We start from the raw sequence: 57,671 nt of genomic DNA, 5'->3' as shown, positions 1-57,671 counted from the left end.
TACGGGTCAGTATCTGCAGGTCGGGCGCCTCGGTATGGGCTGCGCGCACCAGCAGCGCCGGCCGCTCGCGCCCGCTCAGGCTCAGGCTGACGTAGGCAAATTCTTCGCACAGCGGGCGCAGGGCGTCGAAATGTCGTTGCACGTCACCCTCGATCAGCGCGAACAGCTGCCACGGCAGTTGCACCGCTTCCAGGCGCACACCGCTGTGTTTGAGTTCCGGCTGTTTCGATAACGGATCGAACGCCGGCTGAGTGAGCACATTGACGCCGCCTTTGAGAAACCGGTCGCCCCAATGCATCGGCAGGAACGCTTGACCGGGGCGCACGCTGTCATCGCTGGTGACCGCGACCACCACATTGCCCCGACGGCTTTTCAGGTTGACCAGGTCGCCTTCCTTGAAGCGGTGACGACGCAACTCGTCCGGGTGCAGGCTCAACAGCGCCTCGCTGACATGCCCGAACAGCTGCGCCGCCGTGCCGGTGCGGCTCATGCCGTGCCACTGGTCGCGCAGGCGACCGGTGATCAGGGTCAGGGGAAAGCGTGCGTCACGCTGCTCCTTGGCGGCGCGATAAGGCTCGGCGACAAATTGCGCACGGCCGTTATCAGTGGGGAAAATGCCGTCGACGTAGAGTCGTGGTGTTCCGGCTTGTGCGCCCACGGGAAACGGCCACTGTTGCGGGCCGAGTCGGTCAAGCAGGGCATGGCTGAGGCCTGACACATCCAGGTCACGCGCTTGAGTCAGCAGCTTGAACTCGTCAAAGATCTGCGCGGGTTGCTCAAAGGCAAACAGGCTGTCCAGCCCCGGCCGCAGACGGCGCTCCAGGCGCTGCGCGAAATCCACGGTAATCGCCCAGTCCGGTCGCGCTTCGCCCGGTGGGGTGATGGCGCGACGCACGTGGGAAATACGCCGTTCGGAATTGGTCACCGTGCCTTCTTTTTCACCCCAACTGGCGGCGGGCAGCAGCAGGTCGGCGTAGGCGGCGGTCTCGGTGGTTCGAAAGGCCTCCTGCAATACCACGAACGGACACGTCGCCAGCGCTGCACGCACTGCATTCTGGTCCGGCAACGATTGGGCCGGGTTGGTGCAGGCGATCCACAGCGCCTTGATCGTGCCCGCCTGCACCTGTTCAAACAGTTCGATAGCCGTGAGGCCGGTGGTTGCGGGCAGTTGGTCGACACCCCAGTAAGCGGCTACTTCTGCGCGGTGTTCGGGGTTGGCGGCGTCGCGGTGCCCAGGCAGCAGATTCGACAAACTGCCGGTTTCGCGCCCGCCCATGGCATTGGGTTGGCCGGTCAGGGAAAACGGCCCGCAGCCTGGCCGGCCAATCGTACCGGTGGCCAGGTGCAGGTTGATCAGCGCGCTGTTTTTTGCACTGCCCGCGCTCGATTGGTTAAGGCCCATGCACCACAGCGACAAGAAGCTACTGGAGGTGCCCACCCACTGCGCGCACAGGCGCAACTGCTCGATGCTGATGCCGCACAGTTGCGTGACCATTTGCGGCGTGTAGTCATGCACCAGGCGTTTGAGCGCTGCCAGGCCGTCGGTATGGGCGTGAATGAAATCGCGGTCGATCCAGTCTTCCCACAGCAGCAGATGCAAAATCCCATGGAACAGTGCGACATCCGTGCCCGGCAGGATCGCCAGGTGCAGGTCAGCCAAGTCGCAGGTGTCGGTACGGCGTGGATCGATCACCACCACGTTCATCTGCGGCCGTCGCGCCTTGGCCTCCTCCAGGCGTCGGTACAGTACCGGGTGCGCGTAGGCCATGTTGCTGCCGACGATCATCACACAGTCGCTGGTCTCCAGATCTTCATAGCTGCACGGTGGCGCATCGGCGCCCAGGCTACGTTTGTAGCCCACCACTGCCGAGGACATGCACAGCCGTGAGTTGCTGTCGATATTGTTGGTGCCGACCAGCGCCCGCGCCAGTTTGTTGAAACTGTAGTAGTCCTCGGTCAGCAATTGCCCGGAGATGTAGAACGCCACGCTGTCGGGGCCGTGTTCGGCAATGGTGTGGGCGAATACGGTGGCCGCATGTTCCAGGGCGCTGTCCCAGTCGGTGCGGGCGCGGGCCAGGTCTTTGCCCAGACGCAACTGCGGGTACAAGGCACGGGCGTCGAGGTCACCGGTCAGGTGCAGGCTGGCGCCCTTGCTGCACAGCTTGCCGAAGTTGGCCGGGTGGTCCGGGTCGCCTTGCACGCCGAGGATCCGGGTGTCGTCATGCTCGATCAGCACGCCGCAGCCCACCCCGCAATAACAGCAGGTGGACGCCGTGACCTGGCGGTTCATCACCCTGCATCCCGCAGGGCCAGCATCACTCGGCCGTTTTCCACGCGGGCGAGGTGATGATGGGCGCAACCGATATCCGGCGCCTGGGCTTCACCGGACGCCAAGTCGATCTGCCAGTTATGCAGCGGGCAGGCCACGCGTTTGCCATAGATCAAGCCCTGGGACAGCGGCCCGCCTTTGTGCGGGCAACGGTCATCGAGTGCGAAGACTTCATCGTCGCTGGTGCGAAAAATCGCAATGTCGCCCTTGGGCCCGTTGATGATGCGCGAGCCCAGGGCGTTGATTTCTTCCAGGGCGCAGATATCCAGCCAGTTCATGCCGGCACCTCCAATTGCTTGACCGGGATCACATCGAATTCTTTTTTCAGCAGCGGCTGTTCCAGGCGTTCTTTCCAGGGGTCTTGCTCGAACGACAGGGAAAACTGCAGACGCTCGTTGAGGGCCTGGCGCCGGGCCGGGTCTTCCAGCACGGCTTTCTTGATATGGTCCATGCCGACCCGCTGCAGGTAGTGCACGGTGCGCTCCAGGTAGAAGGCTTCTTCGCGGTACAGCTGCAGGAATGCGCCGTTGTATTCGCGCACCTCTTCAGCGGTCTTGAGCTTGACGAAGAACTCCGCGACTTCGGTCTTGATCCCGCCGTTGCCGCCGATATACATCTCCCAGCCTGAGTCCACACCGATAATTCCGACGTCCTTGATGCCCGCTTCCGAGCAGTTGCGTGGGCAACCGGACACCGCCAGCTTGACCTTGTGCGGCGACCACATGTTGAACAGGTCGTGCTCCAGCTCAATGCCCAGTTGCGTGGAGTTTTGCGTACCGAAGCGGCAGAACTCGCTGCCTACGCAGGTCTTCACGGTACGGATGGATTTGCCGTAGGCGTGCCCGGACGGCATATCAAGGTCCTTCCACACGCCAGGCAAATCCTGCTTCTTGATGCCGAGCAAGTCGATGCGCTGGCCACCGGTCACCTTGACCATCGGCACGTTGTACTTGTCGGCCACGTCGGCGATACGGCGCAGTTCCGACGGGTTGGTCACGCCGCCCCACATCCGTGGGACGACCGAATAGGTGCCGTCTTTCTGAATGTTGGCGTGGGCGCGCTCGTTGATCAGGCGCGATTGCGGGTCGTCCCTGGCTTCGCCCGGCCAGGTGGAGATCAGGTAATAGTTCAGCGCCGGACGGCAGGTGGCGCAACCGTTGGGCGTGCGCCAGTTCAGGTAGCTCATGGTGCCGGCGATGGTCAGCAGGTGCTGGTCGCGAATGGCCTGGCGGATCTGCCCGTGATTGAGGTCGCTGCAGCCGCAGATGGCTTTTTCGCTCTTGGGCTTGACGTCGGCGGCCCCGCCCACGGTATTGATCAGAATCTGTTCCACCAGCCCCACGCAGGACCCACAGGAGCTGGCCGCCTTGGTGTGCTTCTTCACGTCATCGACGCTGAACAGCCCCTGTTCCTGGATCGCTTTTACGATAGTGCCCTTGCACACGCCATTGCAGCCGCAGACTTCGGCGCTGTCGGCCATGCTCATGGCTTTGTCCTGGCCTTGATGGCCCACATCGCCCAGCGCATTTTCGCCAAACATCAAGTGATCGCGAATCTCGCCGATCGCGTGGTTCTCACGGATCTGGCGGAAATACCAACCGCCATCGGCGGTATCGCCGTACAGGCAGGCGCCGACCAGGATGTCGTCCTTGATCACCAGTTTCTTGTACACGCCGCCGATGGGGTCGGAGAGGGTGATGGTCTCAGTGCCTTCGCCGCCCATGAAGTCGCCCGCGGAGAACAGGTCAATGCCGGTAACTTTGAGCTTGGTGGAGGTCACAGAACCTTTATAGGTGGCGAAACCCAACTGGGCGAGATGGTTGGCGCACACCTTGGCCTGTTCGAACAGCGGTGCGACCAGGCCGTAGGCGATCCCACGGTGGCTGGCGCATTCACCGATCGCATAGATGCGCGGGTCGTAGGTTTGCATCGTGTCGTTGACCAGAATCCCACGGTTGCAGGGGATGCCGGACTTTTCCGCCAGTTCGGTGTTGGGGCGGATACCGGCGGCCATCACCACCAGGTCGGCGGGGATGATGTCACCGTTCTTGAACTGCACCGAGCCGACGCGGCCATTGCCGGCGTCATGCAGGGCCTGGGTCTGTTCGCACAGGCGAAACACCAGGCCACGGCTTTCCAGCTCGGTTTGCAGCAACTGGCCACTGGTCTTGTCCAATTGCCGTTCCAGCAGCCATTCGCCGATGTGCACCACGGTCACCTGCATGCCGCGCAGCATCAAGCCGTTCGCGGCCTCCAGGCCGAGCAGTCCGCCACCGATCACCACCGCGTGCTTGTGGGTCTTGGCGGTGTCGATCATGGCCTGGGTGTCGGCGATATCGCGGTAGCCGATCACGCCCTGCAAGGTGTTACCTGGAATGGGCAGGATAAACGGCGTGGAACCGGTGGCGATCAGCAGGCGGTCGTATTCGGCTTCGGTACCGTCCTCGGCGATGACGCGGCGCTTGACCCGGTCGATCTGCACCACCTTGCGGTTGAGCAGCAGCTTGACGTGGTTGTCGAGATACCAGTCCAGATCGTTGAGCACGATCTCTTCGAAGGTCTGCTCGCCGGCCAGTACCGGTGAGAGCAGGATGCGATTGTAGTTGGTGTGGGGCTCGGCGCCGAATACCGTGATGTCATAGAGGTCGCTGCTGAGCTTGAGCAATTCTTCCAGGGTGCGAACCCCGGCCATGCCGTTGCCGATCATCACCAGTTTGAGTTTTTTCATGTCGCTCTCCGACCAATCACGCGCAAACAAAAAAAGGCGTCCCCGCTATTTACCTAGCGAGGACGCCTTTGTCCTGGTCCCGTTCTCTCGGGAAGCTCGATCCTTCGACGTTGAAGGCGCGGCTGTATGTGGGTTGTTGAAGAGGCTAATGCAGCAGCTGTGCCAAGTGTCGCTTACCCCGGTTTTATTAGGGATTCAACGCGGATGCGTAAGAATTTTGCCCGTTAGTGGTGCAATAGCCAGAACAGCAGCACCAGATTGATCAGCAGCGAAGCCGTCGCCAGGGTCTGCCAGACCTTGAGCGGTTCACGCTCCAGCAAGGGGCGCGGGCGTATGCTCAGTTCGCGGCGGTCGGCCTGTTCCAGCACCAGCAGCCATTCTTCGGCGGTCTCATAGCGCTGCTGCGGTTGCGCGGCCACGGCGCGTTCCAGGCTTGCAGGCAACCAGTCCGGCACATCGGGACGGTAGCGGCTGGCGCTGACCGCCTGAGTGAAGCGCGGGCGTTGGAAGGCTTCGATTTCGCCATAGGGATAGTGGCCGGTCAGCAGGTAATAGAGCGTGACGCCGACGCTATACAAATCCTGTTGTGGCGTAGCACGTTCACCGCTGAATGACTCCGGCGCGATAAAACTCGGGGTGCCGGGCAGCACGCTGGCACGGTCTTGCGACAGCCCCGGGCAGTAGGCCAGGCCGAAATCCAGCACGCGCAGTTCGCCGTCGTCTCCCAGCAACAGATTTTCCGGCTTGATATCGCGGTGCAGGATCTGCCGTCGGTGCAGCAGGCCGACCGCGCGCAGTAAACGCTCGGCGATGGACTGCCATTGCGCCAGGGGCAACGGGCCCTGGCGCTTGAACAGTTCGGCAAGGGTTAGCCCCGGGTATTCGCGCATCACGTAGTACAAGTGCTGGCGTCCACTGGCGGCATGCACTTCAGGAAACGCGCGGCCGGCGACCCGCCGCAGAAACCATTCTTCCGAGAGCAGGGCCTGGGCGGCGTCAGTGTCGTCGTCGCGGCTTGACGCCAGGGTTTTCAGCAGCCAGGGACGCTGCTGATCATCCTGTACCCGATACAGCAACGACTGTCGGCTCTGCGCCAGCAGGCTGTGCACCTGCCACCCCTCGAAACGTTGCCCGGCCTTGAGCGGCGGCGGCAGCGGCCACTGCTGCAACTGCACCAGTGCGTCGCCCAGCGTGGCGGCGCCGAGGGCATCGACGCGCACCAGCAAGGCGCTGGCATTGTCCTGGCTGCCCGCCAAATGCGCGGCATTGACCAGGGTGTTGACCGCCAGGTCCAGGTCGGTCTGCTCGCGCAGAATCGCGTTGATGCTGTGCTCACCCAACGTGGCCCAGACCCCGTCGCTGAGCAGCAGGAAGCACTCGCCTGCGCGCAGTTCTCCATCGAGAAAATCCAGTACCAGGTGCTGGTCCAGGCCGAGGGCGCGCTTGAGCACATGCTGCATGCCCGGTTGTTCCCACACATGGTCCTCGCTGATGCGCTGCAGCTCGCCGTCCAGCCAGCGATAGGCGCGGCAATCGCCGACGTGGGCGAGGGTGAAACGCTGGCCGCGAAACACCAGGGCGCTGAGGGTGGTCAGCAGCGGCTGACCGCCGCCATTGGCTTGCAGCCAGCGGTTCTGTGCGACCAATAAGCGCTCCAGCGCCTGGGCCACGCCCCAGGTCTGCGGCGTGGCGTAGTAGTCCAGGGCCAGTGCCTGCAAGGTCGAGCGCGCGGCCAGGCCACCGTCGGCGCATTGGCTGACGCCGTCGGCCAATGCGCACAGGTAGCCTTTGCTCGCGGCCAACTCCGCCCTGGGTGTGACGACCCGCAACGCATCCTGGTTTTCTGCCCTGGGGCCAATCGCACTGGCCTGGGCGATGCTCAGTTGCAGGCTCATCAGACGCGTGCAGCGGTCACGGCAGCCGAACCCCAGGTGGTTCTCCAGCGGCGTTTGACGCCGTGCAGGCCAAACCAGGCCAGCACGCCGAGGCTGGCGAACAACCACAGCGCCAATTGGTAACTGCCGGTACTCTGCTTGATCGCGCCCATGCCGGCGGCCAGCGCAAAACCGCCGATGCCGCCGGCCATGCCGATCAGGCCGGTCATGACGCCGATCTCACTGCGAAAACGCTGGGGCACCAGCTGGAATACCGCGCCATTACCGGCGCCGAGGCCGAGCATGGTGCAGACGAAAAGCGCCAGCGCAGCGTAGGAGCTGGGCAGGTTGAAACCCACCGCCGCAATGCAGATCACCGCCACGCTGTACATGCCGAGCAGGGTCTTGATCCCACCGAAACGGTCCGCCAGGGCGCCGCCCAGCGGGCGCATCAGGCTGCCACCGAAGACACAGGCCGCGGTGTAGTAGCCGGCGGTCACCGGGCTCAGGCCGTACTGGTCGTTGAAGTAGCCGGGCAGGGCGCTGGCCAGGCCGATAAAGCCGCCAAAGGTCACGCTGTAGAAGAACATGAACCACCAACTGTCGCGATCACCCAGGGCTTTGAAATAGTCGGCCATCGCCTTGGCTTTCGGGCGTTGCGGAGCATTGCGCGCGAGCCAGGCGAACACGATCAGGGTGAGGATCAGCGGAATCAACGCGAAGCCGAATACATTGCTCCAGCCAAAGGCAGCCGCCAGTACCGGTGCCAGCAGGGCGGCAAACACGGTGCCGGAATTGCCGGCGCCGGCGATGCCCATGGCTTTGCCCTGGTGCTCGGCCGGATACCATTGCGAGGCCAACGGCAGGGCGACGGCAAAAGAGGCACCGGCCATGCCCAGGAACATGCCCAGCAACAGCGCTTGCTCGTAGCTGTGAATGCCCAGTTTCCAGGCGCAGAACAACGCCACGATGACAATCACCTGGCCAATCAGCCCGGCAGTCTTGGGCGACAGCTTGTCAGCCAGCATGCCCATGAGAAAGCGCAGCACCGCGCCCGCCAGGATCGGCGTAGCGACTACCAGGCCGCGCTGTTGAGTGGTCAGGTGCAAGTCGGCGGCAATCTGTACCGCCAAGGGGCCCAGCAGGTACCAGACCATGAAACTCAGGTCGAAATACAGGAACGCGGCAAACAGGGTCGGGGTGTGCCCGGATTTCCAGAAGCTTGATTTCATCACGCACCTCAACGGTTGGGGGGGCTTGTCAGAAGGCCTGGTGACCCCATGCGCTGGGGCCGGAACGAAAAAAAACGCCGCCACCGGGTTCGCGAGGGCAAACCGGGTGTGCGACGTCTTTGTCGTTGGTGGGGCAACCGCCGTTGGCTACCTGTGACGGTTCTATAGCAAGAGCCGCGCCAGATCAGCCGAGCAGTTCGCTCATGGCAATAATCTGTTCGGCCACCTGAATCAGTTTCTGCTGCCGGCTCATGGCCTGGCGGCGCATGAGGGTGTAGGCGTCTTCCTCGTTGCAGTCCTTCATTTTCATCAGCAGGCCCTTGGCCAGCTCGATGCGCTTGCGTTCCGCCAACTGTTGATCGCGGGCATGAAGCTGGGCGCGCAAGGCCTGGTCGCTTTCGAAGCGTGCCATGGCCACCTCGAGGATCGGTTGCAGACGCTGGGCCTGGATGCCTTCGACAATATAGGCGCTGACCCCGGACTTGATCGCCTGGCGCATGACATTCGGGTCATGTTCATCGGTGAACATCACGATAGGGCGGGGCTGGTCGCGGCTGACCAGCACCACCTGTTCCATCACATCGCGGCCGGGTGACTCGGTATCGATCAGGATCACGTCGGGGCGCACTGTTTCGACGCGTGCGGGCAAGTCGATGGTCAGGCCGGATTCATCGATCACCTCAAAGCCGGCCTCGGTCAGCGCGGCCTTGAGCCGGCCGACTTTGCGCGGGGTGTCGTTGATCAAAAGGATTCGCAGCATGGTCGTGCTCCTAGCGCAGCGCTTGGCGGCTGATGTCATCCGCCATGGCGTGCAGGCGGAAGCTGCGGGCATAGCCGGCGGGGTCGGAGCCGTCCCAGATCCTGCCGTCGATCAACTGGCTGCTGCGCATGTCCTGGCCATTGGTGGCGACGCCGACGGCGCTCGCGGCTTGACGGTACACATCCAGTTGTTGCACCTGACGGGCAACGGCAAGATAGTCCGGGTCTTCGCGCAGCAGGCCCCAGCGACGAAACTGGGTCATGAACCACATACCGTCGCACAGGTAAGGCAGGTTGACCGCGCCATCGGCGAAGAACCGCAGCGCATGCGGGTCCTGCCACTGGTTGCCCAGGCCATCTTCGTAGTGGCCCAGCAGCCGTGGCTCGATACAGTCCAGGGGGGCGTCGAGGTACTCGCGGGCGCTGAGCAGTTGGGCGGTGGAACGACGGTTTTGCGTGCTCGCTTCGATAAAGCGACTGGCCTCGAGAATCGCCATCACCAATACGCGCGCCGTATTGGGATACTGGTCGACGAAAGCTTGGGTACAACCGAGGACTTTTTCCGGATGATTCGGCCAGATCGACTGGCTGGTCGCCAAGGTGAAGCCCTGGTTCTGCTTGACGGCGCTGGCGCACCAGGGTTCGCCGACACACAGGCCGTCGATGCGCCCCGCTTGCAGGTGCGCAACCATTTGCGGTGGGGGCACCACCACGCTGTCCACATCCCGCAGCGGGTGGATGCCTTGGCTCGCCAGCCAGTAATACAGCCACATGGCGTGGGTGCCTGTCGGAAAGGTCTGGGCGAAGGTGAGTTTTGTGCGGCTTTGGTGCACGTGGCGATCCAGCGCCTCAGGAGTGACCACGCCCTGCTGTTGCAGCCCACGGGACAGGTTGATGCTCTGTCCGTTCTGATTCAACCCCATCAGCACCGCCATCGGGCTCGGCGCAACGCCACCGATGCCCAGATGCACGGCGTAAATCAGGCCGTAGAGGCTATGGGCGGCGTCCAGCTCACCGCTGACCAGTTTGTCGCGCAGGTTGGCCCAGGACGATTGGCGCTTGAGGTTCAGTGTGAGGCCGTAGGGTTGCGCAAACCCCTGGGTGGCGGCGACCACCAGCGAGGCGCAATCAGTCAGGGCCATGAAACCCAGGTCCAGGCTGCTCTTTTCCGGGGCGTCACTGCCGTTTACCCAGGCCAGCGCCGGATTCACCGGGCTGCTGTCGACCGAATCGTTCATCAACACCTACCTTTTCTCTCAAAAAAAAACGTCGCGCCCTCGGATGGCTATACCGGCCATTAGAGGGAAACGACGCCTTTGTCCGTAGGCCCGTGCCGCCGCTGGCGCGCGCCCTGATAGAGAGTGCTTAGCAAGGCACATGCCACGGGGGCGGCCGTCAGCTTTCCATCATGATTGAACCTCGCCTGCCTTTCAGTATGGCCGCTCTTTTGCGTCCTACCTTCCCCAGGAAAAACCCACGGTGCATGCTGATGCCTCCATTACGACGAACCGCCACCGCCTCGGTCGCACGCTGCTGTGGGTGGCGCTGTTGCTGGTCAGTTGTGTGGTTCGGGGTGAGCCGTATCAGGCCAGGGATGAAAGCCTGGACAGTTTTTTCACTGCGCTGTCGGTGCCGCTGGGGATGCCTGTGGTGGTCAGTCGGGAAGCGGCGCACAGGCGTGTCAGCGGGACATTTGATTTTGACGCACCGCAACAGGTCCTTGAAGCGCTGGCCCGGCAGGAAGGTCTGATCTGGCACAGCGACGGGCAAGCGGTGCATCTCTACAACGCGAGCGAAGCCAGAACCTCTGCGGTGGCGCTGCGGTACATTTCGGTCAACCGGCTGCGCGGCATCATGCGCCGAACAGGCATGGATGAATCGCGCTATCCCTTGCGCGACAGCGGGGTGCGTACGTTCTACGTGTCCGGGCCGCCAAGCTATGTCAGCCAGGTGCTGCGGCTGGCGCAATTGACGGACCGGCAACGCAGTGAGCTGCGTGTGGGGGCGCACGCCTTTGGTGTGGTGCAGGTGTTCAATACCCACGTCGAGGATCGGCAGCATGGGAGCGGCGCAAACAAAGTCACGGTGCCGGGCATGGCATCCGTCATTCAAGGCCTGCTGGCCAGTGAGCAGAAGGGCCCGCTGGCGGACAAGAACCTGACGTTGATCGCCTATCCGGACACCAACAGCCTCCTGATCAAGGGCAAACCTGCTCAGGTCAGCCTGATCGAAAAACTGGTGGATGAATTGGATGTGCCCAAGCAAGTCAACGAAATCTCGTCATGGCGTATGGACGCGGGTCGTGACGAATCGAAGCCCCCGGCCGGGCCGCCGCCATTGACGGCCGCGCAATATGAACGTGTGCAACGTGCGTTCGTCAGGTCGGGCCGCGAGCTTTCTCCCTGAATAAAGGCGTTAGTCCATGTACCTGGAAATACTGCTGCAGGAGCAACTGATCAGCCGCAAGCGACTGGCTGCGTTTGCGCCGGGGAAAGTCTTGCCTCTGGCGCCCGAGGTCATCCACTGCGTGGAGGTACGGGTCAATGGGCAACTGATGGCGGTGGGTGAGTTGGTGCAGTTGGAGGATCGGTTGGGGGTTGAGCTGCATGAGGTGTATCAGGAGTGGCTACCGTATTCCGGTTGAGTCGTGAATTGTCTTACAGCAAAACGCTGAAAGACGCTGATTGAATCGGGTTTTTCCTAACGTGATACGCGAGGCAGGTTTTTATAGTCATGGCATCGGGCAAGTGGGCCCTTACAGGAAGAATGGATTGAATGTCAGCAGTCGAACGTGCAGGTGCCTTATGGCAGTCGTGATTGAAGAATCGACAACGTCCCTCGTTTTCGCTGATTGGACCTTGCATGACGATGGTCGGCTGACAGGCAGGCAAACCGATATTCAACTGCCGCCCAAAGAGGGCAGCGTGCTGCGCTTGTTGCTGGTTTCCGGCGGTTCGTTGATGACCAAGGACCGCCTGTTGGCGCTCGCCTGGCCCAGGGGCGAGGTGGCCGATGAGTCATTGACCCGTTGCATTTATGCTTTGCGCAAACACTTGAGCGCCGATAAAGGGTTTATCAAGACCGTGTATGGCAAGGGGTATCGTTTTACCTGCCCCGTGCAGGTGAAAGACGCTGAGTCGAAGCGGGCCGTGCACATGTGCGCGGCATGCGGACAGATCAGCAATGTATAAGCCGTGGGGCAGGGGCCTGATCCTCGGCCTGCTGCTGGGCAGCAACCAGGCCCTGGCCTACTGCTGGGATGAGGTGGCGCGTCGCTACGACTTCGAGCCGGAGTTGCTGCAGGCGATCGCGGCGGTGGAGTCGGGCTACCGCGCGGAGGCGATCAATTATGCCAACGCCAATGGCACCCACGATATCGGTTTGATGCAAATCAACAGCAGTCACTTGCCTCGCTTGCTCAAGCTGGGCATTACCGAAGAACGGCTGGTGAACGAGCCGTGTCTGTCGGTGGAGGTTGGCGCCTCGATTCTTGCCGGGTTCGTTCAGCGTTTCGGCTATAACTGGACGGCGGTGGGCTCCTACAACGTGGGGGCGGGCGCCGGGGCGGAGCGTGACGCGTTGCGCATGCGATACGCCGAAAAAGTCTGGGCACGTTATGAGGCGTTGATGGCCCATCGTAATGGATGATGGGGCGCACGCCTCGCATGCAGCCCGTCCGCCCGGCTATAATCGCGTTACCTTTCGCCGCCATCCGAGTCTAGCCTGCCCATGTATACCCTGGCCCGCCAGCTGTTGTTCAAACTCTCCCCGGAAACTTCCCACGATCTGTCCCTGGACCTGATCGGAGCCGGTGGCCGCCTGGGGCTCAATGGCCTGGTATGCAAGGCTGCGGCGAAGGTGCCGGTGTCGGTGATGGGGCTCGAGTTTCCCAATCCGGTCGGGCTGGCTGCCGGTCTGGACAAAAACGGCGCGGCCATCGACGGGTTTGCGCAGCTGGGTTTCGGTTTCGTCGAGATCGGCACCGTGACCCCTCGTGCGCAACCGGGCAACCCCAAGCCACGGATCTTCCGCCTGCCCGAAGCCGAGGCGATCATCAACCGCATGGGCTTCAACAATCTGGGCGTGGACCATTTGCTGTCGCGGGTACAGGCCGCGAAGTACAAGGGCATCCTGGGCATCAACATCGGCAAGAATGTCGACACGCCGGTGGAGCGCGCGGTGGACGATTACCTGATCTGCCTGGATAAAGTCTACGCCCACGCCAGCTACGTCACCGTCAACGTCAGTTCGCCCAACACCCCGGGCTTGCGCAGCCTGCAGTTCGGTGACTCGCTCAAGCAATTGCTCGAAGCATTGCGCCAGCGCCAGGAAGACCTGGCGGTGCGCCATGGCAAGCGGGTGCCGTTGGCGATCAAGATCGCGCCCGATATGAGCGATGAAGAAACCGTACTGGTGGCCCAGGCCCTGGTGGACGCGGGCATGGATGCGGTGATCGCGACCAACACCACCCTCAGCCGTGTGGGCGTCGAAGGCCTGGCCCACGGTGACGAGGCGGGCGGTCTGTCCGGCGCGCCGGTACGGGATAAAAGCACCCATATCGTCAAGGTATTGGCCGCCGAACTGGCAGGGCGCTTGCCGATCATCGCCGTGGGCGGGATCACCGAAGGCAGGCACGCGGCTGAAAAAATCGCGGCGGGCGCAAGCCTGGTGCAACTGTATTCGGGCTTTATCTACAAGGGCCCCGCGCTGATTCGCGAATCGGTGGACGCGATCGCCGCGTTGCGCTGAGCAATCGTCAGGCAATAAAAAGGGCTCCCTGAAGGAGCCCCTGGGCCGAAGCCCGCCGTCCGGATAGGACGTGCGTGGTTAAGTCGCTATCTATTCAAGTTGATGTGTCGGAATATAAATGCCCTGATTAGCCGACGGCGTGAAGTTCGTTGAGTCTGTGGATGCCCGCAGTGCCAGTCATACCGTCCCAGTTGTCGCCGCGTCCTTCTCGCCAGCCATTGATCCAGGCTTGGCGTACCGACGGTAGAGTAAATGGGCAAAGCTCACGGGATTTTCCATGAACGCCATATTGATATCCGCGTAAAAATGCTCTTTCCAACGGATCACGCTTAAGTCTTCTCATAGGGTGTTTCCCTCACTTGTTGACTGTCTAGATATCCTTCGGCCTCGTGTGAGGCCGGGCAGAGTTTTTCTGCCGTTGGTGGGCTCGCTGCCGGCGTGGCGAGCCGATGTGTCGGCGTCGTTACGGCGCCAACCTGTGTTGAGTTCTAACCAATAGGTCACATGGATTCAATGATCGTTTTGTCATAAGCACGTAACGATAACGATGCTATAGCCATAAGCTGGGATGGTTTTTCGCCCCTTTTATGAGGCAAAGCCAGCTATGATGTGCCCTGCGAAGACAATGTGTTTAATCCTTTGGTGAGAATGACCACCTGTTGCAGTCGGTTATTATTCGACGAAGGGTCGGAATATTTCTTTTTGTTGCTTCGAATTCTTCTTCTGCACCGTCAATAAAGGCTCGAAGGCCTGTCAGACGGGGTGGAGCGGCACAGGTGTGCCACGCGAGCGCTCTTCAAGAAAAGTGCTTGTTTGAAAACCGAGCCGGCGATGCGTCGCCCGTTCATTTATTGCTGAAAAGCCTGGAATGCCCCATGTCGGACCGTTTTGAACTCTTCCTCACCTGCCCCAAGGGCCTCGAAGGCCTGCTGATCGAGGAGGCCGTCGGGCTTGGCCTTGAGGAGGCCCGCGAGCACACCTCGGCCGTGCGCGGCATGGCCGACATGGAAACCGCCTACCGCCTGTGCCTCTGGTCGCGTCTGGCCAACCGCGTGCTGCTGGTACTCAAGCGCTTCCCGATGAAGGACGCCGAAGACCTCTACCACGGCGTGCTGGATATCGAATGGGCCGACCACATGGTCAGCGACGGCAGCCTGGCGGTGGAGTTCAGCGGTCACGGCTCGGGCATCGATAACACCCACTTCGGCGCGCTCAAGGTCAAGGATGCGATCGTCGACAAGCTGCGCACCCCGACCGGCGAACGTCCGTCCATCGACAAGATCAACCCGGACCTGCGCATCCACCTGCGCCTGGACCGTGGCGAAGCCATCCTGTCCCTTGACCTGTCCGGCCACAGCCTGCACCAGCGCGGCTACCGCCTGCAGCAGGGCGCCGCGCCGTTGAAGGAAAACCTGGCGGCGGCGATCCTGATCCGCGCCGGCTGGCCGCGCATTGCTGCCGAAGGCGGCGCATTGACCGACCCGATGTGCGGCGTGGGCACCTTCCTGGTTGAAGGCGCGATGATCGCCGCCGACATGGCCCCCAACCTCAACCGCGAGCTGTGGGGCTTCACCACGTGGCTCGGACATGTCCCGGCGCTGTGGAAAAAACTGCACGCCGAGGCCGCTGAACGCGCCGCCATCGGCATGAATAAAACCCCGCTGTGGGTGCGTGGCTACGAAGCCGATCCGCGCCTGATCCAGCCGGCGCGCAATAACATCGAGCGCGCAGGCCTGAGCCACTGGATCAAGGTGTACCAGGGCGAAGTCGGCACGTTCGAGCCGCGCCCGGACCAGAACCAGAAAGGGTTGGTGATCTGCAACCCGCCGTACGGCGAGCGCCTGGGTGATGAGGCCAGCCTGTTGTATCTCTACCAGAACCTCGGCGAGCGTCTGCGCCAGGCCTGCATGGGTTGGGAAGCCGCCGTGTTCACCGGCGCGCCGGACCTGGGCAAGCGCATGGGCATTCGCAGCCACAAACAGTATTCGTTCTGGAACGGCGCCTTGCCGTGCAAATTGTTGCTGATCAAGGTCAACCCCGATCAGTTCGTCACCGGCGAGCGACGGACTCCGGAGCAGCGCCAGGCTGAGCGTGAGCAAGCGGCCTATGACCAGTCCCCGGCCGAGCCGGCCGAGCGTCAGTACAACAAGAACGGCAACCCGATCAAGCCGGCGCCGGCCCCGGTGGTCGAACAGGCGCGCTTGAGCGAAGGCGGGCAGATGTTCGCCAACCGCCTGCAGAAAAACCTCAAGCTGCTGGGCAAGTGGGCCAAGCGTGAAGGCGTGGATTGCTACCGCGTGTACGATGCCGACATGCCGGAATATTCCATGGCCATCGACCTGTATCACGATTGGGTGCACGTGCAGGAATATGCTGCGCCCAAGTCCATTGACCCGGAGAAGGCCTCGGCGCGCATGTTTGACGCGCTCGCTGCGATTCCCCAGGCGCTCAACGTCGACAAGAGCCGCGTGGTAGTCAAGCGTCGCGAGCGCCAGAGCGGCACCAAGCAGTACGAGCGCCAAAGCGCCCAGGGCAAGTTCACCGAGGTCAGCGAAGGTGGCGTGAAGCTGTTGGTCAACCTCACCGATTACCTGGACACCGGCCTGTTCCTTGATCACCGGCCGATGCGCATGCGCATTCAGAAGGAAGCCGCCGGCAAGCGTTTCCTCAACCTGTATTGCTATACCGCTACCGCCAGTGTGCACGCAGCCAAGGGCGGCGCGCGCAGCACCACCAGCGTCGATTTGTCCAAGACCTACCTGGACTGGGCGCGGCGCAATTTTTCCCTCAACGGGTTTTCCGACAAGAACCGCCTGGAGCAAGGTGACGTGATGGCGTGGCTGGAAGCCAGTCGTGACGAGTTCGATATGATTTTCATCGACCCGCCCACCTTCTCCAACTCCAAGCGCATGGAAGGCATCTTCGACGTACAGCGTGACCACGTGCAGTTGCTCGACCTGGCCATGGCGCGCCTGGCGCCAGGGGGCGTGTTGTACTTCTCGAACAACTTCCGCAAGTTCCAGCTGGAAGACAACCTCAGCGAACGCTATGCGGTCGAGGAAATCAGCGACAAGACCATCGACCCGGATTTCGCGCGTAACGCGAAGATCCATCGGGCGTGGAAAATCAGCGCACGCTGAGTCGCCAATGTGGGGGGGCAAGCCCTAATGCCAGTCAGGTAGGAGCGAGCTTGCTCGCGAAAATCGTCAACGATAACGCGTGCTTCCTGAATGAACGCGGTGCCTGTGAGTTTTTCGCGAGCAAGCTCGCTCCTACAGACGGTATTAGGGCAAGCCCCCTCCCACATTAAGCGTGCGCATTTTTTACACTGGTCAAACCCCCGACGGATGGCTATAACTTATCGTCCAGCCAAAGTGTCAACCCGCACGCTGGCGCTGTGAGTGTTGCCTATGCCGATGCAAGCCGTACGCCCGAAAATCCTTGGTTTTATCAGTGAGCAGGCATCGGCTTGGCTGGTGGCATTGGTGGTCGTGGCAACCGGTAGCGCACTGACCCTGGTCATCGCGTGGGCCGCTTCCGACCTTTATCAGCAACAGGTGCGACAGCGCTTCCAGTTGCTGGTCAACGAGCGCTACAGCCGGATCCAGGAACGCTTCGAAGACCAGGAGCTGCGCCTGGATAGCCTGCGCCGTTTTTTCGTCAATTCCGACGAGGTGTCCCGCGCCGAATTTGACGGCTTCGCCCAGCCGCTGTTGTTGCATGCGCGTGCCTATGCCTGGGCGCCGCGGGTGTCCGGGGATCAGCGCAGCCAGTTCGAACAGGCCATCTCGCGCCAGCGTGGCGCACCTTTCACCATCCGCGAACTGAATTCGGCAGGTGAGCTGGCGCCGGCTTCCGAGCGCGATGAATACGTGCCGGTCTTATATAGCCAGACCCAGAGTCTGTTGGGCTCGCCATTGGGTTTTGATCTGCTGGCCCAACCCCTGCGGCGCGCTGTTGTCGAGCGCGCACAAGCCAGCGGCCAGGCGGCGGTGTCCCAGCCCATGCAACTGGTGGGCGTGGAGCCGGCGTATGCCGCCGGGGTGCTGCTGGTGGCGCCGGTGCGCAAAGCGGTCGATCCCCAGCCGTACGGTTATGTAATGGCGGTGATCAGCATGCGCCAGCTGGTGGCCGAGGGTTTGCCCAAGTCCAGCCGGGACAACCTGGTGATGCAGATCGTCGACACCTCCGACACGGAGCAGCGCGTGCTGTATGCGTCCAGCAATGTGCCGGGCGACAGCGATCTTGTCGCTGTCCGACGTCTTACCCTCGGTGACCATGTCTATGCGCTGAGCCTGCGAGCCAGTGAGGCATTCGACAAGGCGAACCATTCTTCGACCCACACCATATTCGCCATGGGCGTGCTGCTGAGTGGGCTGCTCGCGGCCTTGCTCTATGTGCTGGTCAGCCAACGCCAGCGGGCGCTGGCACTGGTGGAACAACGTACCGCGCAGTTGCGCCTGCGTGAACAGGAACTGCGCGGCGCACACGGCCAATTGCGCAGTGTGCTGGACGCGGCAACGCACGTCGCAATCATTGCCACTGACTTGCGCGGTGTCATCAACATGTTCAATGCCGGCGCCGAACGGATGCTGGGATTCAAGAGCGACCACGTGGTGGGCCACCTGACGCTGGAAAGCCTGCACCTGGCCTCGGAGCTTGAGGCCCGCGCCACGCGTTTGAGCGCGGCGCTGGGCAAGCGTGTTACGCCGAGCCAGGCGATGCTGGTGGAAAGCCCGGACAGACAGCACGACGCCCGCGAGTGGACGCTGGTGCGTGAAGATGGCAGCCCCTTGACCGTGAACATGCTGGCCACTGTGTTGCTGGATGACCATGGCCTGTGGGTCGGGCACCTGGCCATTTACCTGGATGTCACTGAGCAGAAGCGCGCCTATGAGGCCTTGGCTGTGCGGGATCGCTTGCTGAAAAAGCTCAGTGCCCATGTACCTGGCGGTATCTTCCAGTTCACGCTGGAGCCCCATGATCATTGGCGCTTCATTTATGCCAGCGAAGGCATGCGCGATATTTATGAAATCGAGCTTGGCGTGTTGCAGCAGGATGCGGGCAAAGTCCTGGAACGCATTCATCCACAGGACCTTGAGCGGGTACGCGCGTCGATACGCTTGTCGGCGCTGCAATTGAGCCATTGGCGCGAAGAGTATCGCGTGCAGTTGCCCGAGCGAGGCCTGCGCTGGATTCGTGGCGAAGCGACCCCGGAAGAATTACCCGGCGGCGGTACGTTGTGGCACGGCTATGTATCGGATATTTCCGATCTCAAGCGTGTGGAAGACGAGTTGCGCACGCTGTCCATCACCGACTCCCTGACGGGCATCCACAATCGCCGCTATTTCCAGGACCGTATGAAAGTCGAACTGCTGCGCCTCAACCGCACCTCGGGAGCGCTGTCGGTGATCATGCTGGATATCGACCACTTCAAGCGGATCAACGACCAGCACGGGCATGGTGTGGGGGACGGGGTATTGCGCGAGTTGTGCAGGCGAATCAGCCAGCGCTTGCGCCGCACCGACGTGTTCTGCCGGCTGGGTGGAGAAGAATTCGTGGTGCTCTGCCCGCATACCGATGGCGCCCAGGCCTACCGCCTGGCGATGGAGTTATGGCAGTCGTTGCGCAGCGTGCCGATGGCGCCGGTGGGCGTCGTCACCGCCAGCTTTGGGGTCGCCAGCTGGCGGATCGATGAAGGCATCGATGGGTTGCTGCTGCGCGCGGACTCGGCTGTCTATGTCGCCAAACAGGCGGGCAGGGACCGGGTGGAGCCCGCCCCACAGGCTGATCCGCTGTTCTAGAGCACCGGTGCGGCCGCGACCGCCTTCGGCTGGCGATACAGGTCGAGCAGCACCTGGTCCAGCACCGACGACGCGCCCCACGGTTTGGAATCGTTGAGAATCGCCACCACCGCCCAGGTGTTGCCATTGTTGTCACGGCTGAACCCGGCAATGGCGCGCACGGTGTTCAAGGTGCCGGTCTTCACATGGGCTTCGCCGCGCATGGCGGTGGTCTTCAGGCGTTTACGCATGGTGCCGTCGGTGCCGGCGATCGGCAGCGAGCTGATGTATTCGGCGGCGTAGGGGCTTTTCCAGGCCGCTTGCAGCATGGCCGCCATCTCACGGGCGCTGACCCGTTCGGCGCGGGACAGGCCGGAACCATTCTCCATCACCAGGTGTGGCGCGGTAATGCCTTTTTTCGCCAGCCACTGACGCACCACGCGTTGCGCGGCCTTGGCATCGTCGCCATCGGCATCGTTGCGAAACTGCGCACCCAGGCTCAGGAACAGTTGCTGGGCCATGGTGTTGTTACTGTATTTGTTGATGTCGCGGATGATTTCCGCCAGGTCCGGCGAGAACGCACGGGCCAGCACCTTGGCATCTTTGGGCACCGGCGCCTGGATATCGCGGCCCTGGATGGTGCCGCCCAACTCTTTCCAGATTGCACGCACCGCGCCGGCGGTATAGGTGGCATGGTCGAGCAGCGACAGGTAGGTCTGCGAACTGCAACCGTCCGCCAACTGGCCGCTGACGGTCACGGTCACACTGCCATCGGCCGCGGTCAGCGGGCTGTAGCGCACATCGCCGGTGCACTGTTTGGCGTTGGACACTTTCACCTGGTTGTCGATGCGAATGCTCGCAATCGGCGGCTCGACCGACACGATCACCCGCCCGGCATCATTGCGCGTCACAAAGCGCAGGGCCTTGAGGTTGACCAGCAGGGCATCGGGCTTGACCAGGAACGGCTTGTTCTCGTCGTTGCCGTCGTCATTGAACTCCGGCAACTGTGGTTGCTGGAAGAAGTTGCGATCCAGTACCAGGTCGCCGGTGACCTGTTGTACGCCGTTGGCGCGCAGGTCGCGCATCAACAGCCAGAGTTTTTCCATGTTCAGCTTGGGATCGCCGCCGCCCTTGAGATACAGGTTGCCGCGCAACACGCCGCCACTGAGTACGCCGTCGGTGTAGAACTCGGTTTTCCACTGATGGTTGGGGCCGAGCATTTCCAGGGCCGCGTAGGTCGTCACCAGTTTCATGGTGGAGGCCGGGTTCACCGAAACGTCGGCATTGAACACGGTCGGCGTGCCGGGGCCGTTCAAGGGCAACATCACCAGGGACAAGGCGGTATTTTGCAGTTTGGCCTTCTGAAGGGCCTGGGCAACGCTGGGGGGCAAGGTGTTATTGATGGGAGCGGCGGTGGCATGCAGGGCCAATGGCAGAAGGACACCGGCGAGGAAAACAGAACGCAACGATTTGATCATAAAAAATAAGACCCTACTGCTGAGAAGGGTGAAAAAGGCGAGGGGTATATAAGAAAAATCCCTCATTGGTCATGAAAGTGTCGGCATTATGCCCCAAGCCGAGCCCACTTGTAGCTGAACGATAGCGGGTAATCCGGGTTTTTTTATCGGCAAAGCGCCGCCCGTCCCAGAGAGTCGGGCAATTGCCGCCTTAAACTGCTAAAGTGCCGGCCGTTATTACTTAAGAGGATTGTTCCAATGGCGACTAACCGTTCCCAGCGTCTGCGCAAAAAACTGTGCGTTGATGAATTTCAAGAGCTGGGTTTCGAACTGAACCTGGACTTCAAAGAAGGCCTGAGTGAAGAAGCTATCGACGCTTTCCTCGAAGCATTCATCAAAGAAGCCATGGAAGCCAACGGTCTGGGTTATGTCGGCGGCGATGACTACGGTCTGGTTTGCCTGCAGAAGCGTGGCTCGGTCAACGAAGAGCAGCGTGCTGCCGTTGAAGCCTGGCTGAAAACCCGTTCCGAGCTGACCAAGGCTGAAGTCAGCCCGTTGCTGGACGTGTGGTATCCGGAAAAGCCGATCAATTCCCAGAATTGAAGCGGTAAGTGACAAGCTTCAAGCCGCAAGCTCACGCAGCTTGAAGCTTGAAGCTTGAAGCTTGAAGCCTAAAGCTAGACCCTCCTCCCATTCAGAATCAGCAGCGTCAACACCCCCGCCACAATCCCCCAGAACGCCGAACCAATGGAAAACAACGTCAGGCCTGACGCAGTGACCATGAAGGTGATCAACGCCGCTTCCCGTTCCTTGGGCTCATTCATGGCGATGCTCAGGCCATTGATGATCGAGCCGAACAGCGCCAACGCCGCTATCGACAGCACCAGTTCCTTGGGCAACGCTGCGAAGAGCGCCGCCAACGTGGCGCCAAACACCCCGGCAATGCCGTAGAACACCCCGCACCAGACGGCTGCGGTGTAGCGCTTGTTGCGGTCTTCGTGAGCGTGCGGCCCGGTGCAGATCGCCGCGCTGATGGCTGCCAGGTTGATGCCGTGGGAGCCAAAGGGCGCCAGCACCAGGGAGGCGAGGCCGGTGGTGGTGATCAGTGGCGAGGCCGGCACGGTGTAGCCGTCGGCGCGCAGCACGGCGACCCCCGGCATGTTCTGCGAGGTCATCGCCACCACGAACAGCGGGATACCGATGCTGATGGTCGCCGCCAGCGAGAAGTGCGGCGTGGTCCATACCGGCGTCGCGACTTCCAGATGAAAGCCGCTGAAATCCAGCAGCCCCATGAAGCCCGACAGCAGGGTGCCGCTCACCAGCGCGGCCAGCACCGCATAACGCGGCGACAGGCGCTTGATGATCAGGTAAGTGAAAAACATCCCCAGCACCAGGCCGGTGCGATGCTGTGCGGCGACGAAGATTTCACTGCCGATCTTGAACAGAATCCCCGCCAGCAATGCCGCCGCCAGTGATGCGGGGATGCGCTTGACGAGTTTTTCAAAGCTGCCGGTCAGCCCACAGAGGGTCACCAGCGCCGCGCAGGTGATGTAGGCACCGATGGCCTCGCCGTAACTGACGCCGCCCAGGCTTGTGATCAACAGCGCCGCGCCGGGTGTCGACCAGGCGATGGTGATCGGCGTGCGATAGCGCAGGGACAGGCCGATGCTGCACACCGCCATGCCGATGGAAATCGCCCAGATCCACGAGGAAATCTGCGCCGTGGTCAAACCGGCGGCCTGGCCGGCCTGGAACATCAGCACCAGCGAGCTGGTGTAGCCGGTCATCATGGCGATGAAACCGGCGACGATGGCCGAAGGTGAAGTGTCGGCCAGCGGGCGCAACGGCGCTTGGGTAGCGTCGGTCATGAAAGGGTGTTCCTTTTTACCTGACTCCGCACGCTGTAGGAGCGAGCTTGCTCGCGAAAATCGCCAACGATAACGCGGGCAATCAGATCAAACGCGGCGCCCTTGGGGTCTTCGCGAGCAAGCTCGCTCCTACAGTGGGATGTCGTACATGGGAAATCGTGGAATCAAGCCTAAACTCAAACGTAACGACCCATTGCAATACAGCCGGCGCTGCAAACAGCCGTACAGTGTGTTGGCGCATTGGGTTGTGTACAATGTGCCCTGTTTTCAGGCGATACTTGCCAGCGACTGCCTGTTGCCGTATTACCTTAAAGTTGTCGTATTACCGTTAATTCGCCGCCGTTCTCCCTACCCGAGTGCCCATGAACGAACAGTTGCAACCTCTCAAGAAACAACCGCGAGCCGGCAAGACCGGTCGCAGCGGAACCCAGGACGATATCGTCTACGCGCATATCTTCGAGGCGATCCTCGAACAACGCCTGGCACCTGGCACCAAATTGAGTGAAGAGGCACTGGGCGAAATCTTCGGCGTGAGCCGCACCATCATTCGCCGCGCCTTGTCGCGTCTGGCCCATGAAGGCGTGGTGTTGCTGCGGCCCAACCGTGGCGCGGTCGTCGCCAGCCCGAGCGTCGACGAGGCCCGCCAGGTGTTCATGGCGCGGCGTCTGGTGGAGCGGGCGATCACCGAGTTGGCGGTGCAGCACGCCACCGCCGAGCAACTGGCCGAGTTGCGCCAGATGGTCAACGACGAACGCGACAGTTTCTCCCGTGGTGACCGTGGTGCCGGCATTCGCCTCTCCGGCGAATTTCACCTGAAGCTGGCCGAAGCGGCGAAGAACGCGCCGCTGATCAGCTTCCAGCGCAGCCTGGTGTCCCAGACCTCATTGATCATCGCCCAGTACGAAAGCGGCAACCGCTCGCACTGTTCCTACGATGAACACACCCAGCTGATCGACGCGATCGAAGCCCGGGATGCGGTACTGGCAGTGGATTTGATGATGCATCACATGGATCACATTGACAGCAAGCTCAACCTCGATGAGGAAAGTGCGTCGGATGATTTGCATGCGGTGTTCTCGCATCTGTTGCAGACCAAGAAGGCGGGGCGCTCTTCGGTAAAACTGTAATTTCCCTGATTCACCGGGAATAAAATGTGGGAGGGGGCTTGCCCCCGATAGCAGTGTGTCAGTCAATGCTTAAGCTGGCTGATCCACCGCAATCGGGGGCAAGCCCCCTCCCACATTGGTTTTTTGGTGTCTTTGAAATCAGCGTTGGTGCACCAGATTGCCGGCCGCGTAGGTCTGCATCACCGCCCGATCATCCCCCAATGTCATCAGTACAAACAACGTCTCGGCAATATCCTTGGCCTGCTTCAAGCGATAGCTGAGCAGCGGCGTGGCGTTGAAGTCCAGCACCAAAAAGTCCGCATCCGTGCCCGGCTGCAAGGTGCCGATCTTGTCTTCCAGACGCAATGCCCGCGCGCCACCCAGGGTGGCCAGGTACAGCGACTTGAACGGGCTCAACCGCGCGCCCTGCAATTGCATGACCTTGTAGGCTTCATTCAGCGTCTGCAGCAGCGAGAAGCTGGTGCCGCCGCCCACGTCGGTGCCCAGGCCGACATTCAATTTGTGCTTCTCGGCCATCGGCAGGTTGAACAGGCCGCTGCCGAGGAACAGGTTCGACGTCGGGCAGAACGCCACGGCCGAGCCGGTCTGCGCCAACCGTGCGCATTCGTCGTCACACAGATGCACGCCATGGGCGAACACCGAGCGCTCGCCGAGCAGTTTGTAATGGTCGTACACGTCCAGATAGCCGCTGCGCTCGGGGAACAGTTCCTTCACCCATTGGACTTCCTGCTTGTTCTCACTGATGTGCGTCTGCATGTACAGGTCCGGGTACTCGCCCAGCAGTTGCCCGGCCAGCGTCAGTTGCTCCGGCGTGCTGGTCGGCGCAAAGCGCGGCGTGACGGCGTAGTGCAGACGGCCCTTGCCGTGCCAGCGCTCGATCAGCGCCTTGCTTTGCTGGTAGCCTGATTGCGGCGTGTCGGTCAGGTAGTCCGGCGCGTTGCGGTCCATCATCACCTTGCCGGCGATCATGCGCAGGTCGAGTTTTTCGGCGGCTTCGAAGAACGCGTTCACCGATTGCGGGTGCACGCTACCGAATACCAGCGCGGTGGTGGTGCCGTTGCGCAGCAGCTCCTTGATGAAAATGTCGGCGACTTCCTCGGCGTGGGCCTTGTCGGCGAACTGGCTTTCGCAGGGGAAGGTGTAAGTGTTGAGCCAGTCCAGCAACTGCTCGCCATAGGCGCCGACCATGCCGGTCTGGGGCAGGTGGATGTGGGTGTCGATCAGGCCGGGGGTGATCAATGCATCCTGGTAGTGCGTGATATCGATGTCAGCGGGCAACGTCGGCAGCAGGTCGCTGGCATGGCCAAGCGCACTGATCTGGCCGTTATCGATCACCAGCAGGCCGTCTTCGAAATACTCGTAGGACGCTTCAATGCCCACGATGGCAGGGTCGTCGATGCTGTGCAGGATGGCGGCGCGGTAGGCTTTGCGGGTCAAAGGCATGGTTATCTCAATTGATAGCTTGGCTGCGGCGTGACACCGGCAGCAATTTGGCAATGGGTTCGGCGCTGGCGGTGTGCTGGCCGAAATGGGCGTTATAGGTGGCGATGATTTCGCCGGCGATGGAGATGGCAATCTCCACCGGCAATTTGCCCTTCACCTCGGTGAGGCCCATGGGGCAGCGCATGCGTTGCAGTTGCGCGGTATCGAAGCCGCGATCGCGCAGGCGGTGTTCGAATTTCACGCGCTTGGTGTTCGAGCCGATCAGGCCGAAGTAGGCAAAGTCATTGCGCTTGAGCAGGGCGGCGGTCAGTTCCAGGTCCAGTGCATGGTTGTGGGTCATGACGATGCAGTAACTGCCCGCCGGCAAGTCGGCGATTTCGTCGACGGGCTCTTCGCTGACGATTTTACGCACGCCTTGCGGGATGTTCTGCGGGAATTCCTGCTCACGGGAATCGATCCAGCGCACCCGGCACGGCAGGCTCGCCAGCAGCGGCACCAGCGCACGCCCCACGTGGCCGGCGCCGAATACTGCGATGTGCGCCTGCACCTGGCCCATCGGTTCGAACAGCAGCACAGTGACGCCGCCGCAGCACTGGCCCAGGCTCGCGCCGAGGCTGAAGCGCTCCAGGTGGGTGTTCTGTTGGCCACGGGCAAGCATCTCGCGGGCGATGTGCATCGCCTTGTATTCCAGGTGCCCGCCGCCGATGGTGTCGAAGGTCTGCGCGGCACTGATCACCATCTTGGAACCGGCGTTGCGCGGCGTGGAGCCGAGCTCTTCGATGATGGTCACCAGTACGCAGGGCTCGCCCTGGTTCTGCAGGTCGGCGAGGGCGCTGATCCAGTTGTTCATAGTCACCTCTTGTGGTGTCTGTCAGGCCGTCATCGGGGGCAAGCCCCCTCCCACATTTGAAATGCATTCCAAGGTGGGAGGGGGCTTGCCCCCGATGGCAGCGCCTCGATCTAAAGCGAAGCCAACTCGGTTTCGGTATCCGCCGCCACCGCGGCGGTCAACTTGCGCATCTGCTCACACCCCCACAACACCCGCTCGGGCGTGGCCGGCGCGTCGATTTTCGGCTGCTGGCGATAGTCACCCAGACTCGCCACCGCATCCTTGATCGCACACCACGAGGCGATTCCGAGCATGAACGGCGGCTCGCCCACGGCCTTGGAATGGAACACCGTGTCTTCCGGGTTCTTGCGGTTTTCCACCAGTTTCACCCGCAGGTCCAGCGGCATGTCGGCGACCGCCGGGATCTTGTAGCTGGCCGGGCCGTTCGTCATGAGCTTGCCCTTGTTGTTCCACACCAGCTCTTCCATGGTCAGCCAGCCCATGCCCTGGATGAAACCGCCTTCCACCTGGCCGATGTCGATGGCCGGGTTCAACGAGGCGCCTACGTCATGAAGGATGTCGGTGCGCAGCATCTTGTATTCGCCGGTCAGGGTGTCGACGATCACTTCGCAGCAGGCCGCGCCGAACGCGAAGTAGTAGAACGGCCGTCCGCGCGACTGGCTGCGGTCGTAGAAGATTTTCGGGGTCTTGTAGAAACCGGTGCTCGACAGCGAGACCTGGGCGAAATACGCCTGCTGGATCAGCGCCTCGAAGCTCAGGATCTGCTCACGCACGCGCACATGGCCGTTGCGAAATTCCACATCCGCTTCGCTGACGTCGTACTTGCGCGCGGCAAATCCCACCAGGCGCTGCTTGATGGTTTCGGCGGCGTTCTGCGCGGCCTTGCCGTTCAGGTCGGCACCGCTGGACGCCGCTGTTGGCGAGGTGTTCGGCACTTTGTCGGTGTTGGTCGCGGTGATCTGCACGCGGTCGATGTCGACCTGGAACACTTCGGCCACCACCTGGGCGACCTTGGTGTTCAGGCCCTGGCCCATCTCGGTGCCGCCGTGGTTCAGGTGAATGCTGCCGTCGGTGTAGATATGGATGAGCGCGCCGGCCTGGTTGAGAAAGCTCGCGGTAAACGAAATACCGAATTTGACCGGGGTCAGCGCCAGGCCCTTTTTCAGGATCGGGCTGTGGGCGTTGTACAGGCGAATCGCTTCGCGGCGCTCGGCGTATTGGCTGCTCGCCTCCAGCTCGGCGGTCATCTCTTCGAGCATGTTGTGCTCGACGGTCTGGTAGTAATGAGTGACGTTGCGCTCGGTCTTGCCGTAGTAGTTGGCCTTGCGCACGGCCAGCGGATCCAGCGCCAGATGGCGGGCGATGGCGTCCATTACTTCCTCGATGGCGACCATGCCCTGGGGGCCGCCGAAGCCACGGTACGCCGTGTTGGAGGCGGTGTTGGTCTTGCAGCGATGGCCGTTGACCGTGGCATCGCCCAGGTAATACGCATTATCGGCGTGGAACATCGCACGGTCGACAATCGAGTTGGACAGGTCCGGCGAACAGCCGCAGTTGCCGGCCAGCTCCAGGTTGATGCCGTGCAAACGGCCGTTGTCGTCAAAGCCCACGTCATATTCGATATAGAAAGGGTGACGCTTGCCGGTCATCAGCATGTCTTCGACCCGCGGCAGGCGCATCTTGGTCGGTTGCCCGGTGAGGCGCGCCACCACCGCGCACAGGCAGGCGGGGCTGGCAGCCTGGGTTTCCTTGCCGCCGAACCCGCCGCCCATGCGGCGCATATCGACGACGATCTTGTTCATCGACACATCGAGTACTTCGGCCACCAGTTTCTGCACTTCGGTGGGGTTTTGCGTGGAGCAGTAGACGATCATGCCGCCGTCTTCGGTGGGCATTACCGAGGAAATCTGCGTCTCCAGGTAGAAATGTTCCTGGCCGCCGATATGCAGCGTGCCCTGGATACGGTTTTTTGCCGTCGCCAGCGCACCGGCCGCATCACCGCGTTGATGGGTGTGGCTGTCGAGCACGAAGTGTTGGTTGCGAAACGCCTCGACCACATCCAGTACCGGCTCCAGGTCTTCGTATTCGATCACCGCCGCCATCGCGGCTTTGCGCGCGGTCTCAAGATCGCGGGCGGCCACGGCCAGCACCACCTGGCCCACGAACTGCACGGTGTCGATGGCCAGCAGCGGATCGCCGGGCATCAACGGGCCGATGTCCTTGAGGCCCGGTACGTCTTCGTGGGTAATCACGATGCGCACGCCGTCAAAGGCATAGCAGGGCGCGGTGTCGATGCTGAGGATTTTCGCGTGGGCGCGGTCGGACAGGCGCGCATACAGGTGCAACTGGTTGGGAAATTCGAGGCGGTCGTCGATGTACTGCGCCTCGCCGCTGACGTGCTTGGCGGCGCTGTCATGCCTGACGCTGCGGCCGACCCCGCAGGTCAGGTCCTGGGCAAACAGCTCGGCCAGTTCGGCCTGGGTTTTTACCACGGCGTGATGGTTAGACATAAGCGGTCACCCGAGTCTCGATGTGCGGCGTTTGCAGTTCGATGAAATATTTGCGCAGCAGGTTCTGTGCGCTGAGCAGGCGGTATTCCTTGCTGGCGCGAAAGTCCGACAGCGGGGTGAAATCCTCGGCCAGGGCGGCACAGGCTTTCTCCACAGTGGCGGCGTTCCAGGTGGCGCCGATCAGTAGCGTTTCGCAGTGCCTGGCGCGCTTGGGGGTGGCGGCCATGCCGCCGAAGGCGACGCGGGCGTCGCTGATCACACCGTTGTCGAGCTTGAGGTTGAAGGCGGCGCAGACGGCGGAAATATCGTCGTCCAGGCGCTTGGACACCTTGTACGCGCGAAACAGTGAATGGCCCTTGGGCACGATGATCTTCTCGATGAATTCGCTGTCCTGGCGGGCGGTGACGCGGTAGTCGATAAAGTAGTCTTCCAGCGCCAGGGTGCGACGGGTCTGGCCCTTGCACAGCACAATCTGCGCACCGAGGGCGATCAGCAGCGGCGGCGAATCGCCAATGGGCGAGGCGTTGCCGATGTTGCCGCCCAAGGTGCCCTGGTTGCGGATCTGCAAGGAGGCGAAGCGGTGCAGCAAGTCGCCGAAGTCGGGGTATTCGTGGTGCAGCGCGGTGTAGCAGTCGGAGAGGGCGGTGGCGGCGCCGATTTCCAGGCGGTCGTCGAAGGATTCGATGCGCTTCATCTCTTCGATATTGCCGACGTAGATCATCACCGGCAGGGTGCGATGGAACTGCGTGACTTCCAGCGCCAGGTCGGTGCCGCCGGCCAGCAGGCGGGCTTGCGGATAAGCGTCGTAGAGATCGGCCAGGTCGGCGACCGTCAACGGCACCAGGCAGCGTTTGTCGCCGCTGTTGAGTTCGCCGGTTTGGGTTGGCGCAATGGCCTTGAGCTGCGCGATGGTGCGAGCCTCACGGCTGTCGAACTGGTCCTGGGGCTTGTTGCAACAGGCCTGTTCGGCCGCCGCCAGAATCGGGCGGTAACCGGTGCAGCGGCACAGGTTGCCGGCCAGGGCTTCGTGGGCTTTCTGGCTGTCGGGCGCGTCGCTGTTTTTTTGCAGGGCAAACAACGACATCACGAAGCCTGGGGTGCAGAAGCCGCACTGTGAACCGTGGCACTCGACCATCGCCTGCTGCACGCTGTGCAGTTGGCCCTGGTGCTTGAGGTCTTCGACACTGATCAGTTGCTTGCCGTGCAGCGAGGAGACAAAGGTCAGGCACGAATTGAGGCTGCGATAACGGATCTGCTCGACGCCTTGATCGTTGCGATGCAACTCGCCGACCACCACGGTGCACGCACCGCAGTCGCCGCTGGCGCAGCCTTCCTTGGTACCGGATTTGCCCACATGCTCACGCAAATAGTTGAGCACGGTCAGGTTGGGGTCCAGGGCGTGCTCGCTACGGAGTTCCTGGTTAAGTAAAAACTGGATCACGGAAGGCCTCGCAGACTCATTATTGTTGTTAACCGCTTTGCGCCGAATCTAGTCATGTCTGACTTTTCGGTCAATGGTTTTCTGACTTAAGGGTCAAGAAAATCCGGTCACAACACATTCAATTATGGTCCAGTCTTCTGGAACCGGTGTTTTCAGGGGCTTATGGCTGTTCAGGCTTGCGTGTTTCATGCCAAATTCGCCACCGTGGGCGTAGCGCCATCAGCGGGCCAATGCGCTACACTGCCGCGCTTGTACCGATAGAAGATTTTGAAGGGAAAACATGACGTTCAAGGCGCCGGACAGTCTCGCCGAGCAAATCGCTCACCACCTCGCCGAACGTATCATTCGCGGCGATCTCAAGCCTGGGGAGCGGATCCAGGAACAGAAGGTCACACTGGCGCTGAATGTCAGCCGTGGTTCCGTGCGCGAAGCCTTGCTGATCCTCGAACGCCGGCACCTGATCGCGATCCTGCCGCGCCGTGGCGCTCACGTCACCGAACTCACCGCACACAAGGTGCAGAGCCTGTGCACGTTGATGGGCGAGATGTACATCCTGCTCGGCAATGCAGTGGCCGAAGGCTGGCAGACCCAGGCCGACATGGCGCCATTCCTGCAAATCCAGCAGCGCCTGATGGCCAGCTACGAGCGCCAGGACATCCGCGCCTTTGTCGAAGAAAGCTTCAATGTGATGCGCGCCGCGTATCCCTTCGCGAACAACCCGTACCTGCAGGAAACCGTCGAGAACCTGCAGCCGGCGATGAACCGCGCCTATTACCTGGCCCTTGACCAGCGCAAGGCGGAAATGAGCGAGTACCTCGCGCTGTTCGAACAACTGCTTGCTGCCGTAATGGCCCGCGACCTGGCGCAGATCCGAAGGGTGCTGTCGGCCTACTGCCAGCGCAGCAGCTCGCTGGTCATCGCCGCGTTGGCGGACGCCTAAACGTGCGGCTCAAGTGCATCAAACTGGCGGGGTTCAAATCCTTCGTCGACCCGACCACGGTGAACTTCCCCAGTAACATGGCGGCGGTGGTCGGGCCCAATGGCTGCGGCAAGTCGAACATCATCGACGCCGTGCGCTGGGTGATGGGCGAGAGCTCGGCGAAAAACCTGCGCGGCGAGTCGATGACCGACGTCATCTTCAACGGCTCCACCAGCCGCAAACCGGTGAGCCAGGCCAGTATCGAACTGGTGTTCGACAACTCCGACGGCACCCTGGTCGGCGAATACGCGGCCTACGCGGAAATCTCCATTCGCCGTAAGGTTACGCGCGACAGCCAGAACAGTTATTTTCTCAACGGCACCAAATGCCGTCGACGCGACATCACCGATATCTTCCTCGGCACCGGCTTAGGCCCGCGCAGTTATTCGATCATCGAGCAGGGCATGATCTCCAAGCTGATCGAAGCCAAGCCCGAAGACCTGCGCAACTTTATCGAGGAAGCGGCCGGCATCTCCAAGTACAAGGAGCGTCGCCGCGAGACCGAAAACCGCATTCGCCGCACCCATGAAAACCTCGCCCGCCTGACCGACCTGCGCGAAGAGCTGGAGCGCCAGTTGGAGCGCCTGCACCGCCAGGCCCAGGCCGCCGAGAAGTATCAGGAATACAAGGCCGAAGAGCGCCAGCTCAAGGCACAACTGTCGGCCCTGCGCTGGCAGGCGCTGAACGACCAGGTCGGCCAGCGTGAAGCGATCATCGGCACCCAGGAAGTCAGCTTTGAAGCACTGGTGGCCGAGCAGCGCAACGCCGACGCCAGCATTGAACGCCTGCGGGACGGGCACCATGAGCTGTCCGAGCGCTTCAATCTGGTGCAGGGCCGCTTCTATTCGGTGGGCGGCGACATTGCCCGCGTCGAACAGAGTATCCAGCACGGCCAGCAACGCCTGCGCCAGCTGCAGGATGATCTGAAGGAAGCCGAACGCGCGCGCCTGGAGACCGAATCGCACCTGGGCCACGACCGTACCTTGCTGCTGACCCTGGGCGAAGAGCTGGACATGCTCACCCCCGAGCAGGACATCACCAACGCCGCCGCCGAAGAAGCGGCCGCCGCCCTGGAAGACGCCGAAACCGGCATGCACGGCTGGCAGGAGCAGTGGGACACGTTCAACCTCACATCCGCCGAACCGCGGCGCCAGGCCGAGGTGCAGCAATCGCGTATCCAGCAACTGGAAACCAGCATGGAGCGCCTGGCTGAACGCCAGCGCCGCCTGCAGGAAGAGCGCGTGTTACTCGCCGCCGACCCGGAAGACGCGGCGATCATGCAGTTGAGCGAACAGCTGGCCGAAAGCGAGATGACCCTCGAAGAGCTCGAGGCCAGCGAAGCGCAGCAAGTGGAACGCCTGGAGCAACTGCGTCAGCAATTGCAAACGGCGACCCAGGCGCAGCAACAGGCCCAGGGTGACCTGCAGCGGCTCAACGGGCGACTGGCCTCATTGGAAGCCTTGCAGCAGGCCGCGCTGGACCCCGGCACCGGCACCGCCGAATGGCTGCGCGACCAGCACCTGGCCGAGCGTCCGCGTCTGGCCGAAGGCTTGAAGGTCGAGGCCGGTTGGGAACTGGCGGTGGAAACCGTACTGGGCGCCGACCTGCAAGCCGTGCTGGTGGATGATTTTGGCGGCTTCGACCTGGCGGGTTTCACCCAGGGCGACCTGCGCCTGCTCAGCCCTGCAGCCGATGGCGCGCGCGTGCCGGGTAGCCTGCTGGACAAGGTCGAGGCGGCGATTGACCTGTCGCCGTGGCTGGGCCAGGTCAAGCCGGTCGAGTCACTTGAGCAAGCCCTGGCCCAACGCGGCCAATTGGCGGCCGGCGAAAGCTTGATCAGTCGCGACGGCTATTGGGTCGGCCGCCACTTCCTGCGCGTACGCCGTGCCAGTGAGGCCGAAAGCGGTGTATTGGCCCGTGGCCAGGAAATCGTCAACCTGAGCGCCGAGCGCGAAGAGCGCGAGGCGACTCTGGAAAGCCTGGAAACCGAACTGCAAACCCTGCGCGCCACCCAGCGCCAGCAAGAGACCGGCCGCGAACACCTGCGCCGCCTGTTACAGGACGAAGCGCGTCAGCAAGGCGAATTGAAAGCGCAACTGTCGGCGAGCAAGGCCAAGGTCGAACAACTGACCCTGCGCCGCACCCGCCTTGACGAAGAAGTTGCCGAAATGGGCGAGCAGCGCGCCCTGGAGCACGAACAGATCGGCGAAGCGCGCCTGCTGTTGCAGGAAGCCCTCGACAGCATGGCCCTGGACACCGAGCAGCGCGAACTGCTGCTGGCCCAGCGCGACAGCCTGCGCGAACGCCTCGACCGCGTGCGCCAGGAGGCCCGCCAGCACAAGGACCACGCGCACCAACTGGCGGTGCGCCTCGGCTCGCTGCGCGCCCAGCACACCTCCACGGCCCAGGCCCTTGAACGCCTGGAGATGCAGTCCGAACGCCTCACCGAAAAGCGCGAGCAGTTGAGCCTCAACCTGGAGGAGGGCGAAGCGCCCCTGGAAGAGCTGCGCCTCAAGCTTGAAGAGTTGCTCGACAAGCGCATGACCGTCGACGAAGAGCTCAAGACCGCGCAGATCGCCCTGGAGGACGCCGACCGCGAACTGCGCGACGCCGAAAAACGCCGCACCACCGCCGAACAGCAATCCCAGCTGATTCGCGGTCAGCTCGAACAGCAGCGCATGGAGTGGCAAGCCCTGACCGTGCGCCGCAAGACCTTGCAGGACCAGTTGCTCGAAGACGGTTACGACCTGCACGGCGTACTCGACACGCTGACCGCACAGGCCAACGAAAAAGACGCCGAAGAAGAACTTGAGCGCATTGCCGCGCGTATCCAGCGACTCGGTGCGATCAACCTCGCGGCCATCGATGAGTACCAGCAGCAGTCCGAGCGCAAACGTTATCTGGATGCCCAGAACGCCGACCTGGTCGAAGCGCTGGATACGCTGGAAAACGTGATTCGCAAGATCGACAAGGAAACCCGCAACCGCTTCAAGGATACCTTTGATCAGATTAATGGCGGTTTACAGGCGTTATTCCCAAAAGTTTTCGGTGGTGGCAGTGCCTACTTGGAACTGACAGGCGAAGATCTACTCGATACAGGGGTAACGATCATGGCGCGGCCTCCGGGCAAGAAGAACAGCACCATCCATTTGTTGTCCGGCGGCGAGAAGGCGCTGACGGCCCTGGCCCTGGTATTTGCCATCTTCAAGCTGAACCCGGCGCCGTTCTGCATGCTCGACGAAGTCGATGCACCGCTGGATGACGCTAACGTTGGACGCTACGCTCGGCTGGTCAAGGAGATGTCCCAGACCGTGCAGTTCATCTATATCACCCACAACAAGATCGCCATGGAAATGGCCGATCAATTGATGGGCGTGACGATGCATGAGCCGGGCTGTTCGCGTTTGGTGGCGGTGGATGTGGAAGAAGCGATGAAGATGGTGGACGCCTAGCGGCGTAGCGCCAAGTTGCAAGCGGCAAGCTGCAAGTGAGTTGGCTTGAGCTTGCGGCTTATAGCTTGAAGCTTGAAGCTTGAAGCTTGTAGCTCACAGTCACCCCCGGCGTAAGAAGAAGGTACTGGCGAACGAAAGTGCCAATCCGATACATCTCTCGCCAACTGTGCTAATTTAATGTCAATTTTTCGTACGCGTGGGCAAAACGTCAGTCAGAACATAGAGTTGGCGCCACGTTTTAAAGCGGTTTGCACGGTGCTAAACCCCTTATTTTTCAGCATTTTTTATTAGAGGCACGGGATTACATGGAAATCGGTCTGCGCGAGTGGCTGATCGTCATCGGCATCATTGTCATTGCCGGTATTCTTTTTGATGGCTGGCGCCGTATGCGCGGTGGCAAGGGCAAGCTTAAATTCCGCTTGGACCGAAACCTGTCCAACCTGCCTGACGACGACGGCAGCGCCGAGCTGCTGGGGCCGCCCCGTGTGCTGGATACCCACAAGGAACCGCAGCTGGACGAGCACGACTTGCCGTCGATGAGCGCGCCGGTGCGTGAAGCCCGGGAGTCGTCCAAGCGTGGCAAGCGCGGCAGTGCCGGCGTGGCCGAGCCGCATCAGGGCGACCTGAACCTGGATGTCGATGAAGGCCCGAGCTTCAGCAGCCGCGACGATGATTTCCCGGATGAAAACAGCGGCAAGGCCCCATCGCGCCAATCGGTGAACGATCAGCCGGCTGCCGAAGAGGTATTGGTGATCAGTGTGATCTGCCGCGATGCCGGTGGCTTCAAAGGCCCGGCCCTGTTGCAGAACATCCTTGAGAGCGGCCTGCGCTTTGGCGAGATGGATATTTTCCACCGTCACGAAAGCATGGCCGGCAACGGCGAAGTACTGTTCTCCATGGCCAACGCGGTCAAGCCCGGCACGTTCGACCTGGACGACATCGACCTGTTCAGCACCCCGGCGGTCAGTTTCTTCCTCGGTCTGCCAGGCCCGCGTCACCCCAAGCAAGCGTTCGACGTGATGGTGGCCGCGGCCCGCAAGCTGTCCCAGGAACTCAACGGCGAGCTCAAGGACGACCAACGCAGCGTCCTCACCGCCCAGACCATCGAGCATTACCGTCAGCGCATCGTCGAGTTCGAGCGTCGCGCTCTGACACAGAAACGCTGAGGATTGCGCCTCGGCGTTGTCAGTAGAATAAGCGCACTAACATATTGAGCAGCTTCGGCTGCTCTTTTGCTTTATGAGAGAACACCCATGACCGCCGCCCATACCCGCATCCTCGAACTGCGCGCTGAACTGGATCAGCACAACTACCGTTATCACGTCCTCGACGAGCCGAGCATTCCGGACGCCGAGTACGACCGGTTGTTCCATGAGCTCAAGGCGCTGGAAGCCGAGCATCCGGAGCTGGTGACGCGTGATTCGCCGACACAGCGGGTCGGCAGCGCGGCGCTGTCGGCGTTTACTCAAGTCCGGCATGAAATCCCCATGCTCAGCCTCGGCAACGCTTTCGATGAAGCGACCATGCTGGAATTCGACCGCCGGGTGACCGAGGGCCTGGATCTGCCGGCCGGCGACCTGTTCGCCAGCGTCGAATACAGTTGCGAGCCAAAGCTGGATGGCCTGGCGGTCAGCCTGTTGTATCAGGACGGCGAACTGGTGCGCGGCGCCACTCGCGGCGACGGGACCACCGGCGAAGACATCAGCGTCAATGTGCGCACCGTGCGCAACATTCCGTTGAAGCTGCACGGCAGCGGTTGGCCGGCCACCCTGGAAGTGCGCGGTGAAGTGTTCATGTCCAAGGCCGGTTTCGAGCGCCTGAACGCCTCGCAACTGGAGGTCGGCGGCAAGACCTTCGCCAACCCGCGCAACGCGGCGGCCGGCAGCCTGCGCCAACTGGATTCGAAGATCACCGCCAGTCGTCCGTTGGAATTCTGCTGCTATGGCATCGGCCAGGTGACGACGGATATCAGTGACACTCATATCGGCAACCTGAAGCAGTTGCAGAAGTGGGGCATGCCGATCAGTCATGAACTGAAACTGGCCAAGGGCATTCAGGAATGCCTGGACTACTACCGCGACATCGGCGAACGGCGCAACAGCCTGTCGTACGAGATCGACGGGGTGGTATTCAAGGTCAACAGCATCGCGGCCCAGCGGGAGCTGGGCTTCCGCGCCCGCGAGCCGCGCTGGGCCATTGCGCATAAATTCCCGGCCATGGAAGAACTGACCGAGTTGCTCGACGTGGAATTCCAGGTCGGCCGCACCGGCGCCGTCACGCCCGTGGCGCGTTTGAAACCGGTCAAGGTTGCCGGCGTGACTGTGTCCAACGCCACCCTGCACAACATGGACGAAGTGGCGCGCCTGGGCCTGATGATCGGCGATACGGTGATCATCCGCCGCGCCGGGGACGTGATCCCGCAGGTGGTGTCGGTGGTCACCGAGCGTCGCCCGGAGCACGCGCGCGCGGTGCAGATCCCTGAAAGTTGCCCGGTGTGCGGTTCCCACGTAGAGCGCACGCAACTGGTCAAGCGCAGCAAGGGCAAGGAAACCGTCAGCGACGGCGCGGTGTACCGCTGCGTCGGGCGCCTGGCCTGTGGCGCGCAGCTCAAGCAGGCGATCATTCATTTCGTCTCGCGCCGTGCCATGGACATCGATGGCCTGGGCGACAAAACCATCGAGCAACTGGTGGATGAAAAACTCATCGGCTCGCCGGCCGACCTCTACAAACTCAAGTACGAGCAGATCATCGACCTGGAAGGCTTTGCCGATATTTCCAGCAAAAAGCTGATCGCCGCCATCGAAAACAGCAAGACGCCGACCCTGGCGCGGTTTATCTACGCCCTGGGCATTCCCGATGTGGGCGAGGAGACCGCCAAGGTGCTGGCGCGCTCCCTGGCTTCCCTGGAACGGGTGCAGAAGGCTCTGCCGGAAGTGCTGACGTACTTGCCGGACGTAGGCCTGGAAGTGGCGCACGAGATCCATAGCTTCTTTGAAGACAGCCATAACCAGGAGGTGATTGGCGCGCTGCTGTCGCCCGATGAATGCGCCCTGCAATTGCAGGAGCAGGGCGACCTGAGTGCCGAGTTCGCCGCCAGCACCACCCTGGGCGGCCTGCTCGACAAGCTGCACGTGCCCTCCGTGGGACCGGGCGCGGCGCAGAAACTGGCGGACAAGTTCGGCAGCCTCGAAGGCGTGATCAAGGCCGACTGGCTGGACATGCGCCAGGCCCTGCCCGAGAAACAGGCCAAGGCCGTGCGCGACTTTTTTGATAGCGAGGACAACGCCCACCGCGCCCTGGCCATCGAGCAGCAGCTCAAGGACTTCGGCATGCACTGGCAGAGCGAGAAAAAGGTCGTCGAAGGCCTGCCGGAAGCCGGGCATACCTGGGTGCTCACCGGCTCCCTGGAGTTGATGAGCCGCGATGTGGCCAAGGACAAACTCGAAAGCCTGGGCGCCAAGGTGGCCGGTTCCGTTTCGGCGAAGACCCACTGCGTGGTGGCCGGGCCGGGCGCCGGCTCCAAATTGGCCAAGGCCAGCGAACTGGGGCTCAAAGTGCTCGACGAAGAGGCCTTCGTCGCCTTCCTGGCCAAGCACAACATCGCGGTCTGATTGCATCCTGTGGCGAGGGAGCAAGCTCGCGCCGGGCTGCGAAGCAGCCCCTCTCCAGGAAAGTGGAACGATCCCGAGCGGTAAATGATCTAGTCTCAGTCACCCTTGGGAGAGATCGCCATGTTCCGCTACTTCGAGCAACTCAGCACGCGCATCGCCGCACCGTTCATGGCCGGATCCTCGCGTAACAGCAAGGTATGGCAATGCCGCTGCGGCCAGTCCTTGTTCTTTCGCAACAGCCAATGCCTGGCCTGCTCGGCGCTGCTGGGCTACCACCCGCAGCAAAGCCGCCTGTCTTCACTGCAACCCGGTCCCGTGGCCGACACCTGGCTGATGGACGCCAACCTCGACGCCGGCGCCTTTCGCCGCTGCGCCAACCTCCAGACCCCGGCGGCGTGCAACTGGCTGATCCCGGCGCACAGCACCTCGGCCCTGTGCGTGGCGTGCAGCCTGAACCGCACCATCCCTGATTTGTCCATCGCGGAAAATCCCGAGCGCTGGCGCAAGGTGGAAACCGCCAAGCGCCGACTGGTCGCCCAGCTGGTCAGCCTGGGCCTGCAGGTGGTGCCCAAAAGCGTCAACGAAGACACCGGCCTGGCGTTCGACTTCGTCGGCATCGACCTGCAAGGCAATGCGCCCACTACCGGTCACGCCAACGGCCTGATCACCCTCGATATCAAGGAAGCTGACGACGCCCATCGTGAAAAGGTTCGCGTGCAGATGCATGAGCCCTACCGCACCTTGCTCGGTCACTTTCGCCATGAGGTCGGCCACTATTACTGGGACCGCCTGATCGCCAACAGCCACTGGCTCGAGCCGTTTCGCAACCTGTTCGGCGACGAACGCGCCAGTTACGCCGACGCGCTCGACCAGCATTACCAGAACGGCCCACGCCCGGACTGGCAGCAAACCTGCGTCAGCGCCTATGCCACCATGCACCCCTGGGAAGACTGGGCCGAGACCTGGGCGCATTACCTGCACATGATGGACGCGGTCGACACCGCCCTGGGGTTTGGCATGAGCGCTCGGGAGATGGACCTCGATTACCAGCCGTTTCCCCTGAGCACCTTGTACGACCCCGAACACCCTGGCGGGGCGGCGTTCCTCTCCTTCGTCAATGCCTGGATCGAACTGGCCGGCATGCTCAACGAACTGTCGCGCAGCATGGGCCAGCCGGATTTCTACCCCTTCGTGCTGCCCCCGGCGGTGATTGCCAAGCTGCACTTTATCCACCTGGTCATCCAGGAAGAGGGCGGCAGGGCCGATGAGGTGCTGCAGGCACAATGATGAAATGTGCGAGGGCAAGCCCTGATACCAGTCTGTAGGAGCACGCTTGCTCGCGAAAAATTTACAGGCACCGCGTTCATTCAGAAAGCACGCGTTATCGTTGACGTTTTTCGCGAGCAAGCTCGCTCCTACAGAGTGGCTGGGATAGCGTCATTGTTGAGGGCCATGGCAAGTACTTGAAGCTTCTCATTTTTTTACGGTTGTAACTTCCGATGAGATCGGTACAATGGCCCCGCTTGCCGAGAGGCCAGCGTCGTTATGGTGACCCCATCGGTCCCCCCGCAACGATTACCCGTGAACCTGGTCAGAGCCGGAAGGCAGCAGCCACAGCGGGAACATTGTGTGCCGGGGTGTGGCTGGTGGGGTTGCCTCCATAACGCTCCCTTCTGTAATACCCCCCAAAATCTCAATTATTCAGCCAGTCATCTGTGACGCTTATTGCGCAGTGCATGACGACCCTTCCACGACTGGTGGCATACTCCCAAGCGTCTTTCCCCTGGCCATGAGGCTGTATGCACTCGGAACATTTTGATTTATCCAGCCCCGTGTTCTTGCCGATCACCGATGAAACCTGTGCGGGTTTGTTGGGTTCTGACGGTGCGGGTGCGCTGGAAACCCTGAGTGAGCCGGAGCTGGCAGCGCTGCTGGTTATCCAGAATCTGGCGCAGATGCCGGAACACGAGTTGAGTGCAGTGGGCGCTGAAAGGGTGTTGGCCAAGCTCATTGGCTGGGCGGCGCAGGGCAGGCATTCAGCTGCCGTGAGCTTGCTGTCGGAGGCACAACGGTTGTTTGACCCGCGCAAGCTGTACTTCGGCCTCAATGTGGTCAAGAGCCTGAAGTTGCGTTTTCTGTTGGCGGATGAAGTCCTGGCGCGAGATTATTTATTGCCCGACGGCCAATGGGACGTCGAGTACAAAGTCCGTCACCTCAAGGCAAACAATCCCTTCCGCCAGCAGATGGTCACGCCCAGGCATCGCGAGCGCTGGCTGAGCGCCGAGCAGGACAAACTGGTCAGGACCTTTCGCGCCAACCTGAACGAAGACCTGCATGTCCAAGGGTACGCCGGCATTGGCAAGAGTCACCTGCTGGTGGCGCTGATGGAGCATCTGCGACCCGAAAAGACCTTGTTGCTGGCACGTACACCGGCAAAGCTTCAAACCCTGCGCGCGCGCATGGTGGGCGTGCGGGAGAGAAAGGCCGGGCAAACCTTTCACGGGTTTGCGCACGTCTTGTTACATGGCCCAAGGTCACAGCCGCTGGCTACGCAAGGGCGCGTCCCGAGCAAGCAGACACTGGCGCAGGAATTGAACATCTTCGGTTTTCGTCATCTGCAAGGACAGGCGCTGCTGGATGTCTGCCTCAAGGTGCTTGAAAACTACTGCGGCTCCCGGGACTACAGCCTGTCGGCGAAGCATCTGCCGCACTTCAAGCAAGCGCTGTCCAGCGTTGATGCCAAAGTACTTGTCGAATACTCCAGCCGGTTATGGACCTACCTTGAGGCGAATCCGGCCTGGAGCGCTCACACCGGATTTGAAGCGTTGTTGATGGTCAAGCGCGCCAGCCTCGCCGGCAGTGTGGTGCCTGAGCGCTATACCCATGTGTTGATTGATGAGAGCCAGGACATTCCGGCGCCCTTGCTGCAAATCATCGAGCGCGGGCGCCAGGTGCTGATCACCCTGGGCGACGAGTATCAGCAGGCCAGCGGTGTACTGGTCAAGCGCGCGCGCGAGGTTCGCCATACGGATGTGAGCTATAGCGTACGCTCCGGGCGCAACGTCGAGCGCCTGGTCAATCCCTTGATCAGCCAACACTCGCAGAAAAGCAAGGTGCTCTTCGAGGGCGCACGGGATGCGGACGTCGGTATCGAGCTGTATCCCCAGGGCTTTGTACCGCCGCCAGGCTGCGTGGTGCTGACCGCGTCCTATTGGGACACCATGAAGTGGCTCATGCATCTGAGCGAAGAGCGCCGTGCCTGTGCGTTTGCCAGCAGCGAAGCGCAGCAGGATCTCAAATACTTCATGGACACCGTCATCGCGTTGTTCAAACCCGAATTCTATGGCAGCGAGTACAGCGACCGTGGGCCTCATTCGTTTTTCAGCGATATGGCCGACTGGCAGCAGGTGCGCGACGCGTGCCGGTTCGATGACGCGTTTCTGTGGGTCGAGGCGGAACTGGAAAAAGGCTTCAATGTGGCCGACGTGACACGGTTGAACAGGCTCAGCGGTCACCCGCGCGAGCGCTGTTTGTTGATGTTGGCGCAAGACGCCGGCGGCATGGAGTTCGAGCGTGTCCTGCTCACGCCCGAGTTGCTCACCACTGTGAAATTCCAGGATGCCTATGCGTTCGATCAGCGCTTGTGCGCGGTGTACATCGCGATTTCCCGCGCCACCGTGCAGCTTTATCTTCCCTACGACGTGGTCGAGTGGATCGACTACCACCAGTACCAGAAGACCCGCGATGTGCATGGCTACTGAGTGATTTACTCTGGCTGATTCACAACTTTCGAAACCCTCTCTGGACAACCCCAAGGCACCTTGTTAGCTTCCGCCGGGCACTTGTTTCAGAGTATGACAAGGGCGTGGACTTGATATCGAAGCGCAATCGCTTCTTTACCTCACAAGGATGTCTGTCATGAAAAGCCTGCAAGGGTTGCCTCGTCTTATCAGTGCCTCGGTCGGCACGCCCGGCAAAGCCCGCAACTTGCCCGCCGATGTTCAGTGCATCCAGTATCTCTTCAATCTGATCATTCCCAAACTGGGTTTCGCCTTGCCCGAAAACGGCAAATGCGACGGCCAACTGGTGCAGTGCATCAGCCAGTACCAGTTCCGTCATCTCAAGTACGCCCATCCCGATGGCGTGATCGACCCTACCGGTCGTACCTTCAACAGCCTGATCGAAGAGGCATTGAAGGTGCCGGTGACGGCCTTCCCGGCGATGCGCATTCCGAGTTTTCTCAACGCCTTCGGCAATAACAATGCCGATGCGGTGCAAGCCACCGTGAATGTCTATCTGAACCAGGTGCGTGCGGTGATCGAGGCCGAACGGCGTAACCGGCAGTTGATGATGCAGTCCACTTGCGATGGCGGCATGACGCTCAGCGACACTGACTTTCAGAACGCCGCCAAGCAGTTGGGCAACGGGATCTCGGTGAATGTCATCAAGGCGTTCGCCACTATCGAATCGGGCGGGAAGGTGGGCTTCGGGCCGGCGAAGTTGCCGATCATCGCGTTCGAAGGCCATCATTTTCGCAAGTACACCAAGCACATTTACGACCAGTCGCACCCGCTGCTGTCGTACATCTACAAGAAAAAAGCCGGGCCGCAGTGGCAGGCCAACAACAAGGACCAGGTCAAGGCCTGGGAAACCATGGCCACGGCGTTTGCACTGGATCAGGAAGCGGCGTTGCTGTCGGCCTCATGGGGGATGTTTCAGATCATGGGGTTCAATTTCGCGTCTTGCGGATTCAAGACCGTGTTTGAGTTCGTGGCGTCCTTGAAGGTCAATGCCGGCAATCAGCTCAAGGCCTATCTCAGCCTTTGCGGCAAAAATACCGCGTTGATGACGGCCATGAAAAACAAGGACTTTACCGCCATGGCCCGCAACTACAACGGTGAGGACTACGGCAACTACGACGTGCTGATGAAGCAGGCCTACGACGTACTGGAAGGGAAGAAATAAGATGATGCGTTTTCTGGCGGTGGGTGTGTTGTCGTTATGCGTCGTGGTGCCGGCGTTTGCAGGGCCTGGCGCGTTGCAGTCGGGCAAGTACGAAGGGCTGATGCTGGCGGTGACACCGCAGCAGCAGGTCGAGGGGTTCTACTCGGAGGCGATGGGGGAGGGCGTCACGCGGGGGTGCAGCTTCTTTCTGCAGGGTAAGCCGCAAGCGCTGACCACCTGGCGCGATGCAGCTTATCCCGGCAGCGTGGCGGCCTCGGCCGACGGCGTGACCCTGACCGTGGAGCAAGGTCGCCAGCATCCAGGTTGTATCAATGTGTTGATGCCGGACATCTCCACGGGCCTGGAGTTGAGCCAGACCGCGCGGAAAAAATGGATCGGCCTGGTGACGGTATCGGCGCAAAAGGCCTACCTGTTGAAAACACCGGGCGCCAAAGCGACAAAGCGTCCCTACATCGTCAAAAATGATGTGGTGGGGGTACTGGCGTTCAAGGACGGCTGGGCGCAGGTGGAATTTGTCAATGCTGACGAGCGTTCGTTCACGGGCTGGATCAGCCAGGACCAGTACGCACGGCTGGCTGCACCGAAGATCTAGAAAATGTGGGAGGGGGCTTGCCCCCGATGGCGGCCTCTGGGCCGACCAGGATGCTGGATTGGATTACGTACATATCCGTTTCTGCGTAACGGCTGCTATGGGTTCCGCTTTTACAGCGGGTCACTTTTGGAAAAGAGCCCCAAAAGTAACCAAAAGGGCTCTTGCCCCACCACTCGGCACCTCGCTCAGGCTCGGTGTGCCCGAACGCGGGCTTGAATCCGTGGGCCGCCGCCACGCGCCATCCATGGCGCGGGGCGGCTAACCCGGCGTCCTGCCGGGTTACCCACGGATTCAAGCCCGCGTTCGGCCAGCGTGGTTTAACGGGGCGCCTAAGATCAAAAGCCAGATCAAGAGCGACTCGCTGCGCATCGTGGTTAGCGTTGGGCGCTACACAGTTGTGTAGATATCCATGGCTATCGGGGCAAGCCTCCTCCCGGATTTTGGATTGGGTCAGCCGAAGGTTTCGCGCAGCAGCCCGGCAAATGCGTCCCGTGCCAGGTGCCGCTGGGTGTCCGTGTGCCAGAACAGCAGGTTGTCCACGGGCGCCAGTGCTTCGAAGCGATACGATGCCAACGCGTTGGCCTGCTCATAGCGCGCCAGAATGCCCTCCGGCGCCAACGCCACGCCAATGCCCGCGCTGACGCAACCGATGATCGTGCCCCAACTGGCATAGCTGGCAATCGCCGGTTTGACGTCATGGGGCTTGAGCCAGTTTTCCAGGGCGGCGCGATAGGGGCAACCCGGCGGCCACACCAGCAAGGTGCGACCGGCCAGGTCCCGGGCGCTGTTGATGGGGGCGCTGCACGCGCTGGCGATCAATACCAGGCGTTCGCTGTAGACCACGCTGTGCTCAAGTTTGGCGCGCGGGTTGCCGGATGCCACCAGCGCCACATCGAGCCGATGGTGCTGCAGGTCGTCCAGCAATTGCGCCCAGGCGCCGGTGACCAATTCCAGGCTGACCTCAGGGTAGCGCCGGTGGTACTCGGCCAGCAGCGGCGGCAGGCGCCCGCTGGCGCTGGACTCCACCGCGCCGATGCGCAAGGTGCCACGAGGGGTCGCGGTGGCATCCACCGCACGTTTGGACTCGTCCACCAGCGCCAGGATACGCTCGCAATAATCCAGGAAAATCTCCCCGGCGGCGCTGATCGCCAGCCCGCGTCCGGCACGGATGAACAAGGCTGTGCCCAACTCGCTTTCCAGCTGCTTGATACGCGTGGTGATGTTGGACGGCACGCAGTGCAATTGCAGGGCGGCCTGGGCCACGCTGCCGGTTTGCGCCACGGCTCGCACCATTTTCAGTTGGGCCAGTTCCATTGCTCAGTTCCCGTGATCTCAGAAGTCAGAAACGCTTAATTGTGCTGCGCCTGGCGCGGGCCAAGACTGACGGCATTCCCACCGAGTGCCGGATGCCGCCGATGAATGCCCCGTCTCCTGTAAAGCTTACGCTAGTCGTTGCCGTCGTCATCCTCTGTTGGGCGTATTCGCCGATTGGCGTGCACGTCGGCTTGCACAGCTACAGCCCTGGCCACCTGGCGCTGCTGCGGTTCCTGATCGCCTCGGTGTGCATGGGCGCGGTGGCGCTGGTGACGGGCATTGGCCGGCCGCGCCTGCGGGATTTGCCGTGGCTGCTGGTGCTGGGTTTTTTCGGCGTATTCCTGCACCACACCTGCCTCAATAGCGGCCAGCAATGGGTGAGCGCGTCGGCGTCCAGCGTGCTGGCGCAGTCGGCACCGCTGTTCAGTGTGTTGATTGCGTTTTTCTGCCTGAAGGAGCGGGTCAGTGCCTGGCGCTGGGGGTGTGTGCTGTTGGGGTTGTGGGGTGTGCTGGTGGTGATCCGGGGCGGGCATGGCATGGCCGACATGGACCCACGCGGCTTGCTGATCCTGCTGGCGGCCCTGTCCTGGAGCGTGTATTTCGCTGTCCTGCGACATTACGCTTGCCGCTACAGCCCGCTGACGCTGGCCTGCTATATGGTCTGGTCCGGCACCTTGATGCTGTGCGTGAACCTGCCCGGTCTGCCCGCTGCAGTGGCACGGGCACCGTTGCCGGAAAACATGGCGGTGCTGGTGCTCGGTATTTTTCCCAGTGCCCTGGCCTACCTGGCCTGGGGCTACGTGCTCAAGCACGTTGAAGTCAGCCGCGCCTCGGTAGCGATGTACCTGATCCCACCCGTGGCGATGATCATGGCCGCGATGCTGCTGGGCGAGCGCATTACCCTGCAGGTGCTGCTGGGCGGGCTGATGGTGCTGGCCAGTGTGGCCGCTATCGGTCTGGAGGCGCGCTGGGTGCGTTCTTTGCGGCGTACAGCCGGATAATCACGTGGATCGACGCGGCGGGTTCAGGCCTTTGAGGGGCGCTTAGTCAGATAAGACGAGCGTGCCGGATGCAATTTCCCCCTTGCTCCGCTAGCATTACCGGCTTCCGCTTCCCAGTTGCGACGGTTTTCGATGAGTTATCAGGTTCTTGCACGTAAATGGCGTCCGCGCTCGTTCCGCGAAATGGTCGGCCAGACCCATGTGCTCAAGGCTCTGATCAATGCCTTGGACAGCCAGCGGCTGCACCACGCCTACCTGTTCACCGGTACCCGCGGCGTGGGCAAGACCACCATTGCGCGCATCATCGCCAAATGCCTGAATTGTGAAACCGGGATCACCTCGACACCGTGCGGCACCTGTTCGGTCTGCCGCGAGATCGACGAAGGGCGTTTCGTCGACCTGATCGAGATCGACGCCGCGAGCCGCACCAAGGTCGAAGACACCCGTGAACTGCTCGATAACGTGCAATACGCACCGAGCCGTGGCCGCTTCAAGGTCTACCTGATCGACGAAGTGCACATGCTGTCCAGCCACTCCTTCAACGCGCTGTTGAAGACCCTGGAAGAGCCGCCGCCCTACGTCAAATTCATCCTGGCCACCACCGACCCGCAGAAACTTCCTGCGACGATTTTGTCGCGGTGCCTGCAATTCTCCCTGAAGAACATGACCCCCGAGCGGGTGGTCGAGCATTTGACCCACGTGCTGGGCGTCGAGAACGTTCCGTTCGAAGACGACGCACTGTGGCTGCTGGGCCGTGCTGCCGATGGCTCGATGCGTGATGCCATGAGCCTCACCGACCAGGCCATCGCCTTTGGTGAAGGCAAGGTCCTGGCCGCCGATGTGCGCGCCATGCTTGGCACGCTGGACCACGGCCAGGTGTTCGACGTGCTGCACGCGCTGATCGAAGGCGATGCCAAGGCATTGCTCGAAGCCGTGCGCCACTTGTCGGAGCAAGGTCCGGACTGGAATGGCGTGCTCTCGGAAATCCTCAATGTGCTGCACCGCGTCGCTATCGCCCAGGCATTGCCTGAGGCGGTCGACAACGGCCATGGCGACCGCGACCGCGTGTTGGCGCTGGCCCAGGCGTTGCCGGCCGAAGATGTGCAGTTCTATTACCAGATGGGCCTGATCGGCCGCCGCGACCTGCCCCTGGCGCCGGACCCGCGCGGGGGCTTCGAGATGGTCCTGCTGCGCATGCTGGCCTTCCGGCCCGCCGACTCGGCGGATGCGCCGAGACAGCCGCTAAAGCCAGTGGGGATCAGCCAGGCCACAGCTGATTCCGCCAAACCAGTGGCTGGCGCGGCGGTGGTCGCGCCAGTGGAAGCTGCACCCGCAGCGGTTGCCGAGCCGGTGGTTGCCGCCCCGGTGGCCGAGCCTGAAGCGGTGATCGAGGCTAAGCCTGAGCCTGAGCCGCAAGTCGCCCCGGTGGTGGATCTGCCCTGGAATGACCCGGTCGAAGCGCCCGTCGAGCCCGAGCAACAGCCCGCCGTGGAGCCGGTACTGGACACCACCGGCGAGCAGCCCGAACTGACGCCAATGCCCGCGCCGACCCCGGACAGCGTGGTGCCGGATGCGCCGGAGTGGGTGTCCGCGCCGGTGCCGGAGCCGACCGTGGCCCAGGTCGAGGCGGCCACGCCCGGCATTGACCTCGACGACGAACCGCCGCTGGACGAAGACTACATCGAGCCGGACATGGATTCGGCCTACAGCTACCTGGACGAACTCGCCAGCGAACACACCGCCGAGCCGGAGGTGGAGCCCGCCGCGGCCCCGGCCACCGGCCTGGCCCTGCAATGGCTGGAATTGTTTCCAAAGTTGCCGATCTCCGGCATGACCGGCAGTATCGCCGCCAACTGCACGTTGATTGCCATCGACGGCGACCATTGGCTGCTGCACCTGGACCCGGCCCACAGCGCCTTGTTCAATGCCACCCAGCAGCGCCGTCTGAACGACGCGCTCAACCAGTACCATGGGCGCACGCTGACAATCGCCATCGAGCTGATCAAGCCCGAGCAGGAAACCCCGGCCCAGGCCGCGACGCGTCGACGCCTGAACCGCCAGCGCGATGCGGAGGCGTCGATCCAGGCTGATCCGCTTATCCAGCAAATGATGCAACAGTTCGGTGCGGTCGTCCGTCACGATACTATTGAACCTGTCGAAGCCCCGGCGCCCCAGGCGTCATGAACCGGGCGACTCTTTTGATCCACGTACTTTTGAGGTGATTCCCATGATGAAAGGTGGCATGGCCGGCCTGATGAAGCAGGCGCAGCAGATGCAGGAAAAAATGGCCAAGATGCAGGAAGAACTGGCCAACGCCGAAGTCACCGGTAAAGCCGGTGGCGATATGGTCAGCGTGGTGATGACCGGTCGTCACGACATCAAGCGCGTCAGCATCGACCCAAGCCTGCTCGAAGGCGTCAGCGATGACGACCGTGAAGTGCTGGAAGACCTGTTCGCCGCTGCCGTCAACGACGCGGTGCGCAAGATCGAAGCCAGCAGCCAGGAAAAAATGGGCGGCATGACCGCTGGCATGCAACTGCCACCGGGTATGAAGCTGCCGTTCTGATCGGCAGGTTTTAGCTGCACTCCAATGCCAGGCCTCGTGCCTGGCATTTTTGTTTGTGCCTATCGCAACTGAACCCTGGGGCAGCAAGCAGGGTCTGCACCCTATACGTATGCATTCGCTTAAAGGAGCCCCTGATGCCTCAAGAACCGACGCTGAACCAACGCATCGTCCTGGTCTCACGCCCTCAAGGCGCGCCGACTCCGGAAAATTTCCGCCTCGAACGCGTGAACCTGCCAGAGCTGGCGGACGGCCAGGTGCTGCTCAAGACGCTCTATCTGTCGCTGGACCCCTACATGCGCGGACGCATGAGCGACGCGCCGTCGTACGCAGCACCCGTGGAAATCGACGACGTGATGACCGGTGGCGCGGTCAGCCGTGTCGAGCAGTCGCGCAATCCGAAATTCGAGGTGGGCGACCTGGTCGTGGGCTCTACCGGCTGGCAGAGCCACAGTATTTCCGATGGCCGCAACCTGATGCCGGTGCCCAATGGCCTGGCCAGCCCGTCGATGGCCCTGGGGGTACTGGGCATGCCCGGTATGACCGCTTACATGGGCCTGATGGATATCGGCCAGCCCAAGGCCGGTGAAACCCTGGTCGTGGCGGCGGCCTCGGGTGCGGTGGGCTCGGTGGTGGGCCAGGTTGCCAAGCTCAAGGGCTTGCGCGTGGTGGGCATTGCCGGCGGTGCGGACAAGTGCCGCTACGTGGTCGATGAGCTGGGTTTCGATGCCTGTATCGACCACAAGAGCGAAGGGTTTGCCGACGAGCTGGCCCAGGCCTGCTTCAATGGCGTGGACATTTATTTCGAGAACGTCGGCGGCAAGGTGTTCGACGCCGTGATGCCGTTGCTCAACCCCAAGGCGCGGGTGCCCCTGTGCGGGCTGATCGCCGGGTATAACGCCCATGAAGCGCCAAGCGGCCCCGATCGTCTGCCGGCGCTGCAGCGCACTTTGCTGACCAAGCGTGTGCGCATCCAGGGCTTTATCGTGTTTGACGACTACGGTGATCGCCAGCCGGAGTTCCTCAGCGCCATGGCGCCCTGGGTTCGCGAGGGCAAGATCAAGTTCCGCGAAGACGTGGTCGACGGCCTGGAGCAAGCGCCCGAAGCCTTTATCGGTTTGCTCGAAGGGCGCAACTTCGGCAAGTTGGTCGTGCGCGTCGCACAGGATTGAGCATTTGACGCTAATCCGGGGCGCGGGTATAAACCGCGTCTCGTTGTTTTGTCGGACCCTTCGCCCATGAGCTTCAGCCCCCTGATTCGCCAACTGATCGACGGCCTGCGTACCTTGCCGGGCGTCGGCCAGAAAACTGCCCAGCGTATGGCGCTGCAACTGCTGGAGCGTGATCGCAGCGGCGGCACCCGTCTGGCCCAGGCCCTGAGCCAGGCCATGGAAGGCGTGGGCCACTGTCGGCAATGCCGCACCCTGACTGAAGAAGAACTCTGCCCGCAATGCGCCGACCCACGACGCGACGACACGCTGCTGTGTGTGGTGGAGGGGCCAATGGATGTGTATGCGGTGGAGCAGACCGGCTATCGCGGGCGTTACTTCGTGCTCAAGGGCCATCTGTCGCCGTTGGATGGCCTGGGGCCGGAAGCCATTGGCATTCCGCAACTGGTGGCGCGGATCGAAGAGCAGGGCACATTTACCGAAGTGATCCTGGCGACCAACCCTACGGTCGAAGGCGAAGCGACGGCGCATTACATCGCCCAGTTGCTGACCAACAAGGGGTTGATCACCTCGCGTATTGCCCATGGCGTGCCCCTGGGTGGCGAGCTTGAATTGGTCGACGGCGGCACCTTGGCGCACTCGTTCGCTGGCCGCAAGCCGATCGCCCTCTAAAGCCACAGCAGGACAACATGTGGGAGGGGGCTTGCCCCCGATCGCGGTGGATCAGCAATGAATGTGTTGACTGGCACTCCGCTATCGGGGGCAAGCCCCCTCCCACATTTTGACCACATTCCAAACTTGGAACTCGGTCGAATGTGAGAGGGGGCTTGGCCCAATGAGGCCCGTCCTGACACACACTACCGTTCGGTCAACCCGAACTGCGTCAGGCAGAACGTGGGAATGCCCATATCTTCCAAACGCTGCGACCCACCCAGCTCCGGCAAATCGATAATCGCCGCCGCTTCAAAAATCTGCGCGCCCATGCGCCGCACCAGGTTCGCTGCGGCAATCAGGGTGCCGCCGGTGGCGATCAAGTCATCGAACATCAGCACCGAGTCACCTTCGCAAAGGCTGTCGGCATGGACCTCGAGGAGCGCTTCGCCATATTCGGTCTGATAAGCCTCGGCGAGGACGTCAGCCGGCAATTTGCCTTGCTTGCGAAACAGGATCAGTGGCTTGTTGAGCTGGTAGGCGACGATCGAGCCGATCAGGAAGCCGCGGGCATCCATCGCGCCGATATGGCTGAAGTCGGCTTCGACATAACGCTGGGCAAAGCTGTCGGCGACCAGGCGCAGGGCGCGGGGCGATTGGAACAACGGCGTGATGTCACGGAAGATCACCCCAGGCTTGGGGAAGTCGATGACGGGGCGAATCAGGGATTTGATGTCGAACGAATCGAAAGTCATCGTCGAAGGGTCCTGGGCGGAAAACGGACCCGAAGTATACCTGCGGCCTTGCCGGTTCGCTCGGCCGCAGATCGCGGATCACCCTTCCAGGGAACCACCGGCCAGCGCGCACAACTGGATGGGGTCGAGGATGTGCACTTCCTTGCCCTCGGCGGCAATCAATGCGTTCTGCTGGAAGCGGGTAAACACGCGGGACACGGTTTCCACCGCAAGGCCCAGGTAATTGCCGATTTCATTGCGCGACATGCTCAGGCGGAACTGGTTGGCTGAAAACCCACGGGCGCGGAAGCGCGCCGACAGGTTGACCAGGAACGTAGCGATGCGCTCGTCGGCGGTTTTCTTCGACAACAGCAGCATCATCTGTTGATCGTCACGAATCTCGCGGCTCATGACGCGCATCAACTGACGACGCAGCTGTGGCAACTGCACGGCCAGTTCATCGAGGCGCTCGAAAGGAATTTCGCACACCGACGTGGTCTCCAGTGCCTGAGCCGAGACCGGATGCATGTCGGTGTCCATCCCCGACAGCCCGACCAGTTCGCTGGGCAGGTGGAAGCCGGTAATTTGCTCTTCGCCACCGTCGCTGAGGCTGAACGTTTTCAACGCCCCTGAACGGACTGCATAAACGGAATCGAACTTGTCACCCTGGCGAAACAGAAACTCGCCTTTTTTCAGGGGGCGGCCGCGTTTAACGATGTCGTCCAGCGCATCCATGTCTTCCAGATTCAGCGAAAGTGGCAGGCAGAGGGGGGCCAGGCTGCAATCCTTGCAATGGGCCTGGCTGTGAGCGCGCAGTTTAACTGGCTCGGACATTTCTTAAATCCTTGTGGGAAAAACACACATAAGACGTAAGGGTAACGCACTGGGGGGGCTGAGACCAGCGTGTACAAAAAAGCCTCACGGGTATAAAGGTTCGTGTGTCATGGCCGATACAAAGTAACGATACTCTTTGAATTTGGAGCCAGACCCATGATTTCCATTGGTGCAAATACCTCGGCAAGCCTCAGCGCGCTGCCTCTGCCGGAGCCGAAGGATCTGGTGGCGGAAGCGAAGTCGGCTGCGGCTGCCAAAGAGTTGAAGGACGCCACGTCGGCGCCCCTCAGCACCAAGACGGAGGAAGGCGTGAAAGTGACGTTTTCCGGCGCTGCCTTGCTGGCGATCAGTGACACCAGGAAATCCAACAGCGATATCGAGGAAAGCGGCCTGCCCGACGATGTCCAGCAGGTCTTGAAGATGATCCGCGAGATCAAGAAACAGATTGCAGAAAAGCAGGCCGAACTGGCCGCCGTCATGGCCGATAAAACCCTTTCTCCGGAGCAGGCCAGGGTCAAGGTCAATAACCTGCAGGGGGCACTTGCCGCGCTGAACGCGAGCCTCGTCACGGCGCAGGCGTCCTTGAGCAAGGCCATGAAGGGGCTCAGTGGCGACGATGCGATGAAGGCCGCCTCCCTGGCTATGGCATAGGTATTTTCAGATTACCCGCGAGAAACGCTGCCGGTTCTGGTGCTCGAGGTAGGCATCGAACACCATGCACACCGAACGCACCAACAAACGCCCGGCCGGCAGTACACGAATGCCCTGGGCGTCCAACTCGATCAGACCGTCGGTGGCCATCGTCTCCAGTTGCGGCCACAGCTCGGCAAAATAACCGCGAAAGTCGATGTTGTACGCCTGTTCGATCCCCTCGAATCCCAGGCTGAAATTGCAGATCAATTGCTGGATCACATCCCGCCGCAAACGGTCATCCGTGGTGCAGATCAAGCCTCGGCTGGTCGCCAATTGCGCGCCCGCCAGGGCGTTCTGGTACGCGTTGAGGTCACTGCTGTTCTGGCAGTACAAATCGCCGATCTGGCTGATCGCCGACACGCCTAACCCAATCAGATCGCAGTGCCCGTGGGTGGTGTAGCCCTGGAAATTACGTTGCAGCTTGCCTTCTTCCTGGGCGATGGCCAGTTCGTCGTCCGGCAGGGCAAAGTGGTCCATGCCGATATAGCGGTAGCCGGCCTGGGTCAGTTGTTCGATGGTGGTTTGCAGCATCAACAGTTTTTCTGCCGGCGAGGGCAGATCATCGGTGTTGATCCGCCGCTGGGGCATGAAACGCTCTGGCAGGTGTGCGTAGTTGAATACCGACAGGCGGTCGGGTTGCAGGCGGATGACTTCTTCCACGGTGCGCGCAAAGTTCAGCGGTGACTGCTTGGGCAGGCCATAGATCAGGTCGATATTGATCGAGCGAAATTGCAGGGTGCGCGCCGCGTCGATCACCGCGCGGGTTTCCTCCAGGCTTTGCAGGCGATTGACCGCACGCTGCACCTCGGGGTCCAGGTCCTGCAGGCCGATGCTGACGCGGTTGAAGCCCAGTTCGCGCAGCAGGCCCATGGTTGCCCAATCGGCTTCGCGAGGGTCGATCTCGATGCCGTAGTCGCCCGAATCGTCCTCGAGCAAATTGAAGTGCTGGCGCAAGTGTTTCATCACCTGGCGCAACTCGTCGTGGCTGAGGAAGGTCGGCGTGCCGCCGCCCAGGTGCAGTTGCTCCACCGGCTGTTTCGGGTCGAGGTGGCAGGCCACCTGCTGGATCTCCTGCATCAGGCGTTGCAAATAGGCCTGGGCGCGGCCACGGTCCTTGGTGATCACCTTGTTGCAGGCGCAGTAGTAACAAATATTGGCGCAGAACGGCACGTGTACGTACAGCGACAACGGCCGCGTGGCTTTGCGACTGTCGCGCAGCGCATGGAGCAGGTCGAAGGTGCCGACCTGGCTGTCGAATTGGACGGCCGTGGGGTAGGACGTGTAGCGCGGCCCCGCCAGGTCGTAGCGGTGAATCAGATCGGTGTCCCAACGAATGGCGTCGAGCATGCGGGCGGTCCCCCGGTTTGGCTGGTGGGCCGAGTCTAGGGGCTGGTTGGGGAGGGCATGTTGATTTGCATCAACGAGGAGCGGCGCTATGCCACAGGGCCGGTCAATGCCCCATCAGCCAATGCTGGTGCGGCCCGGGCAGGGTCCAGAGCCCGAACAGCACCACCAGCAGACCACCGGCCATGCGCACGCTGCGCTTGCGCAACAGCGCGGTAACGCGCTCGGCGGCCAGCCCGGTCGCCAGCAATACCGGCCAGGTGCCCAGGCCGAACGCCAGCATCAGCAGCGCGCTGTCCAGCGCATTGCCCTGGCTCGCGGCCCATAGCAGGGTGCTGTAGACCAACCCGCACGGCAACCAGCCCCACAGCGCGCCCAGCAGTAAAGCGCGGGGCAGGCTGGAGACCGGCAGCGAACGGTTGGCAATCGGCTGGAGATGTCGCCACAGGCCGCGACCGAGGCCTTCGATACGCGTCAGGCCGCTCCACCAGCCGGCCAGGTACAGGCCCATGCTGATCAGCAGCAGCCCGGCGAGCACCCGCATGAACATCGCCGCCGGGCTGTTGGCCACGGCCCACCCGGCCAGGCCGATCAGCAACCCCGCCGCGGCATAACTGAGGATGCGTCCCAGGTTGTACGCCAGCAGCAGGCGAAACCGACGGCTGCGCTGTTCCCTGGGAATCGCCAGGGTCAGCGCGCCCATCAACCCGCCGCACATCCCCAGGCAATGGCCACCGCCGAGCAGGCCGAGGATCAGCGCAGAGGCCAGCAAAGGCGCCAGCTCAAGCATGGGGCGGCTCTTTGGGCGGTTGCTCGGCACGGTTGGCTTCGTCGATGGCGGCCAGGTGATTCGGGTCCTGGTCGTCGAACAGCACACTGTGGGCCGGGCCGTCGAGGTCTTCGTACTGGCCGCTGTCCACGGCCCAGAAGAAGATGTAGATGGCCACGCCCACTAACAGCAGCGCCGCCGGAATCATCACGTATAGAGCTGGCATCTGCACTCCATGCCCGCGCGGCTCAAGCCGGCAGCGGGCGATTGATCAAGGGGGCGCCAGCGGCCGGCGCGCTCGGCAGGCGAGTCAGGCGCAGGGCATTGAGCACCACCGTCAACGAACTGAGGGACATGCCGATCGCCGCCCAGATGGGGGTGATCCACCCCAGGGCGGCGAACGGCAGCATCAGGCCATTGTACAGCCCGGCCCACAGCAGGTTTTCGATGATGACCCGGCGTGTGCGCCGCGCCAGCGTAAACGCCTGCACCAGCGCCTCCAGGCGGTTGGACAGCAGCACCGCATCGGCGCTGGTCTTTGCCAGGTCGGTGGCCGAGCCCATCGCCACGCTGATGTCCGCGGCGGCCAGTACGGGCACATCGTTGACGCCGTCGCCGAGCATCAGCACCGTGCGGCCTTCTCGATGCAGGCGTTGCAGCACCTGCAGCTTGTCGTCGGGACGCAGGCCGCCGTGGGCTTCATCGATGCCCAGCTCGGCAGCGACGCTGGCGACCATTGGCGAACTGTCTCCCGACAGCAGCAATGTGCGCCAGCCGCGCGCCTTGCACGCAGCCAGCAGGGCAGGTGCATCGCTGCGCAGGCGGTCGTCGAGGACGAACCAGGCGAGTGCGCCGCGTTGATCGCCCAGCAGCAGCCATTGCCCGGCTTCGTCCGGTGACGCCGGGATCGGGCTGGCGCTGAGTTCACAGACAAATCCGGGTTGACCGATGCGCAGCAGGCGTTCGCCCACACGTCCTTCCAGGCCGAGGCCGGGGGTGCCTGATACGTCATGGGCCGCCAGCGGCGCTCGGCCAAAGGCGCGGGCAATCGGGTGTTCGGAGCGGTTTTCCAGTGCGGCGGCGAGGCCCAGGCACTGGTCGCTGTCCAGTTTGCCCAGGGGCCGGATGGCGCGCAACGCCAGGCGCCCTTCGGTGAGCGTACCGGTCTTGTCGAAAATCACCGTGTCGATCTGGTTCAGACCCTCCAGCACATGGCCGCGGGTCAGCAGCAAACCAAGGCTGTGCAGGGTGCCGGTGGCGGCGGTGAGGGCGGTGGGTGTCGCCAGGGACAACGCGCACGGGCAGGTGGCTACCAGCATGGCCAGGACAATCCAGAACGCCCGTGAGGCATCCAGCTGCCACCACACCAGGCCGATCACCGCAGCCGCCAGCAGGGATGCCAGCAAAAACCACTGTGCGGCGCGGTCGGCGATCTGCGCCAGGCGCGGTTTCTCGGCCTGGGCGCGCTCCAGCAGGCGCACGATGGCAGACAGGCGCGTGTCGTGGCCGAGGGCGCGCACCTGGACGCTCAGCGCGCCTTCCACATTGAGGGTGCCGGCGGTGACGGCATCACCGACATGCCGGGGCTGCGGCAAGTATTCGCCGGTGAGCAGGGATTCGTCGACGCTGGATTGACCTTCGACAATCACGCCGTCCGCTGGCAGCACCGCGCCAGGATGCACCAGCACCCGGTCGCCCACGGCCAGCTCGCCCAGCAGGATGCGTTCGCTCTGCCCGTCCGCGCTCAGGCGCAGGCACGAGGCGGGCAGCAGGTTGACCAACTGCGCGGTGGCGGCGGCGGTACGTTCGCGGGCACGCCGTTCCAGGTAGCGCCCGGCCAGCAGGAACAGTGCGAACATGCCGACCGCGTCGAAGTACAGCTCACCCACGCCGGTGATTGCAGTCCAGATCCCCGCCAGGTAAGCCCCGCCAATGGCCAGGGACACCGACACGTCCATGGTCAGGTGGCGTGTGCGCAGATCGCGCAACGCCCCTTTGAAAAATGGCGCACAGCTGTAGAACACGATAGGGGTTGTGAGAAACAGCGCGACCCAGCGCAGGATCACATGCAGCTCGGGGCTGAGGTCGATATTGAATTCCGGCCAGGTGGCCATGGTCGCCATCATGGCCTGGAACCACAGTAACCCGGCAACACCCAGTTGGCGCAGGGCCAGGCGATTCTCACCGGCCAGTTGTTCGGCGGCACGGTCAGCTTGATAGGGATGGGCGGCATAACCGATATGGCGCAGCTCACTGAGCACCTGGCTCAACGGCAACTGTCCGCTGGCCCAGCGCACGTGCAGGCGGTGGTTGGACAGGTTCAGCCGTGCCTCGGCCACGGCGGGCAGGCCGCGCAGATGTTTCTCGATCAACCAGCCACAGGCCGCGCAGCTGATGCCTTCCATGAGCAAGGTGATTTCAGCGAGTTCGCCCGTGTGGCGCACGAATGGCTTTTGCACATCGGCGCGGTCGTACAGCGCCAATTCATCGATCAGTTGCACCGGTAGCGCCTCGGGGTTGGCCGAGGCTTCGCTGCGGTGCCGGTAATAGCTTTCCAGCCCGCCGGCCACAATCGCCTCGGCCACCGCCTGGCAACCCGGACAGCAGAGCTCGCGACGTTCGCCGAGGATTTCGCTGGTGAACCGGCTGCCGGCGGGGACGGGCAGGGCGCAGTGGTAGCAGGGGGTGGTCATGTTCGGGATCTTTGGTGGCTGGAAGGGCCTCATCGCGGGCAAGCCCGTTCCCACAGGAGTACGCGTTCCAATGGGGGGGCGGGCTTGCCCGCGATGCGCGAAGCGCGATCTTACTTCTTCAGGTCTTCGGCACCCTGCAACGGTTCGTCTCCGAGCA

At 62.1% G+C, this 57,671-nt stretch carries 44 protein-coding genes, 1 other RNA gene and 1 pseudogene (2 of these 46 running past the window's edge); 24 read left to right on the top strand and 22 right to left on the bottom strand.

Going from position 1 to position 57,671, the window contains the following annotated elements:
- The 7 genes from BFQ04_RS04875 to BFQ04_RS04845 all read right to left on the bottom strand — a co-directional run.
- On the bottom strand, window positions 1–2,290 hold the 5' portion of the coding sequence (locus BFQ04_RS04875; RefSeq protein WP_065949822.1) for a nitrate reductase. 419 nt of this gene lie to the left of the window's left edge; only the first 2,290 of its 2,709 coding nucleotides appear in the window; it begins with the start codon at window positions 2,288–2,290; its stop codon lies beyond the left edge, outside the window.
- Window positions 2,290–2,607 carry a nitrite reductase small subunit NirD gene (nirD, locus tag BFQ04_RS04870; RefSeq protein ID WP_057721197.1) on the bottom strand — a complete coding sequence of 106 codons (318 nt, stop codon included), beginning with the start codon at window positions 2,605–2,607 and terminating at the stop codon, window positions 2,290–2,292. The genes BFQ04_RS04875 and nirD overlap by 1 nt, the downstream gene beginning before the upstream one ends.
- A complete protein-coding gene (gene nirB, locus BFQ04_RS04865) occupies window positions 2,604–5,057 on the bottom strand; it encodes a nitrite reductase large subunit NirB (RefSeq protein ID WP_065949821.1) in 2,454 nt (817 codons plus the stop codon). The genes nirD and nirB overlap by 4 nt, the downstream gene beginning before the upstream one ends.
- A gap of 224 nt (window positions 5,058–5,281) precedes the next feature.
- Window positions 5,282–6,952, bottom strand: coding sequence for a bifunctional protein-serine/threonine kinase/phosphatase (locus BFQ04_RS04860; RefSeq protein ID WP_065949820.1), 1,671 nt, complete (start codon window positions 6,950–6,952; stop codon window positions 5,282–5,284).
- Window positions 6,952–8,163, bottom strand: coding sequence for a nitrate/nitrite transporter (locus BFQ04_RS04855; RefSeq protein ID WP_065949819.1), 1,212 nt, complete (start codon window positions 8,161–8,163; stop codon window positions 6,952–6,954). Before BFQ04_RS04855 ends, BFQ04_RS04860 begins: the two co-directional genes overlap by 1 nt.
- Before the next feature lie 184 nt (window positions 8,164–8,347).
- Window positions 8,348–8,923, bottom strand: a complete 576-nt coding sequence (locus BFQ04_RS04850; RefSeq protein ID WP_065949818.1) for an ANTAR domain-containing response regulator — start codon at window positions 8,921–8,923, stop codon at window positions 8,348–8,350.
- Window positions 8,924–8,933: 10 nt separating this feature from the next.
- The gene (locus BFQ04_RS04845) at window positions 8,934–10,160 is read right to left on the bottom strand and encodes a CmpA/NrtA family ABC transporter substrate-binding protein (protein WP_065949817.1); all 1,227 of its coding nucleotides are present in this window, start codon (window positions 10,158–10,160) and stop codon (window positions 8,934–8,936) included.
- 259 nt (window positions 10,161–10,419) lie between these two features.
- Here BFQ04_RS04845 and BFQ04_RS04840 point away from each other — a divergent pair.
- The 5 genes and pseudogenes from BFQ04_RS04840 to BFQ04_RS04820 form a co-directional block, all read left to right on the top strand.
- A pseudogene (locus tag BFQ04_RS04840) lies at window positions 10,420–11,238 on the top strand (secretin N-terminal domain-containing protein); the annotation flags it as partial.
- 106 nt (window positions 11,239–11,344) lie between these two features.
- The gene (locus tag BFQ04_RS04835; RefSeq protein WP_065887857.1) at window positions 11,345–11,566 is read left to right on the top strand and encodes a FliM/FliN family flagellar motor switch protein; all 222 of its coding nucleotides are present in this window, start codon (window positions 11,345–11,347) and stop codon (window positions 11,564–11,566) included.
- Between the two features lie 160 nt (window positions 11,567–11,726).
- A complete protein-coding gene (locus BFQ04_RS04830) occupies window positions 11,727–12,113 on the top strand; it encodes a winged helix-turn-helix domain-containing protein (protein WP_065949815.1) in 387 nt (128 codons plus the stop codon).
- The gene (locus tag BFQ04_RS04825) at window positions 12,106–12,570 is read left to right on the top strand and encodes a transglycosylase SLT domain-containing protein (protein ID WP_065949814.1); all 465 of its coding nucleotides are present in this window, start codon (window positions 12,106–12,108) and stop codon (window positions 12,568–12,570) included. The genes BFQ04_RS04830 and BFQ04_RS04825 overlap by 8 nt, the downstream gene beginning before the upstream one ends.
- An 81-nt stretch (window positions 12,571–12,651) precedes the next feature.
- Window positions 12,652–13,671 (top strand): quinone-dependent dihydroorotate dehydrogenase, encoded by a 1,020-nt coding sequence (locus BFQ04_RS04820; protein WP_065949813.1) that lies wholly within the window; start codon window positions 12,652–12,654, stop codon window positions 13,669–13,671.
- Window positions 13,672–13,798: 127 nt separating this feature from the next.
- On the opposite strand, the gene rmf is transcribed toward BFQ04_RS04820, so the two are convergent.
- Complete coding sequence (gene rmf / locus BFQ04_RS28275) at window positions 13,799–14,014, bottom strand: ribosome modulation factor (protein ID WP_002553055.1); 216 nt, start codon at window positions 14,012–14,014, stop codon at window positions 13,799–13,801.
- A 532-nt stretch (window positions 14,015–14,546) separates the two neighbouring features.
- Between rmf and rlmKL the strand changes: the two genes are divergently transcribed.
- A complete protein-coding gene (gene rlmKL / locus BFQ04_RS04815; protein ID WP_065949812.1) occupies window positions 14,547–16,811 on the top strand; it encodes a bifunctional 23S rRNA (guanine(2069)-N(7))-methyltransferase RlmK/23S rRNA (guanine(2445)-N(2))-methyltransferase RlmL in 2,265 nt (754 codons plus the stop codon).
- Between the two features lie 270 nt (window positions 16,812–17,081).
- Window positions 17,082–19,475 (top strand): sensor domain-containing diguanylate cyclase, encoded by a 2,394-nt coding sequence (locus BFQ04_RS04810; protein WP_065949811.1) that lies wholly within the window; start codon window positions 17,082–17,084, stop codon window positions 19,473–19,475.
- On the opposite strand, the gene dacB is transcribed toward BFQ04_RS04810, so the two are convergent.
- Window positions 19,472–20,932 (bottom strand): D-alanyl-D-alanine carboxypeptidase/D-alanyl-D-alanine endopeptidase, encoded by a 1,461-nt coding sequence (gene dacB, locus BFQ04_RS04805; protein WP_065949810.1) that lies wholly within the window; start codon window positions 20,930–20,932, stop codon window positions 19,472–19,474. The genes BFQ04_RS04810 and dacB overlap by 4 nt on opposite strands.
- A gap of 237 nt (window positions 20,933–21,169) precedes the next feature.
- On the opposite strand from dacB, the gene BFQ04_RS04800 reads away from it, so the two are divergent.
- Window positions 21,170–21,514 carry a YggL family protein gene (locus BFQ04_RS04800; RefSeq protein ID WP_065949809.1) on the top strand — a complete coding sequence of 115 codons (345 nt, stop codon included), beginning with the start codon at window positions 21,170–21,172 and terminating at the stop codon, window positions 21,512–21,514.
- A gap of 74 nt (window positions 21,515–21,588) precedes the next feature.
- Here BFQ04_RS04800 and BFQ04_RS04795 read toward each other — a convergent pair whose 3' ends face one another.
- The gene (locus tag BFQ04_RS04795) at window positions 21,589–22,779 is read right to left on the bottom strand and encodes a benzoate/H(+) symporter BenE family transporter (protein ID WP_065949808.1); all 1,191 of its coding nucleotides are present in this window, start codon (window positions 22,777–22,779) and stop codon (window positions 21,589–21,591) included.
- A gap of 362 nt (window positions 22,780–23,141) precedes the next feature.
- On the opposite strand from BFQ04_RS04795, the gene BFQ04_RS04790 reads away from it, so the two are divergent.
- On the top strand, window positions 23,142–23,906 hold the full coding sequence (locus tag BFQ04_RS04790) for a GntR family transcriptional regulator (RefSeq protein WP_065887865.1): 765 nt from the start codon (window positions 23,142–23,144) through the stop codon (window positions 23,904–23,906).
- Window positions 23,907–24,044: 138 nt separating this feature from the next.
- On the opposite strand, the gene guaD is transcribed toward BFQ04_RS04790, so the two are convergent.
- The 4 genes from guaD to xdhA all read right to left on the bottom strand — a co-directional run bounded on the left by guaD (window position 24,045) and on the right by xdhA (window position 30,150).
- Window positions 24,045–25,349 carry a guanine deaminase gene (guaD, locus tag BFQ04_RS04785; protein WP_065949807.1) on the bottom strand — a complete coding sequence of 435 codons (1,305 nt, stop codon included), beginning with the start codon at window positions 25,347–25,349 and terminating at the stop codon, window positions 24,045–24,047.
- A 7-nt stretch (window positions 25,350–25,356) separates the two neighbouring features.
- Window positions 25,357–26,199 (bottom strand): xanthine dehydrogenase accessory protein XdhC, encoded by an 843-nt coding sequence (gene xdhC / locus BFQ04_RS04780; protein WP_065949806.1) that lies wholly within the window; start codon window positions 26,197–26,199, stop codon window positions 25,357–25,359.
- Between the two features lie 110 nt (window positions 26,200–26,309).
- Entirely contained in the window at window positions 26,310–28,709 is a 2,400-nt protein-coding gene (gene xdhB / locus BFQ04_RS04775) for a xanthine dehydrogenase molybdopterin binding subunit (RefSeq protein WP_065949805.1), read from the bottom strand.
- The gene (gene xdhA / locus BFQ04_RS04770) at window positions 28,702–30,150 is read right to left on the bottom strand and encodes a xanthine dehydrogenase small subunit (RefSeq protein ID WP_065949804.1); all 1,449 of its coding nucleotides are present in this window, start codon (window positions 30,148–30,150) and stop codon (window positions 28,702–28,704) included. The genes xdhB and xdhA overlap by 8 nt, the downstream gene beginning before the upstream one ends.
- 280 nt (window positions 30,151–30,430) lie before the next feature.
- Between xdhA and BFQ04_RS04765 the strand changes: the two genes are divergently transcribed.
- The 9 genes from BFQ04_RS04765 to BFQ04_RS04725 all read left to right on the top strand — a co-directional run bounded on the left by BFQ04_RS04765 (window position 30,431) and on the right by BFQ04_RS04725 (window position 43,749).
- Entirely contained in the window at window positions 30,431–31,090 is a 660-nt protein-coding gene (locus BFQ04_RS04765; protein WP_065949803.1) for a GntR family transcriptional regulator, read from the top strand.
- A 2-nt stretch (window positions 31,091–31,092) separates the two neighbouring features.
- Window positions 31,093–34,581, top strand: coding sequence for a chromosome segregation protein SMC (smc, locus tag BFQ04_RS04760; RefSeq protein ID WP_065949802.1), 3,489 nt, complete (start codon window positions 31,093–31,095; stop codon window positions 34,579–34,581).
- Between the two features lie 305 nt (window positions 34,582–34,886).
- On the top strand, window positions 34,887–35,747 hold the full coding sequence (gene zipA, locus BFQ04_RS04755; RefSeq protein ID WP_065949801.1) for a cell division protein ZipA: 861 nt from the start codon (window positions 34,887–34,889) through the stop codon (window positions 35,745–35,747).
- 87 nt (window positions 35,748–35,834) lie between these two features.
- Window positions 35,835–38,192, top strand: a complete 2,358-nt coding sequence (gene ligA / locus BFQ04_RS04750; protein ID WP_065949800.1) for an NAD-dependent DNA ligase LigA — start codon at window positions 35,835–35,837, stop codon at window positions 38,190–38,192.
- Window positions 38,193–38,312: 120 nt separating this feature from the next.
- Complete coding sequence (locus tag BFQ04_RS04745) at window positions 38,313–39,479, top strand: zinc-binding metallopeptidase family protein (protein WP_065949799.1); 1,167 nt, start codon at window positions 38,313–38,315, stop codon at window positions 39,477–39,479.
- A gap of 268 nt (window positions 39,480–39,747) precedes the next feature.
- Window positions 39,748–39,844, top strand: an RNA gene (gene ffs / locus BFQ04_RS04740) — signal recognition particle sRNA small type.
- Between the two features lie 147 nt (window positions 39,845–39,991).
- Complete coding sequence (locus tag BFQ04_RS04735; RefSeq protein WP_065949798.1) at window positions 39,992–41,953, top strand: AAA family ATPase; 1,962 nt, start codon at window positions 39,992–39,994, stop codon at window positions 41,951–41,953.
- Between the two features lie 157 nt (window positions 41,954–42,110).
- A complete protein-coding gene (locus tag BFQ04_RS04730; RefSeq protein WP_065949797.1) occupies window positions 42,111–43,157 on the top strand; it encodes an N-acetylmuramidase family protein in 1,047 nt (348 codons plus the stop codon).
- Between the two features lies 1 nt (window position 43,158).
- Window positions 43,159–43,749, top strand: coding sequence for a hypothetical protein (locus tag BFQ04_RS04725; protein ID WP_065949796.1), 591 nt, complete (start codon window positions 43,159–43,161; stop codon window positions 43,747–43,749).
- Between the two features lie 450 nt (window positions 43,750–44,199).
- On the opposite strand, the gene BFQ04_RS04720 is transcribed toward BFQ04_RS04725, so the two are convergent.
- Window positions 44,200–45,063: a LysR family transcriptional regulator gene (locus tag BFQ04_RS04720; protein ID WP_065949795.1), complete on the bottom strand. Its 864-nt coding sequence runs from the start codon at window positions 45,061–45,063 to the stop codon at window positions 44,200–44,202.
- A 101-nt stretch (window positions 45,064–45,164) separates the two neighbouring features.
- On the opposite strand from BFQ04_RS04720, the gene BFQ04_RS04715 reads away from it, so the two are divergent.
- The 5 genes from BFQ04_RS04715 to recR all read left to right on the top strand — a co-directional run bounded on the left by BFQ04_RS04715 (window position 45,165) and on the right by recR (window position 50,468).
- Window positions 45,165–46,064, top strand: a complete 900-nt coding sequence (locus tag BFQ04_RS04715) for a DMT family transporter (protein ID WP_065949794.1) — start codon at window positions 45,165–45,167, stop codon at window positions 46,062–46,064.
- A 132-nt stretch (window positions 46,065–46,196) separates the two neighbouring features.
- Entirely contained in the window at window positions 46,197–48,248 is a 2,052-nt protein-coding gene (dnaX, locus tag BFQ04_RS04710; protein WP_065949793.1) for a DNA polymerase III subunit gamma/tau, read from the top strand.
- Window positions 48,249–48,291: 43 nt separating this feature from the next.
- On the top strand, window positions 48,292–48,630 hold the full coding sequence (locus BFQ04_RS04705; protein WP_057721228.1) for a YbaB/EbfC family nucleoid-associated protein: 339 nt from the start codon (window positions 48,292–48,294) through the stop codon (window positions 48,628–48,630).
- A 134-nt stretch (window positions 48,631–48,764) separates the two neighbouring features.
- The gene (locus BFQ04_RS04700) at window positions 48,765–49,799 is read left to right on the top strand and encodes an NADP-dependent oxidoreductase (protein WP_065949792.1); all 1,035 of its coding nucleotides are present in this window, start codon (window positions 48,765–48,767) and stop codon (window positions 49,797–49,799) included.
- Between the two features lie 66 nt (window positions 49,800–49,865).
- Window positions 49,866–50,468: a recombination mediator RecR gene (gene recR / locus BFQ04_RS04695; RefSeq protein WP_065949791.1), complete on the top strand. Its 603-nt coding sequence runs from the start codon at window positions 49,866–49,868 to the stop codon at window positions 50,466–50,468.
- 185 nt (window positions 50,469–50,653) lie between these two features.
- Here recR and BFQ04_RS04690 read toward each other — a convergent pair whose 3' ends face one another.
- Together BFQ04_RS04690 and fnr are read right to left on the bottom strand one after the other, a co-directional pair.
- Window positions 50,654–51,202: an adenine phosphoribosyltransferase gene (locus BFQ04_RS04690; protein WP_065887882.1), complete on the bottom strand. Its 549-nt coding sequence runs from the start codon at window positions 51,200–51,202 to the stop codon at window positions 50,654–50,656.
- Between the two features lie 78 nt (window positions 51,203–51,280).
- On the bottom strand, window positions 51,281–52,015 hold the full coding sequence (gene fnr / locus BFQ04_RS04685) for a fumarate/nitrate reduction transcriptional regulator Fnr (RefSeq protein WP_065949790.1): 735 nt from the start codon (window positions 52,013–52,015) through the stop codon (window positions 51,281–51,283).
- A gap of 156 nt (window positions 52,016–52,171) precedes the next feature.
- Here fnr and BFQ04_RS04680 point away from each other — a divergent pair, with 156 nt between their 5' ends.
- Complete coding sequence (locus BFQ04_RS04680; RefSeq protein ID WP_065949789.1) at window positions 52,172–52,666, top strand: hypothetical protein; 495 nt, start codon at window positions 52,172–52,174, stop codon at window positions 52,664–52,666.
- Window positions 52,667–52,672: 6 nt separating this feature from the next.
- Here the strand turns inward: BFQ04_RS04680 and hemN are convergent, their stop codons facing one another.
- The 5 genes from hemN to BFQ04_RS04655 form a co-directional block, all read right to left on the bottom strand.
- Entirely contained in the window at window positions 52,673–54,055 is a 1,383-nt protein-coding gene (gene hemN / locus BFQ04_RS04675) for an oxygen-independent coproporphyrinogen III oxidase (RefSeq protein ID WP_065949788.1), read from the bottom strand.
- A gap of 103 nt (window positions 54,056–54,158) precedes the next feature.
- Window positions 54,159–54,842: a sulfite exporter TauE/SafE family protein gene (locus BFQ04_RS04670; protein WP_065949787.1), complete on the bottom strand. Its 684-nt coding sequence runs from the start codon at window positions 54,840–54,842 to the stop codon at window positions 54,159–54,161.
- Window positions 54,835–55,047, bottom strand: a complete 213-nt coding sequence (gene ccoS / locus BFQ04_RS04665) for a cbb3-type cytochrome oxidase assembly protein CcoS (protein ID WP_057721235.1) — start codon at window positions 55,045–55,047, stop codon at window positions 54,835–54,837. Before ccoS ends, BFQ04_RS04670 begins: the two co-directional genes overlap by 8 nt.
- A gap of 22 nt (window positions 55,048–55,069) precedes the next feature.
- A complete protein-coding gene (locus BFQ04_RS04660; protein ID WP_065949786.1) occupies window positions 55,070–57,514 on the bottom strand; it encodes a heavy metal translocating P-type ATPase in 2,445 nt (814 codons plus the stop codon).
- A gap of 110 nt (window positions 57,515–57,624) precedes the next feature.
- Window positions 57,625–57,671 carry the 3' end of a FixH family protein gene (locus BFQ04_RS04655; protein ID WP_065949785.1) on the bottom strand. It continues 493 nt past the right edge of the window, so only the last 47 of its 540 coding nucleotides appear in the window; its start codon lies beyond the right edge, outside the window; it ends in the stop codon at window positions 57,625–57,627.

It is taken from the genome of Pseudomonas sp. 37 R 15 (genome assembly GCF_900004865.1).
GTDB classification, from domain to species: Bacteria; Pseudomonadota; Gammaproteobacteria; order Pseudomonadales; family Pseudomonadaceae; genus Aquipseudomonas; species Aquipseudomonas fluorescens_AM.
The sequence above is the reverse complement of the archived record's forward strand: the minus strand, read 5'-3'. Positions and strand labels throughout refer to the sequence as shown.

What these genes read in the sequence shown, in the direction of transcription:
- xdhC (WP_065949806.1), bottom strand. Translation starts at nt 26,199, where the DNA reads ATGAACAACTGGATCAGCGCCCTCGCCGACCTGCAGAACCAGGGCGAG.
- zipA (WP_065949801.1), top strand. Translation starts at nt 34,887, where the DNA reads ATGGAAATCGGTCTGCGCGAGTGGCTGATCGTCATCGGCATCATTGTC.
- rlmKL (WP_065949812.1), top strand. Translation starts at nt 14,547, where the DNA reads ATGTCGGACCGTTTTGAACTCTTCCTCACCTGCCCCAAGGGCCTCGAA.
- ccoS (WP_057721235.1), bottom strand. Translation starts at nt 55,047, where the DNA reads ATGCCAGCTCTATACGTGATGATTCCGGCGGCGCTGCTGTTAGTGGGC.
- BFQ04_RS04800 (WP_065949809.1), top strand. Translation starts at nt 21,170, where the DNA reads ATGGCGACTAACCGTTCCCAGCGTCTGCGCAAAAAACTGTGCGTTGAT.
- rmf (WP_002553055.1), bottom strand. Translation starts at nt 14,014, where the DNA reads ATGAGAAGACTTAAGCGTGATCCGTTGGAAAGAGCATTTTTACGCGGA.
- BFQ04_RS04660 (WP_065949786.1), bottom strand. Translation starts at nt 57,514, where the DNA reads ATGACCACCCCCTGCTACCACTGCGCCCTGCCCGTCCCCGCCGGCAGC.
- BFQ04_RS04730 (WP_065949797.1), top strand. Translation starts at nt 42,111, where the DNA reads ATGAAAAGCCTGCAAGGGTTGCCTCGTCTTATCAGTGCCTCGGTCGGC.
- nirB (WP_065949821.1), bottom strand. Translation starts at nt 5,057, where the DNA reads ATGAAAAAACTCAAACTGGTGATGATCGGCAACGGCATGGCCGGGGTT.
- BFQ04_RS04825 (WP_065949814.1), top strand. Translation starts at nt 12,106, where the DNA reads ATGTATAAGCCGTGGGGCAGGGGCCTGATCCTCGGCCTGCTGCTGGGC.
- BFQ04_RS04835 (WP_065887857.1), top strand. Translation starts at nt 11,345, where the DNA reads ATGTACCTGGAAATACTGCTGCAGGAGCAACTGATCAGCCGCAAGCGA.
- dnaX (WP_065949793.1), top strand. Translation starts at nt 46,197, where the DNA reads ATGAGTTATCAGGTTCTTGCACGTAAATGGCGTCCGCGCTCGTTCCGC.
- BFQ04_RS04680 (WP_065949789.1), top strand. Translation starts at nt 52,172, where the DNA reads ATGATTTCCATTGGTGCAAATACCTCGGCAAGCCTCAGCGCGCTGCCT.
- BFQ04_RS04690 (WP_065887882.1), bottom strand. Translation starts at nt 51,202, where the DNA reads ATGACTTTCGATTCGTTCGACATCAAATCCCTGATTCGCCCCGTCATC.
- BFQ04_RS04765 (WP_065949803.1), top strand. Translation starts at nt 30,431, where the DNA reads ATGACGTTCAAGGCGCCGGACAGTCTCGCCGAGCAAATCGCTCACCAC.
- dacB (WP_065949810.1), bottom strand. Translation starts at nt 20,932, where the DNA reads ATGATCAAATCGTTGCGTTCTGTTTTCCTCGCCGGTGTCCTTCTGCCA.
- recR (WP_065949791.1), top strand. Translation starts at nt 49,866, where the DNA reads ATGAGCTTCAGCCCCCTGATTCGCCAACTGATCGACGGCCTGCGTACC.
- BFQ04_RS04810 (WP_065949811.1), top strand. Translation starts at nt 17,082, where the DNA reads ATGCCGATGCAAGCCGTACGCCCGAAAATCCTTGGTTTTATCAGTGAG.
- hemN (WP_065949788.1), bottom strand. Translation starts at nt 54,055, where the DNA reads ATGCTCGACGCCATTCGTTGGGACACCGATCTGATTCACCGCTACGAC.
- BFQ04_RS04705 (WP_057721228.1), top strand. Translation starts at nt 48,292, where the DNA reads ATGATGAAAGGTGGCATGGCCGGCCTGATGAAGCAGGCGCAGCAGATG.
- nirD (WP_057721197.1), bottom strand. Translation starts at nt 2,607, where the DNA reads ATGAACTGGCTGGATATCTGCGCCCTGGAAGAAATCAACGCCCTGGGC.
- BFQ04_RS04795 (WP_065949808.1), bottom strand. Translation starts at nt 22,779, where the DNA reads ATGACCGACGCTACCCAAGCGCCGTTGCGCCCGCTGGCCGACACTTCA.
- BFQ04_RS04670 (WP_065949787.1), bottom strand. Translation starts at nt 54,842, where the DNA reads ATGCTTGAGCTGGCGCCTTTGCTGGCCTCTGCGCTGATCCTCGGCCTG.
- BFQ04_RS04845 (WP_065949817.1), bottom strand. Translation starts at nt 10,160, where the DNA reads ATGAACGATTCGGTCGACAGCAGCCCGGTGAATCCGGCGCTGGCCTGG.
- BFQ04_RS04820 (WP_065949813.1), top strand. Translation starts at nt 12,652, where the DNA reads ATGTATACCCTGGCCCGCCAGCTGTTGTTCAAACTCTCCCCGGAAACT.
- BFQ04_RS04745 (WP_065949799.1), top strand. Translation starts at nt 38,313, where the DNA reads ATGTTCCGCTACTTCGAGCAACTCAGCACGCGCATCGCCGCACCGTTC.
- BFQ04_RS04860 (WP_065949820.1), bottom strand. Translation starts at nt 6,952, where the DNA reads ATGAGCCTGCAACTGAGCATCGCCCAGGCCAGTGCGATTGGCCCCAGG.
- ligA (WP_065949800.1), top strand. Translation starts at nt 35,835, where the DNA reads ATGACCGCCGCCCATACCCGCATCCTCGAACTGCGCGCTGAACTGGAT.
- guaD (WP_065949807.1), bottom strand. Translation starts at nt 25,349, where the DNA reads ATGCCTTTGACCCGCAAAGCCTACCGCGCCGCCATCCTGCACAGCATC.
- BFQ04_RS04790 (WP_065887865.1), top strand. Translation starts at nt 23,142, where the DNA reads ATGAACGAACAGTTGCAACCTCTCAAGAAACAACCGCGAGCCGGCAAG.
- BFQ04_RS04830 (WP_065949815.1), top strand. Translation starts at nt 11,727, where the DNA reads ATGGCAGTCGTGATTGAAGAATCGACAACGTCCCTCGTTTTCGCTGAT.
- BFQ04_RS04850 (WP_065949818.1), bottom strand. Translation starts at nt 8,923, where the DNA reads ATGCTGCGAATCCTTTTGATCAACGACACCCCGCGCAAAGTCGGCCGG.
- BFQ04_RS04715 (WP_065949794.1), top strand. Translation starts at nt 45,165, where the DNA reads ATGAATGCCCCGTCTCCTGTAAAGCTTACGCTAGTCGTTGCCGTCGTC.
- BFQ04_RS04855 (WP_065949819.1), bottom strand. Translation starts at nt 8,163, where the DNA reads ATGAAATCAAGCTTCTGGAAATCCGGGCACACCCCGACCCTGTTTGCC.
- xdhB (WP_065949805.1), bottom strand. Translation starts at nt 28,709, where the DNA reads ATGTCTAACCATCACGCCGTGGTAAAAACCCAGGCCGAACTGGCCGAG.
- fnr (WP_065949790.1), bottom strand. Translation starts at nt 52,015, where the DNA reads ATGTCCGAGCCAGTTAAACTGCGCGCTCACAGCCAGGCCCATTGCAAG.
- BFQ04_RS04735 (WP_065949798.1), top strand. Translation starts at nt 39,992, where the DNA reads ATGCACTCGGAACATTTTGATTTATCCAGCCCCGTGTTCTTGCCGATC.
- BFQ04_RS04700 (WP_065949792.1), top strand. Translation starts at nt 48,765, where the DNA reads ATGCCTCAAGAACCGACGCTGAACCAACGCATCGTCCTGGTCTCACGC.
- BFQ04_RS04725 (WP_065949796.1), top strand. Translation starts at nt 43,159, where the DNA reads ATGATGCGTTTTCTGGCGGTGGGTGTGTTGTCGTTATGCGTCGTGGTG.
- BFQ04_RS04720 (WP_065949795.1), bottom strand. Translation starts at nt 45,063, where the DNA reads ATGGAACTGGCCCAACTGAAAATGGTGCGAGCCGTGGCGCAAACCGGC.